This is a genomic window from Apilactobacillus kunkeei (genome assembly GCF_005930975.1).
Lineage (GTDB): Bacteria > Bacillota > Bacilli > Lactobacillales > Lactobacillaceae > Apilactobacillus > Apilactobacillus kunkeei_E.
Genome location: NZ_VBSE01000042.1, coordinates 115343 through 173013, shown reverse-complemented (window position 1 = coordinate 173013; position 57671 = coordinate 115343). Strand labels below are relative to the sequence as shown.

General features: G+C 35.3%; 53 protein-coding genes, 1 riboswitch and 1 other annotated feature (2 of these 55 running past the window's edge). Of the genes, 24 read left to right on the top strand and 29 right to left on the bottom strand.

Going from position 1 to position 57671, the window contains the following annotated elements:
* The 4 genes from FD688_RS06065 to FD688_RS06050 form a co-directional block, all read left to right on the top strand.
* Positions 1-287: the 3' end of an amino acid ABC transporter substrate-binding protein/permease gene (locus tag FD688_RS06065; protein WP_138742229.1), read on the top strand. The gene continues 1159 nt to the left of window position 1, outside the view; the window shows 287 of its 1446 coding nt (coding positions 1160-1446); the start codon falls outside the window, past its left edge; the stop codon is at positions 285-287.
* Positions 284-1021, top strand: a complete 738-nt coding sequence (locus tag FD688_RS06060) for an amino acid ABC transporter ATP-binding protein (protein ID WP_138742228.1) — start codon at positions 284-286, stop codon at positions 1019-1021. Before FD688_RS06065 ends, FD688_RS06060 begins: the two co-directional genes overlap by 4 nt.
* A gap of 111 nt (positions 1022-1132) precedes the next feature.
* Positions 1133-1555, top strand: a complete 423-nt coding sequence (locus FD688_RS06055) for a MarR family winged helix-turn-helix transcriptional regulator (RefSeq protein ID WP_138742227.1) — start codon at positions 1133-1135, stop codon at positions 1553-1555.
* 2 nt (positions 1556-1557) lie between these two features.
* Positions 1558-2934, top strand: coding sequence for a DHA2 family efflux MFS transporter permease subunit (locus tag FD688_RS06050; RefSeq protein ID WP_225426117.1), 1377 nt, complete (start codon positions 1558-1560; stop codon positions 2932-2934).
* Between the two features lie 41 nt (positions 2935-2975).
* Here FD688_RS06050 and FD688_RS06045 read toward each other — a convergent pair whose 3' ends face one another.
* On the bottom strand, positions 2976-3215 hold the full coding sequence (locus FD688_RS06045; protein ID WP_138742225.1) for a hypothetical protein: 240 nt from the start codon (positions 3213-3215) through the stop codon (positions 2976-2978).
* A gap of 148 nt (positions 3216-3363) precedes the next feature.
* Between FD688_RS06045 and FD688_RS06040 the strand changes: the two genes are divergently transcribed.
* A complete protein-coding gene (locus FD688_RS06040; RefSeq protein WP_138742224.1) occupies positions 3364-4386 on the top strand; it encodes a YeiH family protein in 1023 nt (340 codons plus the stop codon).
* Between the two features lie 32 nt (positions 4387-4418).
* Here the strand turns inward: FD688_RS06040 and FD688_RS06035 are convergent, their stop codons facing one another.
* Positions 4419-5795 (bottom strand): aldehyde dehydrogenase family protein, encoded by a 1377-nt coding sequence (locus FD688_RS06035; RefSeq protein ID WP_190242929.1) that lies wholly within the window; start codon positions 5793-5795, stop codon positions 4419-4421.
* 324 nt (positions 5796-6119) lie between these two features.
* Between FD688_RS06035 and FD688_RS06030 the strand changes: the two genes are divergently transcribed.
* Both FD688_RS06030 and FD688_RS06025 read left to right on the top strand, forming a co-directional pair.
* On the top strand, positions 6120-7016 hold the full coding sequence (locus FD688_RS06030; RefSeq protein WP_138742223.1) for an ABC transporter ATP-binding protein: 897 nt from the start codon (positions 6120-6122) through the stop codon (positions 7014-7016).
* A complete protein-coding gene (locus tag FD688_RS06025; RefSeq protein ID WP_190242928.1) occupies positions 7009-8253 on the top strand; it encodes an ABC transporter permease in 1245 nt (414 codons plus the stop codon). The genes FD688_RS06030 and FD688_RS06025 overlap by 8 nt, the downstream gene beginning before the upstream one ends.
* A 37-nt stretch (positions 8254-8290) precedes the next feature.
* On the opposite strand, the gene addA is transcribed toward FD688_RS06025, so the two are convergent.
* On the bottom strand, positions 8291-12016 hold the full coding sequence (addA, locus tag FD688_RS06020; RefSeq protein ID WP_138742221.1) for a helicase-exonuclease AddAB subunit AddA: 3726 nt from the start codon (positions 12014-12016) through the stop codon (positions 8291-8293).
* Positions 12016-15585, bottom strand: coding sequence for a PD-(D/E)XK nuclease family protein (locus tag FD688_RS06015; protein ID WP_138742220.1), 3570 nt, complete (start codon positions 15583-15585; stop codon positions 12016-12018). Before FD688_RS06015 ends, addA begins: the two co-directional genes overlap by 1 nt.
* A 357-nt stretch (positions 15586-15942) precedes the next feature.
* On the opposite strand from FD688_RS06015, the gene FD688_RS06010 reads away from it, so the two are divergent.
* On the top strand, positions 15943-16749 hold the full coding sequence (locus FD688_RS06010; protein WP_053795941.1) for a manganese catalase family protein: 807 nt from the start codon (positions 15943-15945) through the stop codon (positions 16747-16749).
* Between the two features lie 152 nt (positions 16750-16901).
* Here FD688_RS06010 and FD688_RS06005 read toward each other — a convergent pair whose 3' ends face one another.
* Positions 16902-17252: a hypothetical protein gene (locus FD688_RS06005; protein ID WP_138742219.1), complete on the bottom strand. Its 351-nt coding sequence runs from the start codon at positions 17250-17252 to the stop codon at positions 16902-16904.
* 160 nt (positions 17253-17412) lie between these two features.
* Between FD688_RS06005 and FD688_RS06000 the strand changes: the two genes are divergently transcribed.
* Together FD688_RS06000 and FD688_RS05995 are read left to right on the top strand one after the other, a co-directional pair.
* A complete protein-coding gene (locus FD688_RS06000) occupies positions 17413-18606 on the top strand; it encodes a PucR family transcriptional regulator (RefSeq protein WP_190242927.1) in 1194 nt (397 codons plus the stop codon).
* A 76-nt stretch (positions 18607-18682) separates the two neighbouring features.
* A complete protein-coding gene (locus FD688_RS05995; protein ID WP_138742217.1) occupies positions 18683-18835 on the top strand; it encodes a matrixin family metalloprotease in 153 nt (50 codons plus the stop codon).
* 43 nt (positions 18836-18878) lie between these two features.
* Here the strand turns inward: FD688_RS05995 and FD688_RS05990 are convergent, their stop codons facing one another.
* The 4 genes from FD688_RS05990 to FD688_RS05975 form a co-directional block, all read right to left on the bottom strand.
* On the bottom strand, positions 18879-20264 hold the full coding sequence (locus tag FD688_RS05990) for an amino acid permease (protein ID WP_138742216.1): 1386 nt from the start codon (positions 20262-20264) through the stop codon (positions 18879-18881).
* Between the two features lie 154 nt (positions 20265-20418).
* Complete coding sequence (locus FD688_RS05985) at positions 20419-21804, bottom strand: amino acid permease (RefSeq protein ID WP_138742215.1); 1386 nt, start codon at positions 21802-21804, stop codon at positions 20419-20421.
* 193 nt (positions 21805-21997) lie between these two features.
* Positions 21998-22354, bottom strand: coding sequence for a hypothetical protein (locus FD688_RS05980; RefSeq protein ID WP_034532328.1), 357 nt, complete (start codon positions 22352-22354; stop codon positions 21998-22000).
* A gap of 14 nt (positions 22355-22368) precedes the next feature.
* Positions 22369-22923 (bottom strand): NAD(P)H-binding protein, encoded by a 555-nt coding sequence (locus tag FD688_RS05975; protein WP_190242926.1) that lies wholly within the window; start codon positions 22921-22923, stop codon positions 22369-22371.
* Positions 22924-23057: 134 nt separating this feature from the next.
* Between FD688_RS05975 and FD688_RS05970 the strand changes: the two genes are divergently transcribed.
* Positions 23058-23990 (top strand): aldo/keto reductase, encoded by a 933-nt coding sequence (locus tag FD688_RS05970; protein WP_138742213.1) that lies wholly within the window; start codon positions 23058-23060, stop codon positions 23988-23990.
* Positions 23991-24166: 176 nt separating this feature from the next.
* A complete protein-coding gene (locus FD688_RS05965; protein WP_138742212.1) occupies positions 24167-25477 on the top strand; it encodes an NCS2 family permease in 1311 nt (436 codons plus the stop codon).
* Between the two features lie 46 nt (positions 25478-25523).
* On the opposite strand, the gene FD688_RS05960 is transcribed toward FD688_RS05965, so the two are convergent.
* Both FD688_RS05960 and FD688_RS05955 read right to left on the bottom strand, forming a co-directional pair.
* Positions 25524-26372 carry a hypothetical protein gene (locus tag FD688_RS05960; protein WP_138742211.1) on the bottom strand — a complete coding sequence of 283 codons (849 nt, stop codon included), beginning with the start codon at positions 26370-26372 and terminating at the stop codon, positions 25524-25526.
* Between the two features lie 162 nt (positions 26373-26534).
* Positions 26535-26987 (bottom strand): hypothetical protein, encoded by a 453-nt coding sequence (locus FD688_RS05955; protein WP_138742210.1) that lies wholly within the window; start codon positions 26985-26987, stop codon positions 26535-26537.
* Between the two features lie 534 nt (positions 26988-27521).
* Between FD688_RS05955 and FD688_RS05950 the strand changes: the two genes are divergently transcribed.
* The gene (locus tag FD688_RS05950; protein WP_138742209.1) at positions 27522-27959 is read left to right on the top strand and encodes a hypothetical protein; all 438 of its coding nucleotides are present in this window, start codon (positions 27522-27524) and stop codon (positions 27957-27959) included.
* A gap of 44 nt (positions 27960-28003) precedes the next feature.
* On the opposite strand, the gene FD688_RS05945 is transcribed toward FD688_RS05950, so the two are convergent.
* Both FD688_RS05945 and FD688_RS05940 read right to left on the bottom strand, forming a co-directional pair.
* A complete protein-coding gene (locus tag FD688_RS05945) occupies positions 28004-28354 on the bottom strand; it encodes a fluoride efflux transporter FluC (RefSeq protein ID WP_138742208.1) in 351 nt (116 codons plus the stop codon).
* The gene (locus FD688_RS05940; RefSeq protein ID WP_138742207.1) at positions 28351-28734 is read right to left on the bottom strand and encodes a fluoride efflux transporter FluC; all 384 of its coding nucleotides are present in this window, start codon (positions 28732-28734) and stop codon (positions 28351-28353) included. Before FD688_RS05940 ends, FD688_RS05945 begins: the two co-directional genes overlap by 4 nt.
* A 237-nt stretch (positions 28735-28971) precedes the next feature.
* Between FD688_RS05940 and scrK the strand changes: the two genes are divergently transcribed.
* The 3 genes from scrK (at position 28972) to FD688_RS05925 (ending at position 31531) form a co-directional block, all read left to right on the top strand.
* A complete protein-coding gene (gene scrK, locus FD688_RS05935; RefSeq protein ID WP_138742206.1) occupies positions 28972-29856 on the top strand; it encodes a fructokinase ScrK in 885 nt (294 codons plus the stop codon).
* Positions 29857-30117: 261 nt separating this feature from the next.
* Positions 30118-31119: a zinc-dependent alcohol dehydrogenase family protein gene (locus tag FD688_RS05930; RefSeq protein WP_034532357.1), complete on the top strand. Its 1002-nt coding sequence runs from the start codon at positions 30118-30120 to the stop codon at positions 31117-31119.
* A 19-nt stretch (positions 31120-31138) separates the two neighbouring features.
* Complete coding sequence (locus FD688_RS05925) at positions 31139-31531, top strand: VOC family protein (protein ID WP_053795955.1); 393 nt, start codon at positions 31139-31141, stop codon at positions 31529-31531.
* A 49-nt stretch (positions 31532-31580) separates the two neighbouring features.
* Here FD688_RS05925 and lepA read toward each other — a convergent pair whose 3' ends face one another.
* The 6 genes from lepA to FD688_RS05895 all read right to left on the bottom strand — a co-directional run bounded on the left by lepA (position 31581) and on the right by FD688_RS05895 (position 37792).
* Positions 31581-33374 carry a translation elongation factor 4 gene (gene lepA / locus FD688_RS05920; RefSeq protein WP_138742205.1) on the bottom strand — a complete coding sequence of 598 codons (1794 nt, stop codon included), beginning with the start codon at positions 33372-33374 and terminating at the stop codon, positions 31581-31583.
* A 13-nt stretch (positions 33375-33387) separates the two neighbouring features.
* Positions 33388-34032 (bottom strand): TetR/AcrR family transcriptional regulator, encoded by a 645-nt coding sequence (locus FD688_RS05915; protein WP_138742204.1) that lies wholly within the window; start codon positions 34030-34032, stop codon positions 33388-33390.
* A 104-nt stretch (positions 34033-34136) separates the two neighbouring features.
* Positions 34137-35522, bottom strand: a complete 1386-nt coding sequence (locus FD688_RS05910) for a GH25 family lysozyme (protein ID WP_138742203.1) — start codon at positions 35520-35522, stop codon at positions 34137-34139.
* A gap of 20 nt (positions 35523-35542) precedes the next feature.
* Positions 35543-36244: a hypothetical protein gene (locus FD688_RS05905; protein ID WP_138742202.1), complete on the bottom strand. Its 702-nt coding sequence runs from the start codon at positions 36242-36244 to the stop codon at positions 35543-35545.
* Positions 36245-36320: 76 nt separating this feature from the next.
* Positions 36321-37115 carry a metal ABC transporter permease gene (locus FD688_RS05900; protein ID WP_138742241.1) on the bottom strand — a complete coding sequence of 265 codons (795 nt, stop codon included), beginning with the start codon at positions 37113-37115 and terminating at the stop codon, positions 36321-36323.
* Positions 37116-37123: 8 nt separating this feature from the next.
* A complete protein-coding gene (locus tag FD688_RS05895; RefSeq protein ID WP_225426116.1) occupies positions 37124-37792 on the bottom strand; it encodes a metal ABC transporter ATP-binding protein in 669 nt (222 codons plus the stop codon).
* A 128-nt stretch (positions 37793-37920) separates the two neighbouring features.
* Here FD688_RS05895 and FD688_RS05890 point away from each other — a divergent pair, with 128 nt between their 5' ends.
* The 3 genes from FD688_RS05890 to FD688_RS05880 all read left to right on the top strand — a co-directional run bounded on the left by FD688_RS05890 (position 37921) and on the right by FD688_RS05880 (position 40066).
* Positions 37921-38784, top strand: coding sequence for an N-acetylmuramoyl-L-alanine amidase (locus FD688_RS05890; protein WP_138742200.1), 864 nt, complete (start codon positions 37921-37923; stop codon positions 38782-38784).
* A 146-nt stretch (positions 38785-38930) separates the two neighbouring features.
* A complete protein-coding gene (locus FD688_RS05885) occupies positions 38931-39248 on the top strand; it encodes a hypothetical protein (protein ID WP_138742199.1) in 318 nt (105 codons plus the stop codon).
* Between the two features lie 515 nt (positions 39249-39763).
* The gene (locus tag FD688_RS05880; protein ID WP_138742198.1) at positions 39764-40066 is read left to right on the top strand and encodes a hypothetical protein; all 303 of its coding nucleotides are present in this window, start codon (positions 39764-39766) and stop codon (positions 40064-40066) included.
* A gap of 269 nt (positions 40067-40335) precedes the next feature.
* On the opposite strand, the gene FD688_RS05875 is transcribed toward FD688_RS05880, so the two are convergent.
* Positions 40336-40806 (bottom strand): hypothetical protein, encoded by a 471-nt coding sequence (locus tag FD688_RS05875; RefSeq protein ID WP_155457581.1) that lies wholly within the window; start codon positions 40804-40806, stop codon positions 40336-40338.
* 1097 nt (positions 40807-41903) lie between these two features.
* On the opposite strand from FD688_RS05875, the gene FD688_RS05870 reads away from it, so the two are divergent.
* Positions 41904-42557, top strand: a complete 654-nt coding sequence (locus FD688_RS05870) for an ABC transporter ATP-binding protein (protein WP_138742196.1) — start codon at positions 41904-41906, stop codon at positions 42555-42557.
* Between the two features lie 59 nt (positions 42558-42616).
* Here the strand turns inward: FD688_RS05870 and FD688_RS05865 are convergent, their stop codons facing one another.
* Both FD688_RS05865 and FD688_RS05860 read right to left on the bottom strand, forming a co-directional pair.
* Positions 42617-43534 carry a DMT family transporter gene (locus tag FD688_RS05865; protein ID WP_225426115.1) on the bottom strand — a complete coding sequence of 306 codons (918 nt, stop codon included), beginning with the start codon at positions 43532-43534 and terminating at the stop codon, positions 42617-42619.
* A gap of 103 nt (positions 43535-43637) precedes the next feature.
* Positions 43638-44858, bottom strand: coding sequence for an MFS transporter (locus FD688_RS05860; RefSeq protein WP_138742194.1), 1221 nt, complete (start codon positions 44856-44858; stop codon positions 43638-43640).
* Between the two features lie 269 nt (positions 44859-45127).
* On the opposite strand from FD688_RS05860, the gene pyrF reads away from it, so the two are divergent.
* Together pyrF and pyrE are read left to right on the top strand one after the other, a co-directional pair.
* Entirely contained in the window at positions 45128-45847 is a 720-nt protein-coding gene (gene pyrF / locus FD688_RS05855; protein ID WP_138742193.1) for an orotidine-5'-phosphate decarboxylase, read from the top strand.
* Positions 45847-46473 carry an orotate phosphoribosyltransferase gene (gene pyrE / locus FD688_RS05850; RefSeq protein WP_138742192.1) on the top strand — a complete coding sequence of 209 codons (627 nt, stop codon included), beginning with the start codon at positions 45847-45849 and terminating at the stop codon, positions 46471-46473. The genes pyrF and pyrE overlap by 1 nt, the downstream gene beginning before the upstream one ends.
* A gap of 30 nt (positions 46474-46503) precedes the next feature.
* On the opposite strand, the gene tenA is transcribed toward pyrE, so the two are convergent.
* The 3 genes from tenA to cls all read right to left on the bottom strand — a co-directional run bounded on the left by tenA (position 46504) and on the right by cls (position 50184).
* Positions 46504-47175 (bottom strand): thiaminase II, encoded by a 672-nt coding sequence (tenA, locus tag FD688_RS05845; RefSeq protein ID WP_138742191.1) that lies wholly within the window; start codon positions 47173-47175, stop codon positions 46504-46506.
* 2 nt (positions 47176-47177) lie between these two features.
* Positions 47178-48458, bottom strand: coding sequence for an acetylornithine deacetylase (locus tag FD688_RS05840; protein ID WP_138742190.1), 1281 nt, complete (start codon positions 48456-48458; stop codon positions 47178-47180).
* A gap of 89 nt (positions 48459-48547) precedes the next feature.
* Positions 48548-48643: riboswitch (TPP riboswitch) on the bottom strand.
* A gap of 89 nt (positions 48644-48732) precedes the next feature.
* Positions 48733-50184, bottom strand: a complete 1452-nt coding sequence (gene cls / locus FD688_RS05835; protein WP_138742189.1) for a cardiolipin synthase — start codon at positions 50182-50184, stop codon at positions 48733-48735.
* Positions 50185-50294: 110 nt separating this feature from the next.
* Between cls and FD688_RS05830 the strand changes: the two genes are divergently transcribed.
* Positions 50295-51257 carry a hypothetical protein gene (locus FD688_RS05830; protein WP_138742188.1) on the top strand — a complete coding sequence of 321 codons (963 nt, stop codon included), beginning with the start codon at positions 50295-50297 and terminating at the stop codon, positions 51255-51257.
* 44 nt (positions 51258-51301) lie between these two features.
* Here the strand turns inward: FD688_RS05830 and FD688_RS05825 are convergent, their stop codons facing one another.
* Entirely contained in the window at positions 51302-52924 is a 1623-nt protein-coding gene (locus tag FD688_RS05825; protein WP_138742187.1) for a peptide ABC transporter substrate-binding protein, read from the bottom strand.
* Positions 52925-52937: 13 nt separating this feature from the next.
* Positions 52938-54125, bottom strand: a complete 1188-nt coding sequence (locus FD688_RS05820) for a metal-dependent hydrolase family protein (RefSeq protein WP_138742186.1) — start codon at positions 54123-54125, stop codon at positions 52938-52940.
* A 221-nt stretch (positions 54126-54346) separates the two neighbouring features.
* Positions 54347-54598: a binding site (T-box leader), on the bottom strand.
* Positions 54599-54846: 248 nt separating this feature from the next.
* Between FD688_RS05820 and FD688_RS05815 the strand changes: the two genes are divergently transcribed.
* Entirely contained in the window at positions 54847-55236 is a 390-nt protein-coding gene (locus FD688_RS05815) for a hypothetical protein (RefSeq protein ID WP_138742185.1), read from the top strand.
* A gap of 35 nt (positions 55237-55271) precedes the next feature.
* On the opposite strand, the gene FD688_RS05810 is transcribed toward FD688_RS05815, so the two are convergent.
* A complete protein-coding gene (locus tag FD688_RS05810) occupies positions 55272-56465 on the bottom strand; it encodes a homoserine dehydrogenase (protein WP_138742184.1) in 1194 nt (397 codons plus the stop codon).
* Between the two features lie 62 nt (positions 56466-56527).
* A protein-coding gene (locus FD688_RS05805; RefSeq protein WP_138742183.1) for a trans-sulfuration enzyme family protein crosses the window boundary here: on the bottom strand, positions 56528-57671 show its 3' portion. It continues 17 nt past the right edge of the window; 1144 of the gene's 1161 nt are visible here — the last part of the coding sequence; its start codon lies beyond the right edge, outside the window; its stop codon occupies positions 56528-56530.

Below are 57671 nucleotides of genomic sequence, written 5' to 3'. Positions count from 1 at the left end.
CCAGATCACTTGGTTTACCATTCGGTAAGTCAATGAGAAAGGTTATCCTACCTCAAGGTGTTAAGTTAATGGTTCCATCATTCATTAACCAATTCATCATTACCTTGAAGGATACTTCAATCCTATCAATCATTGGTATTCTAGAACTTACTCAAACTGGTAAGATTATCATCGCTAGAAACCTTGAAGGATTCAAAGTTTGGGCAATGGTTGCAATTATTTACCTAGTTGTAATCACCCTATTAACTTGGCTATCAAACTGGGTAAAAAGGAGAGCTAAGATATGAGCAAAATTAAAGTAACTGATTTACACAAGCAATACGCAGACAACCATGTCTTACGTGGTGTAGATTTAGAAGTTAAAGATAACGAAGTAGTTGTTATTATCGGCCCTTCCGGTTCAGGTAAGTCAACTCTATTAAGAACTTTAAACAAATTAGAAGAACCAACTTCAGGTTCAGTGGTTGTTCACGGTACTGATATCGCCCAAAAAGGTGTTAACATTGATCAAGTTCGTGAACAAATCGGTATGGTATTCCAACACTTTAACCTATTTAATAACCTATCAGTTGGTAAAAACATTATGTTAGCCCCTGTTGAATTAGGTAAGCTATCAAAAGAAGATGCTGTAAAACAAGCAAAGAGGTTACTAGGTGTTGTTGGTCTGGAAAATAAATTTGACGCCTCTGTAAATTCACTATCTGGTGGTCAAAAACAACGTGTTGCTATTGCACGTGCTTTAGCAATGAACCCAGACATCATGCTATTTGATGAACCTACTTCCGCTCTTGATCCCGAAATGGTCGGTGACGTTTTAAACGTTATGAAGAAGTTAGCTAAAGAAAAAGGTATGACAATGGTAGTTGTTACCCATGAAATGGGCTTCGCTAAAGAAGTTGCTGACCGTGTGGTATTCGTAGATGACGGTATCATTCAAGAAGAAGGTACCCCTGATGAAATCTTCAATCACCCTAAAAATGATCGTCTAAAATCGTTCCTATCAAAGATTTTGGAAGTCTAAAAAAACAAAAAGAGTCCCACTTATGTGGGGCTCTTTTTTATTTACACTTGCATTTTTATTTCAATCCTTTTATAATTGTTAGCATGCTAACAAAACTGAGGAGTGATATTTATGACAGAAAACATCGGAAGACAATTGAAAATCGCATCGACTCAATTAACCAAAAAGCTGGATAAATTTGCGATTCAATATGATTTAACAAGCATGCAAATGTCCGTAATCGACTTCTTGACCCTGTTTAAAAATCAAGAAATGTTTCAAAAGGACATCGAACACGAATTTAATATCCGTCGTTCCACCGCTTCAACATTATTGAAGCGAATGGAAGATAAAGGATTAATACGCCGTATTGAATCGAACAAGGATGCTCGTCAAAAACAGGTCATCCTAACCGATTTAGCCTTTCAATACGAAGACGACATTCAAAAGTTCATGGTTGAAACACAACAACAAATTCACGATTTACTGTCTGATGAAGAATACACTGCTCTGGAAAGTAGCTTAGCAAAAATCATTAAACATATGGGGGATTAATAATGGATAACAAAATTTCATTAAAGACATTACTGTCAGTTATTGCTGCTGGAATCATGTCATTTAGTGGTGTTGTTATTGAAACTTCAATGAACATCACCTTCCCAACTTTGATGCGCGACTTCAACGTGGGAACCAGTACCGTCCAATGGATGACTACAATTTATTTGCTTATTGTATCAATCGTTGTTCCGCTTTCAGCAATATTAAATCGTAACTTTAAAACAAAGCAATTATTTATTGTATCAAACTTACTATTTATTATAGGGGTTGTCTGCGACTTAACCGCACCATCATTTACATTCCTATTAATCGGTCGTGTAATTCAAGGATTCGGAACTGGAATTGCACTACCATTGATGTTTAACATCATCTTGGATCAAGTACCTGCCGAAAAAATCGGTGTCATGATGGGGGTCGGTAACTTGATTACAGCCATCGCCCCTGCAGTTGGTCCAACTTTCGGTGGAATTGTGGTATCTTCAATCGGTTGGCGTTACATCTTCGCCATCCTATTACCAATACTCGTGATTTCACTAATCTTAGGTGTCTTAAACATCGAACAAAAACGCGAAATTAAAAAGACTAGCCTAGACTTTGTTGGACTAATCCTAATCGTGATTACATTCACTGGTTTAGTATATGGTTTCTCCAACATGGGTGCTGGCAACATCCTAAGTGCTGTTGTCATTCTTCCAATCATCATTGGTGTGATTGCTTTGATTACTCTTTACATTCACTGCATTAGAAGTAAGAATGCTATCTTGGACCTATCTGTTCTTAAAAATCACAAGTTTGCTGGTCACATTGTTGGATTCTTCATCCTACAATTCATCACATTAGGTTTATCATTCATCTTGCCTAACTACGTGCAAATCGTAAACCACTCATCCGCATTCATTGCTGGTCTATTGGTATTACCTGGTGCCGCAATTGGTGCAATCTTAGCCCCATTATCTGGTAATTTGTACGACCGTTTCGGTGCTTACAAGCCACTAGCACTAGGAATGTTATTTGGACTAATTGGTTTGGTATTATTCGCCATCTTTGGAACTCATTTGAGTAACACCATGATTTTAACCTTCTATGTAATTTACATGCTATGCATAGGATTATCATTTGGTAATATTATGACAAGTGGATTAAGCCAACTAGATGGTGAACAAAGAACAGACGGCAACGCCGTATTCAACACCCTTCAACAAATCTCAGGTGCCATCGCCACTTCCATCGTTTCAGCTATTATTACTATCAGTCAATTAAGTAGTAGTAACGAAGCTACTGGCACTGCGGTTGGATCACTTCACGCGTTGATTTTACTACTAGTGTTAATCGTGATTGCTAGTCTAATCTTAAACGCCGTTGTAAAACGTAAATAGCAATTAAAAAAGCCTAACGTGTTAAACGCTAGGCTTTTTGTTTACTTCATTTTTTTGACACTCATAAAAATTCTAGTTGCAGGATAAAATCTAACATTAAATTCATCCTTAATAGCGTTAACAATATCGCTATCATCATTATGTTCTTCAATCATGACACGAACTTTAACTACGTTGTCATAATTGTTCAAGATGTCTCTAACGACACCACGGTCTTTAATACTCTTGACCACTTCATAAATTGCAAAAATAAATAAAAGAATCGCAATTATATTCCACATATATAAAATATCACTCCTATTAACTATAATTATACGTGATATGACAACATTATCAAAATCATATTAACTAAAGCTTAACAATTCAACTGTTTAGAAGGTCATCATCCCATGATATAATTTAAATATTATAAATAAAGGAGAAATTCATATGACTGATACGATTAAAAAACGTACCATTGGATTTCTAGCTGCCACTATTATTGCAATCATTAGTCAATTTCTAACAGCTATTATTCCAAATATCGGTGGTGCCACTATCGCAATTCTAATTGGGATTGTGCTAGGTAACACTTTTTTAAAACAACCTATCTTAAATGATGGTACCAAGTTTGCGGAAAAAAGATTACTAGAATACTCTGTAATGCTGCTTGGTTTGACCATTACTTTCCAAACCATTGTTCAATTACACTGGTCAGGGTTACTATTCATTATCTTACAAATGTCCATCACCATTATAGCAGCCATCATGATTGGTAAGTGGCTTCACTTCGGTGAAGGTATTTATCTTTGTATGGCAGGTGGAAATGCCGTTTGTGGATCATCAGCAATTGCTTCGATTAAACCGGTGATTAATGCATCTGATGAAGATGCTGGAATGAGCATTACATTAGTCAACCTAATGGGAACTGTGATGATGCTAGCACTTCCAGTGATTGGAACAATGGTATTTGGCCACGTTGATATGCTAAGAGGTGCCTTAATTGGTGGAACAGTTCAATCTGTGGGACAAGTTATTGCAAGTGCCACGATGGTTAATCAAACAACTGTCCAATTCGCAACTTTATTTAAAATTATGCGAATCATCATGCTAGTAGTTGTGGTAACTGTATTTGCACGTATCCACGCTAAAAATGAGGCATTAGCTAAGGCAGAAAAAGAAGTTGAAACAGAAGTTAAAAAAGGTAAGATTGATTTTCTTCCATGGTATGTTCTATGGTTTTTAATCTTTTGTATTTTAAATAGTTTCTTCCATCTTCCACATTTCATTGGTAATACAGCTCATGTGTTAAGTTCATGGTGTGAAATCATTGCATTAGCAGCCATTGGTTTACGTTTAAACTTAAAGGCTTTCTTAAAGGCTGGTAAACGTTTTGCAATTTATAGTGTCTCGGTTGGAGTAATTCAAACTATCGTGGCACTGATTTTAATTAAACTATTAATTCATGCATAAAAAAAGACTAGGCATTTGCCTAGTCTTTTTTATTACATATACTTTTTGATAAGTTCTGTAAAGTCACTATTTTCTCGTGGGTAAGCAATTTTCTTAAGGTTTAGTAAATCAGAGTCAGTAACGTTATGCGAAATTGAGTTAAAGCCCCATGAACCAGTACCTAACGTTAATGATGGTTCCAATCCGTTAACGATGCTACCGACTCCTCCTAGACAGCAAGGAGTATTGACTAGGATTCGGCATGCCTTCATATTCAAGCCAAATTGGGTAATCAAATCTGAATTAGTTGATCTAATTCCAGCGGTATGACCTAAACCTCCATAATTTAGGATAGATTCAAGAGTATTATAAGCATGATTTAAATCGTCAACATTATATACAGAAACTACTGGTGAAAGCTTTTCACCTGAAAGTAAGTGGTCAATTCCAACTTCGTTTAATTCAGCGGCTAATACCTTAGTATCTTCTGGAACTTCAATCCCAGCCATGTCAGCAATTTGCTTTGCTGAACGACCAGCGATTGGTCCATTAACACCACCCGTTTCAGGGTTAAACATGGTTTGAGCCAGCTTATCTTGATCGGATTCGTCGATAAAGAACACTCCTGCATCACTTAAACGTTTCTTCATGTCATCATATATTTCTGAATCAATTACCAAGCTATTTTCGGTTGCACAAATCATACCATTATCAAATGTCTTTGATAACACGATATCTTTAACTGCTGCATCTAAATCTGCGGACTTTTCAACATATAAAGGTGCATTGCCTGGTCCTACACCTAGTGCAGGTTTACCACTTGAATATGCTGCTTTAACCATGGCTGGACCACCTGTTGCCAAAATCGTTGCAACACCTGGGTGCTTAATCAAAGTATTCGTTGCTTGAATACTTGGTTCGCTAATCCATTGAATTGAATTCATTGGAGCCCCAGCCTTAACTGCTGCATCTAATACAACTTCAGCGGCTTTCATTGAAGACTTCATTGCTTGAGGATGGAAGCTAAAAATAATTGGATTCCTAGTCTTCATCGCAATGATGGCCTTAAATAAAGTTGTTGAAGTAGGGTTGGTAACTGGAGTCACTCCAGCTAATACCCCTAATGGTTCTGCAATTGTAACTGTCTTGGTTTCATCATTTTCATCAATAATCCCAACAGTTTTATGATTTTTAATGAAATTACCGACTTGGCCACTAGCAAAAATGTTCTTCATTGTCTTGTCATGAGTATTCCCACGACCAGTTTCTTCATGAGCTAACTTTGCTAATTCCGCACTATTATCCAATCCAGCTTGAACCATTGCATCTACAATTGAGTCTACCTGTGATTGATCAAAAGTTTCTAAATCACTTAGCGCACTATGCGCATTATCTACTAAATTGTTAATCATTTCATCAACTTTAACCATCAAAAACGCCCTCCTTTAATTTAGATACTACTAACGTTTACACCCTGATTGTAGCAGTGTAAATAAAGGCTTTCAAGGCATTTAACGCTATAAAATAATTAATTTACCATATGTTTTTTTATAGAAACCATCTAATTTTAATTAGAAAACATGATAAGATTGTTCAAACAATCACAATATCATATAACCATTTTAGCCCTTTCACACCTAAATTCCTCTATTATTATTTGGACTTATTGTCTATTTTTATCAATATAAAATTAAATTTGAATTTGAATATCATTATGATATTATTAGCCTAATTAATAATGAGGAGATGATCTTATCTTAAAAATTGACAATGTTTCGAAGTCATTTTCTAAAGTCCAAGCTTTAAATAACGTTTCATTTGAAGCCAAGGATGGCCAAATCTTAGGTCTAATTGGGCAAAATGGTGCTGGTAAATCAACAACCTTCCACAGCATTCTTCATTTTATTGAATTTGATGGAAAAATTACATTAGATAATCATGAAATCACAGTCAAGGACTTCAATGAAGTGGGATACCTTCCAGAAGAACGCAGTCTATTTGAAGACCTAACCATTGAAAGTCAAATTACATATTTTGCAGAACTAAAGGGCCGCGATAAAAATTGGGTCAAGGAACGCATTAATTCATGGTTACAACGTTTCGAAGTTAAGGGCGAAACAAAGGACAAAATAAAATCACTATCTAAAGGTAACCAACAAAAAGTCCAACTAATCTGTACCTTAATTCATGAACCAAAGTTGGTAATTCTAGATGAACCATTTAGCGGTTTGGACCCTGTTAACGCTGATCTTTTAAAGAAAGAAATCATCAGAACTAAGGAAAATGGTGCTGCAATCATCTTCTCAAGTCACGACATGAACAATGTTGAAGAACTTTGTGATAACGTCGTCATGCTTAGAAACGGAAACGTGGTACTAAACGGTAGCGTTGATGAAATCAGAAACCAATTCGGTAAAAAGCACGTCTTTGTAACAACTGACATGTCCGTAAACGAACTAGCTGCACTTGATGGTGTCAGTGATGTTGTTGCCCGTGGTCATAACCGTTATAAAATCACCCTTAGTGATGAAGAATATGGTAAGGCCCTCTTCAAAGCAGTGAGTCGTGGTGAATACATTGAAGAATTCAGCCAACAACCACCTACACTAGATGAAATCTTTAGAGAAAAGGCGGTGGCTAAACATGCATAAGTTCAATATTGTCTTCATGAGAAACTACCTACTTCACCTAAAGTCCAAGAGTTTCATCGCACTACTAATTACACCAATCATTTCCGTTTTAATTAGTGCTGGAATCGGTGTATTAGTCGCAGGATCAACCAACAATTTTGATAATTACCAAGTCGCTGTTGTCGGTGATTCAAGCGTTAAAAGTGAACTAGTGTCTAAGGACAAAGATTCTATTGATACCAGCATCAAATCAGAAAGTACCGCCAAAAAGGAACTTAAAAAGGACAATATTGATGGTTACATCAAGGTTTCCAAGGAAAACAACCAATACAAGGTTAACTTTGTCGGAAGTAGCTCTTTAGATAGCGACGTTAAGACTGACTTATTAGCGATTGTGAACCAAAAACAATCTGAAATTAACGTTAAAAACAGTAATGTCACTAATGAACAATACAAGCAACTATCTGTAAAACCAGCGTTTAAGTCATCAATCACTGATAAGGAAAAGAAGCAAAAAACTGATCAAAAATCCAGTGCTAATACTGCATCCATCTATGTATTAATGTTTATTTCCTACTTCTTTACCATTATTTACGCTTCAATCATGTCTACAACTATCGCCAAGGAGAAAGGCACCAAGATTTCAGAAGTTATCTTCAGTAGTGTCTCTCCTAGCACATACTTCAGTGGTAAGGTCGGTGCTGTGATTGCCTTGATGGCAACTCAAATGGTAATTTACACCGGTGTTGGAGTGGTCGCATACTTCATCTTGAATATGTATCCATTCTTTAACTCACTATTCACATCCCAACACGTATTAATCAGTACGTTTGTTGGTAATATTTTCAGTATTAACATACTATTCATCTTCATTGGTTTTGTAATCTCAATCGTTCTCGCAGCGATTTGTGGTTCTCTTTCCGCCAACGTTGAAGGAGCTTCTAAGTCTGCTCAACCACTTGTATTCTTAATTTTATTTATCTTCGTGGTTTCATTTAATTTTGTTAATAATGGCTCTTCCGACTCAATCTTTTCACAAGTTGGATCATACATCCCATTGTTCTCATCATTCTTAATGCCAATTAGATTAATTAATCATAATGCAAACTTGTTAGAAGGAATCATTTCACTATTAATTGCGATTTTCTTCATCGCCTTTGTGACTTACAAGTTCTCAAATGTTTACAAGCTATTCATGTTAAATAGTGAAGAAGGAAGCTTCTTCAAACGTATTAAATCAGCTTTAAACAATAAATAAAAAAATACCCCTGAGCAATTATGTTCAGGGGTATTTTTTATTTAATTTTGACTGGTTTATTAATTGATAGTAAATAGATAAACTTATCAGTAACTGGTTTATGCAAGATATTTTCCAACGCCTTGGCATATAAATTAATTTGTCCACGGTATCGTTTGATAACTCTTTGAATATTTTTATCGTTATCAGATGGAACATAGTCTGTCTTGTAATCAAATAGGATGACTTGGTCATCTAATTCAATATAACCATCAATAATTCCATGTATCAAAATTTTTTCTGTTGATTTTTCATCAAATCCTGAGAATACTAAATTAGCATCCATTAACATTGAAAATGGTGCCTCACGACGAATACGATCGTGATGCGCTAGCATTTGTAGTCCTAACTCACTTTCAAAAACATTGATTACCTCATTGGTTTTAACGAGTTCAGCAATTTCCGGAGTAACTACCTTGTCTGCAACTAAGCGTTGTAGCATCCCTACCACATCACCTACTTCAGGTTTATGGTCCAATGGTACTTCTTGTAGCAACAAATGAGTGGCTGTTCCGATCTCTGCAGGAGTTGGTTTAACCACTGATTGCATGAACTTAGGAACTGCAAAATGAGTGCTTACATACATATTCTTTTTCTTATTATTGTTCTGCCAATTTTCATCATAATTACCCAATTCAATGCTATCTGGATCTTCGAATAGTCGTTTAATCTCTGAAACTGATTGATATGCAGTTGTATGAGTCGCAACGTCATTTGAGTAAGAATAATCCAATACTTGATCAACATCATCAACATCGATGTCTTTTGGTACCAATTTCTTAGCACTTTGAACAATATGGCTCAACCATTGCGCATTTTCAGCACTATCTCCAGATGGGCTATGTTGTGCTAAATCATTAGCATTCACAAAGTCGACATCAAAATTTGTTTGATCTTCATTAAGACCTGTATATGAGACATCATCGCCAAATTTGTTTCTAAATTTTGGATGACGGACCAATGCTGGTCCTATCCAGTCTAAATAACTTTTGGCACCACTTCTTAAAGCGGCATCGACTAGCAAGGTGTCACCACTAGCAGCCTTGTTCCAGGCATCGATGACCTTGGTTCTGTCGTTTTCATTCTTGCTGGCACCAACAATGAATAGTTGTTGTTCAGCACGGGTTAGCGCAACATATAACTTTCGCATTTCCTCAGCTAATAATCCTTGATTTTCAATTGCACCAACCACTTGGCGTTGCAATGAATCTTGTTTAATTCTGGTCTCTGGGTCTGTGTAAGTAATCCCTAATCCTAGATGATCATTTAAGATATATGCCTTATTACTATCTTGTCTATTGAAACCATGTGAGGCATCCATCAAGAATACAACCGGGAATTCCAATCCTTTACTACCATGAATAGTCATTACTGAAACTGCGTCTTGGTTATCATCAGCATTGGCTTCGTCCAAGTCCTCGTTTCTTTCTTGCATGCGACGCACGAAACGCACAAATTGGAATAATCCCTTAAAACTAGTTTGTTCGTAATCATATGCACGTTCGTATAAAGCATGTAAGTTAGCTTGGCGTTGTTTTCCAGCCGGCATTCCACCAACGTAATCTAAGAACCCGGTGGTTTCATAGATATCCCAGATTAAATCGACTATGGCATGTTGTTGGGCAACGTCTCTAAAATGTTTTAATTGTTCGACGAATGTCTTCACACGTGAGAAGACTTGGTCACCAAATTCTGAGTGATCCATATTTTCATAATTGTCGTAGAAGTTAATCACTGCATTGAAGTAATCACCTGTTTTTTGATTAATCCTCAAGTATGCCAATTGGTTTTCATTTAGTCCCACCATTGGAGAACGCAATACTGCAACTAATGGAATGTCTTGATATGGATTATCAACGATAGATAACATCGACATCATAATTTGAATTTCGGTGGTCTTGAAGTAACTTTGTGCCCCATTGATTAATACCGGAATGTTGTATGAACCGAAGATGTCGGAAATGATTAAGTTGTTATTTCTAGTCGAAGAAATAATAGAGATATCGGCATATTGAATTGGACGCATCACTTGTTTATCACGATCGAATACTGGTAACTTCTTTTCAATCATTTCATTAATCTTTTGTGCGACCATTTCAACTTGACCATGTGCACTATCTTGAACTTGAAATTGATCATCTATAGGTTCTTCTTCATCGTCTTTACTTTCATAAATCATTACATCAACATTGGACTGTAATTCGTCTGGATAGTATTTAGCACCAGCCTTTAGTTTGGCATCCCCGGTGTAATCAATTTCTCCAACTCGTTTATCCATAGTTTGCGTGAAAACGAGGTTAATGAAATCATCAATGTTTTCAGCTGAACGGAAGTTATCTGGTAAAACAATGGTGTGGCCATCATCACTATCCATGCGTTCAATAAACATTGATGGATCAGCTAGACGGAAACGATAGATGGATTGCTTAACGTCTCCCACCATAAACATATTGCTATGTTCTGGGTTAGCCAAGGTCGATAAAATCGCGTCTTGTAGACGGTTATTATCTTGGTATTCATCAACCATGATTTCATTATATTGGTTTTGTAGGTTCACTCTGACAGACTTAGATTCACCATCTGAGCCAGATAAAATATCGTAGGCATAATGTTCCACATCAATAAACTCTAAGCAATGACGTTTTAATTTAGCCTTTTGATAGCTATCAGTGAATGCTAAAACAACTTGAATTAACTTTTCGATTAACTTCTTGGAATCCTTCATTACTGAAAGGTTTTCTTCCTCATTTAATGCAAAATATTTACCCGGTAATTTTTGCATCGCCTTCTTAGCATTATCACGAATATCTTTAATACGGTCGTGAAGACCTTTAGCAATATCATCATAATCCTTGGTAGTACGTGGAAATGCCTTAAACTTCAGATTTTCAAAAGATTGCTTGATATCATTCCAGTCTGAGTCAGGTAACATATCATACAATACGTTGATTTGATTGATATCAACTTGAACCGCAGCAGCTTCTTTTTCCATCAAGTTTTCGTCAGCAATCCGTTTAGCAGATTCAAAAGATAGACGTTGTTGGGTCAAATCATTTTGAATGAATGGTAGAAGGTGGTTTTGGTAAAAATCTGAGTGAACTAGGTTGTCGCCCTGAATATCGTAAATTTTAGTGGTGCTCTTTAACCATTCCACTGGGTCACGATTTACGTTAGCGTAGTCGTAAATTCTAAATAATAAATCGGTTAGACCATCGTCAGAACGGTCGTTTGAGAAGTTTTCAGTCAATTGCGCGAATAGGCCATCGCTATCGTTAGCATATAGGTCTTCACGGACTGAATCCCATACCTGTTCTTTTAGCATTTGGCTTTCTGTTTGGTCCGCCAACAGTCTAAAGTTAGGGTCCAAATCAATAATGTAATAGTAACTTTGGACGATTTTTTGACAGAATGAGTCCATCGTTGAAATGTCGGCAACCGGTAAACGACGTAATTGACGTACTAAAAATGCCTTAACATCGGAGTTATCGGCCTTTTTTAATTCTTGTTGGAGCGCCTTTTGAATACGGTCACGCATTTCCTTGGCAGCGGCCTTGGTAAATGTAACGATTAGCATTTCATCGATGTTAACGCGGTCGTTTAATAACTTGTTGATAACACGATCAACTAGGACACGGGTCTTACCAGAACCGGCTGATGCGGAAACAAGGACATTTTCATCAAAATGTCCGGTAACGGCTTCTTTTTGTGGCTTTGTATATTCCATTATTGATTGTCCCCCCTTAGCATTTTTAATACTTCTTCTAACGAGTAGTTAGGTACATCCCTATAATTATTTTCGTTCAATAACGGATCAAACTGCATGATTGAACGATATGGTGTAAATTGCATTGCATCTTGATTTTGACCAAAGCGTGCAGGTTTTAAATCAATGTTTCCAGTAAAGATTTCCAATCCAGCCTTCTTGATTAGATCCTCATTGTGAGATAGCAACAAGTCCAAGTCTTCTGGTTGGACGATTGGACTGGACTTGTAGAAACTACCGTCCTTTTTCTTTCTCAATGGGTAAACATTAGATGAACCATACTTGTCATCTGCGATGGTCTTATCAATTTTATCCAATAGTTCACCGTCATTAACCAGAATACCTTGGTATTTTTGTTTGCTTAATACCGCTTCTTCAAATGATTTCTTCAAATCATCATTTGTGTACTTAGGATTGTAGATGTGCATGTAAACAGCACCGGCCAAGGCAGCCTTTTCTTCTTCGTCAATGATGCCCAGGTTGTGAGCTAACACATCAATGTAGGTCATCATTTGCATGGAAGTTCCGTCGTAAACACGGGAGAAGTCCAACTTACGTTCACTGGACTTGTAGTCAACAATTCCTAGGTAATTCTTTCCGTCGACGTTCATTGAATCAATTCTATCAATTCGACCACGGACGTTAACTAACTTGGCAGTGGTTAGTTCGTTGCTCTTAGGCAATTCAAAACTAAGTGGTTGTAAGTCATCCTTATGTCCAACTTGACCGAATGAAATTTCGGTCTTTTTGGCACGCATTGGTGTGTACTTGCTTTGTTTTTGAATTGTTTCAATTGTGTGTTTAACGGTCTTAATCAATTGATTCTTGATATAATTCATTCGACTAGAACTACTTAAAATCGTGTATTGGAAATCGTTTGGATCTTCTAACATCTTGGCCACAACAGTATCAACCAATTCGTTAATTGCTTGTTTATCCAAGTTTTCCAAATCGATGTGTTCTGAATTCATGATACGCATTAAGTGGTCCATCGATTCATGATAGAACTGCCCAGTACTTGCTGGTGATAAGTCAAAGACATCACGTTCTTTTAACTTCAAACCATAACGCAAGAAGTATTCGTATGGGTTGCTGTAGAATTGTTCCAACTTAGAGATGGAAGTGTTGATTTTATCACCGTATAAACCAGTAACGATTTCCGGCAATAATTGAGTTGGTGTGTTGTTATAATCCAAACCACCCAATAGTTTGTTAGTTAAGTCACGGTAATTTAGATTTTGATTTAGTTTGTTATAAATATATTGCCATGCTGGAGCCAAATTAGAGTTCTTCACTTTAGCATCTTGACTTGCTTGAACCAAATGACGGAGTGTTGAACGATATGTTCCTACGTATTCATAGACATCTTTGGCATCGGCAGTTGGATGACTGGAAATGTGTTGAATATCAATGCCGAAGTGTTCCGCAATTCTTGAAACGTATGGTGAAATAGCGACTGATGATTCATCGCTATCACCTAAACTGTAGGAAAAGATCAACTTTTCACTACCTGATAGGAATGCCAAGTAGTTTAGGAATGGATCGTTGGCCATTTGGTTTTCAGAAGTCTCACGTAAATATTGGTCATCGTCAAAGAAGTCACGCAAATCATCACGATCTGCGTCACTAAATAGCGCTTCATTGGTAATTTTATCCGGCATTACTTCATCGGTTGCACCCATCATAAAGACCACTTTACGATTATTCATTTGAACGATTCCACTTTCAGAAATAGCAACTTGATCAAGGGTAGATGGTATTTGCGAATAATTAGCACCCGCAAACCCACTTTGTAGCAAGTTCAAGAAATCATCTGCGTTAAATTCACGATTACCTAAAATCGAAACATAGTCATCCAATAAATTAGTGAAAGTTTGCCAAACTTGTTCCGGTTGGGCGGCATCAATTAAATTATCATTATCAATGGAATCATTACGCCATTGCTTTAATCGACGTACTACTCCCATATCCACTAAAAATTGGAATAAAATGGCGGCAGCATCTTGGCCGTTCTTCGCATTTCTAAGCTTTTTGAAAAATGGTGGGAAGTTATCTCCAATAAAATGTCTAATAACATTAATTTTCCCAGAGATGTTGCGCATTCGGTCTGCTTGAACACCAAAATCACTTTCAGATAACCATGCATATTGCCAGTCTTCTTTTTGAGTCCAACGAGAACCTTCATACCCATTTTTTAATACTAGGTTCTCAGTTAAGGCAACGTATTGGCGATATTCTTCGCTATCCATAAAGTTACCATTCCCATCACCAGGGACCATTAATTCGGTCTTTAGTAAACGCATTACATCTTGGTATTGGTATTTGCGAGAGCCGTTTTCTAGACTGAAAATCGCATCAATTAATTCGACTAATGGATGATCTTTCATTGACTTACTAACATCATTAAATGCTGGAACGTTCAGCATTTTAAATACTGGATTAATAACATTTTGGTATTTATCTAAATGACGAGTTAATATCAAGAAATCAGAATACTTATAGCCACCATGTGCGACCATCTGTCGAATCTTAACTGCGATATTTTCCACTTCAGCAAACGGACTGTCAGCACGATACACCTTAATGCTATCAGGATTGCTTAGTTCGCTTTTGTCGATATCGCCTAATCCAGTGGATTGTGCCCAGTATGTATCTAGTTTGTGTAAATCCTCTGACACGCGAAGATTCTTGGCCATTTTATCGACCAACACAGGAACATTATTGGCACGAGCAATGTTGTAAAAACGGTTATACCACTTGGCTGATTGGAAGAATAGGTTTGGTCCCTGTGGCAATTCATCTGGATATTTACGGTCTAAGTTCAATCCAATTGAAACTCCAGCTGAACGTTTAATGAGTAATTCCACTAATTTAGCTTCTTGAGCAGTAAATTGGTTAAAACCATTAAAGTAGAAATGACTATGCGATAAATCTATTTCGTCATTTTCAATAAAACGACAAAATAAATTCAAAACGTCTGATTTATATAGATAAATTCCTTGGGTTTGTTCCTCAAAAGCACGATAAATGATGATGAAATCATGCATTTTATCGCGCAAGCCAGCATTTAGTTTGTCGTTATTATCGACGATTTTTTCTAGGTTGTCGGCAGAAATTTGTCCGGATTGCATTTCGCTAATTTGTTGAGCTAATTTTTGAATAAAGCCTGGTTGACCGGTCTCACCCCTAAATACGGTCAATTCATCTTGGTGATCAATTAAAATTTGGTAGATCAGCATGCTAATGCCGGAATCGCTTAGTCTTGTCTTTTGGTATTCCTGATTATTCTTCATGTAATACCAGACAAGTCGGGTAATTGAAAATGTCTGAAACTTGCTTTCAGCATAGATTGGTTCATTGTCGGTGTTTAAATCCTTTAAAGCTTGCACTTCGGATTCGAACTTAATGTGGTTAGGAACTAGATAGAAGAATTCATCATCAGGATGATTGTTAATTGATTCTTTTAGTGAATCAACGATGACTTCTTCATGATCATAGCTGGCGGTTCCCAAAATAAATTGTAAAGACATTTCATTACCCCTTTTTCACAGATTAATATCTTAATTATATAATACGAAAAAACGTGTGTCAGACTTTTCAAACATTTAATTATTCTCCAAAAAGATGATTAAGACGGCATTTATGAAAACGATAATTTTTTAATCGAAAAAACTTTGTATTTTTCGAGTCATTATCTTTGGTGTGATTATTAGGTTGTGGTATATTAAATCGTACACAAAATATTAATACAAAACGTATGGATATTTTGGAAACTAAAAAACAATTATGATGTAATATAGGATCGATTTTTATTTATTGGGATAAAGCTCTAACTTGGGTTTAAAAATCGTCTATCGCCTTGAACATCAAAGGAAAGAGGTACTGTTATGTTCAGACATACTCGTAAACTACAATACAACGCTAAGCCAGATCGTCCAGATCCAATTATGGCTCGTCGTCTACAAGAAGCCCTAGGTGGTCAATGGGGTGAAACTACAGGTATGATGTCATACCTATCACAAGGTTGGTCATCAACTGGTGACGAAAAGTACAAAGATTTACTACTAGACACTGGTACTGAAGAAATTGGTCACGTTGAAATGATTTCAACTATGATTGGTTACCTATTAGAAGGCGCACCAACTACTATGACCACTGAAGAAATGAAGAATGACCCAGCTAAAGCTGCCCTACTTTCAGGTATGGACCCAGAACATGCATTAGTTCATGGTCTAAATGCTGGTCTAAACAACCCTAATGGTGCTGCATGGAACGCTGGTTACGTTACTTCATCAGGTAACTTAGTTGCTGACATGCGTTTCAACGTTGTTCGTGAATCACAAGCTCGTCTACAAGTTAGTCGTCTATACGACATGACTGATGACGAAGGTGTTCGTGACATGTTGAAATTCCTATTAGCTCGTGAAACTCAACACCAACTACAATTCATGAAGGCTCAAGAAGAACTAGAAGAAAAATATGGTGTTATCGTTCCTGGTAACATGCACGATATTGAACACAGCGAATACGCTCACGTTCTAATGAACTTCTCTGATGGTGAAGGTTCACGCGAATTTGAAGGCCAAGTTGCTAAAGACGGTCAAAAGTTCACTTACCAAGAAAACCCAGAAGCTATGGGTGGTATCCCAGAAGTTAAACCAGCTGATCCTCGTTTACACAACGACCAAGGTTAATTTCTGACCACTACTCCTACAATTTTCGAAATACGACAATTAAAAATTATTAATCCAAATGAAAAACTCCAACTTCGGTTGGAGTTTTTTTGTTAACTTGTTATTTTTTATAATAGAATTAACCTGATTAAATTTACAGGAATGTCTTTTGTTTATTTACTCAAATCATTAGCATTAAATATTTTGGTAATTGTAGGACCGCTACTATCGATTCTTCCATTAATTCCAATGGCTAATGAATTTTTCCCATATGTAACAACGTAGTATAAAATATGACCTGATCCCTGATTATCAGTAAAGTTCGGATGTTCTTTACGATGCTTTTGAATAAATTTAAGTATTTTTGGTTCTTTACAAACTTTCTTCAAACTTTTATCACTTTGAACAATCCCATAATATTCATTTTCCACACTTAAGTCAGATTGTTGATAAATCTTAAAAGCAAGGACTGCAGCAACAAGTATAACAATCGTCGCCGCAATTATGAAAACAACTTTTTTCATCTTACATAACCTCTCTCTAATCCAAAATTAATATTAGCCTTAAGCGTATCACTTTCAAGCATCAACGTAAATAACACAGGTATGGAGCGTCTTCTGTTTAATATCAAATTTATTATGGTAATATTAGTCACAATAAAAACATAAATTAGGAGGAATGCCCATGCCATCAAATAGTGAAGCTGAACAGTTAAAGAAAGTCATGAACGATACTTTAGACATATCAAAATACATATTAGCCAGCAAAAACGATGACGAAATCCTGACCCATATTGCCAAATTAATAAATTGTGACGCATATATTATGGATGTTTTCGGTCGCCTTCGTTCATACAGTGAAAATGCAAAGATGGATGCATCCCTCTTCGAATCCGTAATTCATGATTTAAAACTCATCGAACTAACCGAACCTGAAACCCTTTTAGAAAAGTACAGTATCTATCCACTAAAGACGATGGATAAGTTTACCCGCAGATTCGTGGTATTTTCCATGAAAATGCCTAAAGATTTAAGTACTCAATTATTGATTGAAAACATGGTCAACCTACTAAGTCTGGAAAGCATGCAGGTCAGCATTAATTTAAATCAAGTGAGACAACGTCGCAACGAATTATTCAACAGTATTCTGACACAAAATTTACCGGAAAATGCTTTCGAAGATACTTTGAAACTAAACGGCCTAGACTCCAATTCAATGTATAAGGCGTTTGAAATCGACGAAATTAATTCAGTTGATACCGGTCACCACCAGGAAGATATGCACCGAGTTAATGACTATATCTACTGGTACTTTGAAAAACTACAAATCCCAATCATCTTGATTTCATGGCATTTCAAACCATTCATTTTGGTTAAAACTAAGAAAAATTTGTTGCCGCTATTAAACGAACTAAGTAAGTTCATCCACGAAAATTTTGTGGAATCAAAGACGCAAATCGGATACACCGACGATGCCAAGCCACTGATTCAATTCAAGAAGTTACTCCGCGAAGCTGACGAAGCATTAGACGTTGCTAAACGTGAAAACATATTGAAACCAAATAAATTCATCCCTCAACAGGTTGAAGATATCTTGAGCCTAGTACCAAAGAAAGAAGCCGACATGTTTGTCGATGCCATCCTCGGTCCTGTTTTAAACTTAAAGGAAAACGAAAAAGATGAACTAATCGAATTGCTTTCCTACTACTATGCCGACAATCAATCGATTTCAATGGCTGCCAACGATCTATTCATTCATAGAAACACCGCCGTTTATCGATTAAAAAAGCTAGAAAAACTACTTAACATGAGCCTAAATGATGTTTCAGATAGTGAACAACTCAGAATGGCTACCAAATTATACTTAATTCACCACTAAAAAAGAGCTAACAATATCTGGATATGATCCAATAAGATACAATCCGAGAAACGGTTATATTATCAGGAATAATAGTATGATTAATAGAGCAGTTTTTGAAAAGTATCGTTACTCTACTGATGATCAAATCCATGTAGCTGAGCATGAATTAGGACATGCTTTAGGAGTGGCTCACAATAAAGTTAATAGCAAGTCTATTATGAATCCAGCTAATACGATTAACTATTAAAAGTAAAAAAAGAGATAGCTAAATTTAGCTATCTCTTTTTTATTTAGGCAGATGCTTTTGAGTTTTTTTCTTTTAGATATAGCGCTCCGCAGAAGACGATTGACCAGATAATTGCACCAATTGCTCCAACGACATCACCTGGGATAAAGAATAGACTCGCGAAGATGACGAAGAAGAATAAGATTGTTAAAGGACTTGTAATTGAGTATCCTGGCATCTTGAAACCATCGCTTAGAAAATCGTTTGATGCGCGGTACTTTCTGTGAGCAATCATAGTTAGTAGGTAAACAATGATGTACATATCACTTGATGATCCAGCCACGATTGTAAATACAGAACTAATACTGTTACTTACACTCATAGTTGGAGTAATGAAGATTATAGCAGCCGAGATTAGAATTGCATCACTTGGGATTCCATTTTTAGAAACCTTACCGAAGTGTCTGTTCATGAACCCTTCCTTACGTCCTTCAGTAGCTAGCTGGTAAAAATGACGTCCGGCAGAAAAGATAATACTGTTTAGTGAAGATGCAGCTGATGTTAATACCACGAAGTTAATAATAGCAGCGGCTGCAGGTAGTCCAGCAAGTGAAAACACTTGAACGAAGGGACTCTTATCTGGAGTAATTGAGGTCCATGGAATAACGGCCATAATAACGGCTAGTGCTCCAATGTAGAAGATCATAATTCTCCATAGAGTTTCGTTAACAGCCTTCTTCACAACTTTGTGTGGGTTCTTTGATTCACCTAGGGTGATACTTACGAATTCAATCCCTTGGAATGCGAAGAATACCATTGGGAAAGCAGAGATGAAGTTAAATGAACCATGTGGGAATAAAGTAAAATGATTAGTAATATTGCTAATTGATGCATGTCCCAAAGGCGTTGATGTGTGTGAAAATACCATGATAATTCCAGTTACAATCAATGCGACAATTGCCACAATTTTGATCATTGCAAACCAGAATTCAGCTTCACCAAATAGTTTTGCTGCAATTAGGTTAATTGCTGTTAGAACAACCAAGAAGGCAACTTCGACAATCCACGATGGAATATTTGGGAACCAAAAGGCAAAGTATGTAGCAATGGCAGTTAGTTCAGCCATGCTGGCAAACAAAAGTCCTAACCAATAACTCCAACCGGTGAAGTACCCAGCAGTTGTTCCAAGGTATTTAGAGATAAATGATACGAAAGTGTGTTGAGAAGGATCGGCGTAAAACATTTCACCAATTGCTCTCATCATTAAAAAGAAGAAACATCCTAATACTAGGTACACTATCATTACTGACGGTCCAGTCTTTGAAATGGTACTGCCAGATCCAAGGAATAACCCGGTTCCGATGGTTCCACCAATCGCAATCATCTGAACGTGACGGTTGCTTAGTGAACGAAGTGTACCATCCGCATTTTTTGTGATTTTTTCTTGCATAAAGATTCCCCCTTTTAAGCTTATTGATTTATTAGCTGATCAACTTAACTTTGATTGTTGAAAATATTATCATCATTTTTCTAGATAACAATAGCTTTAAAGGAGTTTTGGGAAATGTCACAATGCGGTTGTAATATCCTACAAAAGCGCTCAATTATGCATTAGAACGGGAAATAAGACGTTTTATACCAATACCTGCATAGAATGCAACTGTCCAAATTACTGCACTAATTGCTCCGACTTCGTCCCCTGGAATGAAGAACAAACTAACGAAAATGAATATGAAAAATAAAATGGTTAGTGGGCTTGTAAATTGGTAAGCAGGCATCTTGAATCCATGATCCAAGAAGTCGGCCGACTTTCTGTATTTACGATGCGCAAACATGGTAAATAGATAAACGATAATACACATATCACTGGTTGCACCGGCAACTAAAGTGAACATGAATGAAACACTATGAGTAATCGTTAGGATTGGGTTAATCAAGATTAAAGCAGCGGTCAAACCAATGCTGGCGATTGGAATCCCGTTTTTAGAAACGTGAGTTAGGTTTTTATGAATGAATCCATCGGTATGAGTATCCTTAGCTAGTTGATACAAATGACGACCTGCTGAAAAGATGATACTGTTCAATGAAGAAGCAGCTGATGTTAATACAACGAAGTTAATTACAGCCGCTGCTGCTAGCAATCCTGCAATTGAGAAAACTTGAACGAATGGACTGTTAGTAGGAGATAATTTTGTCCATGGAATTACCACCATGATTACTGATAGTGCCCCAATGTAGAAAATCAAAATTCTCCATAGGGTTTCATTAACAGCCTTCTTAACGACTGTCTTTGGATCTTTGGATTCACCAAGCGTGATGCTGACGAATTCGATTCCTTGGAAGGCGAAAAATACCATTGGGAATGCGGCAAAGAAATTAAAGAACCCATGAGGAAACATTGTAAAATGATCAAAAATATTCCCAAATGAAGCGTGTCCTACCGGTGTCGCGGCGTGGAAGAACGCCATGAAAATACCGGTAACAATCAATGCAACAATGGCAATCACCTTAATCATCGCAAACCAGAATTCTGCTTCACCAAAGACCTTAACGGCAATGATATTCAATGTCGCTAAGACAGCCAAAAAGACGACTTCGATTAACCATGCTGGAATGTGTGGAAACCAAAAGTTCACATATGTAGCAATTGCTGATAATTCTGCCATGCTGGCAAATAACAAACCAATCCAGTAACTCCATCCGGTGAAGTACCCAGCAGTATGACCGATATATTTAGTAATAAACGCTACGAAAGTATGCTGACTTGGATCAGAGTAAAACATTTCTCCGATTCCTCTCATCATCAAAAAGAATAAACAACCAGTTACTAAATAGACCAATAATACTGATGGCCCAGTCTTTGAAATAGTACTACCTGAACCTAAAAACAACCCTGTCCCGATGGTCCCGCCAATCGCAATCATTTGGACATGACGATTACTTAGCGAACGAATTGTTCCATCAGCGTTTTTCTTATTTTTATCATTCATAGAAATGCCTCCATTCGGCTTTCCCATTTTCATAATTTATACTTATCCCACTTAATTGTTGATAATACTAGCATTTATCGCCATTTGAATAAGCAATTTTGAAGGAATTTGTAACATTATACATACGACTTGTAGAATCATACAAAAAAGCCACACCATTTATTGGTGTGGCTTCGTTTCATGTGAAACATTTTTATTTATTTTGTGGCAACTTGTTATCTGCTAACACATCGTTAGTGTATTGTTCCACTTGTAATGCAACTTCAGCAGCATTTGGATCGTTTGGTTGTAAATGACTAGCAGTGTCTTGTGCAACCGCCCAGTATGCCAAGCTGTCGGTAACTGGAACGATATCTCTAACAATTTCCATTTTTAATTCCGGACGTTGTTTTTGTAGAGTTTCAAAAGTTCCATAGTTAGTAATCATGTGAATTTCACCGCCAGACTTTGGTGAAACACTCTTGAAGATTACCAAGTGTGATTCCTTTTGAGTGTCAGTTAGTTGTTGTTTGATTTGTTTCAATTGTTCTTTGTTTAATTGTAATGCCATTTTAAGCACCTCACTTATCTTTCAATTAATCCAATGGATTGATTGATAAATTGTTGATATTCTACTACTTTCGCAGCAGTGTTTGCAACATTATCCGCAGAAATACGACCGTATTGCATTGAGATTCCTTCATCAATTACGTCCAATTCACCTTTTTGTTCATCAACAATTTCGACCGGTCTTAGGATGGTGTATGGGATTTCGTATTCGTCAACCAACTTAACGGCGTATCTTTGTTGATTCAAATATTCCTTATTGTTATCCACATCTGAATAAGTCACTTCTTCTGTTAGTTCATTATCGATACCGGCTGTTGATAACATAATAAACTGGTCAAGTGGTGGGTTAACGCGGTCCAATGCTTGTATTACCGCACCGATTTGTAGATCGACATCAAGTGGCCCCAAGAATGTGTAGATAACGTTAACGCCTGCTAAGTTATCGGCGTATGCGCTAACATCCTCAAAATCGATGCCATCTAGTAAGTTTACTTCATATTGAGTTGATAATTTATCATAGACCTTTTGACCTAATTGATGAAAATTACCAATAATCAAAACCTTCTTCATGGTTAACCCTCCTTCATTCATTAAATTTATTTTATCAAAAATTAATGCCTAAGTTAACGCCAAATGGTTTAAAAATCGGCGCTTAGGGTTCATAATTGATATGAACGTATAAAAATTTGAGGAGGCCTTTTTACATGGTAAAAATTGGTAAATCAAACGTAGAATCAACCCCACTTGGTTTAGGAACCAATGCGGTTGGTGGTAACAACTTATTTCCTAACTTAAAAGATGAAACTGGTATTCAAATCGTAAAGACCGGTCTAGATTCTGGAATCACCCTGTTAGATACTGCATTTGCATATGGTATGGGTCATTCAGAAGAACTAATTGGTCAAGCCATTAAGGGATACGACCGAAGCAAGTTCGTTATTGCTACAAAGGCAGCTCAAGACACATCAGATGGCGACGTTAAAATTAACAATAACCCACAATTCTTAAAGAAATCAGTAGACGATGCATTGAAGCGTCTACAAACTGACTACATTGATATCTTCTACATTCACTTCCCAGATGACCAAACTCCTAAAGATGAAGCGATTGCTGCATTAAACGAAATGAAGCAAGAAGGTAAAATTAAGGCTATCGGGGTTTCAAACTTCTCACTAGATCAAATCAAGGAGGCTAACAAAGACGGCTTAGTCGATGTCGTTGAAGATCAATACAGTCTAATCCATCGTGATGCTGAAAACGAAATGTTTGATTACTTACGTGAAAACAACATTTCATTCGTGCCATTCTTCCCATTAGCATCAGGTCTACTAACTGGTAAATACTCAGAAGTTGTCGATTTCCCTGAAAATGATATCAGACACGGTAACCCTGACTTCACCGGTGAACGTTTCGAAAAGATTGTTGAAAAGGTTAACAACCTAAAGCCACTTGCTGATAAGCATGAAATTACTACTGCTCAATTAGTATTAGCATGGTACATCAAGAACCCAGATGTTACCGTTGTTATCCCAGGTGCAAAGCGTCCAGAACAAGTGAAAAGCAATGCCAAAGCTTTGAACGTTTCACTAAGTGACGAAGAATATGCACAAATTGATAACGATTTTAAAAACATCTAATTAATTTTGACTCCAATGTTCGGATTTTACTCCGGAATTGGAGTTTTTTTATCATAAAAAGTCAATTTTTGTTTAAATTTATCTAAAATAGTTCGCTTTTTACTGGACTTATGTTCTAAATATGGTAATATATACGTATAATATTAATAAATACGAACATTAAAGGAGAATGTTTCATGTTAAAAGGAATTGCTAATTTCTTTCATTTTGATGAATTAGGTACTAATTATCGCACTGAATTCATCGCTGGTTTAACTACCTTTGTTTCAATGGTTTACATTTTATTCGTAAACCCAAATGTTATGAGTGCTTCAGGTATCGATAAGGGTGCCATGTTCACTGCAACAGCACTTGCAACTGCACTTGGATGTTTCTTAATGGGAATCATCGCTAACTACCCAATCGCTTTATCTACCAGTTTGGGTACTAATGCTTTCTTCGCCTACTCAGTCTGTGTGGGAATGAAGGTTCCTTGGCAAACAGCGCTAGCCGGTACATTTATCGCAGCTATTATTTTTATGATTTTAACAGCGTTCAAGCTAAGAGAAACAATCATCGACGCTATTCCTGCTGATTTAAAGAGTGCCATTGCCGGTGGTATTGGTCTATTCATTGCCTTTCTTGGTTTAAACCAAGGTGGCCTAGTGGTTGCTGACAAATCAACTCTAGTAACTCTTGGATCACTTCACGTTGGTAGTACTTGGTTAACCATCTTTGGTTTAATCCTAACCGTTGTATTAATGAGTGCCCGCGTTCCTGCTGCTATCTTCATTAGTATGGTTGCTACTACCATCTTAGGTATGGTTACTGGATTAATCGCTTTACCAACTCACGTAGTTGCTAGCGTTCCAAGTATCAAACCAATCTTCTTAACTGCAATTTCACACGTCACTGATATCAACACATTACAATTATGGATTGTTGTATTTACTTTCTTATTGGTTACCTTCTTCGATACCACTGGTACTCTAGTTGGTTTAGCTAAACAAGCTGGTTTCATCAAAGACAACAAGATTCCACGTATCGGTCGTGCCCTAAGTGCTGACTCACTATCAATGGTTGGTGGCTCTCTACTAGGTTCATCCCCAATGGGTGCCTTCGTTGAATCATCAGCAGGTATCGCCGTGGGTGGTCGTTCTGGTTTCACAGTAATTGTTACCGGTATCTTCTTCTTACTAGGAACATTCTTCTCACCATTACTTGGTGTAATTACCGATCAAGTTACTGCTCCCGCATTAATCGTTATCGGTATCCTAATGGCTAACGCCCTACGTGATATTCACTGGGACAAATTCGAATTAGCTGCTCCATCATTCTTGATTGTATTAGGTATGCCACTTACTTACAGTATCTCAGATGGTATTGCTTTAGGTTTCATTGTTTACCCAATCTCAATGTTAGCTGCTAAACGAGGAAAAGAAGTTCACCCACTAATGTATGTACTAGGTGTAATCTTTGTTATCTTCTTCTGGCTATTAAACGAATAATAATAAATTAAAAAGAGACCTCTGTGGAGGTCTCTTTTTTGTGTAATTATTTTGTTTGTTGCTTATAAATTTTGTTAAATTCGGCTTTTGAAATAATTTTAGCCTGATATCCATTAAATCGGCAAGTACCAGTAATTATTTCCATGTCATAATTTGTGATAGCCTTATTTTTCTTTTTATAATAAACGGAAATATGGTTGTTTCTTCTAACCATACGATTTCCTTTTAGATAGTAATATACAGTTTTTCCGTCATTGCTAAATCCAAAGACAGATTGATCGATTGGTCGATACCAACAGAAACTACCTTTTTCAAGTTCCGCTTTAGTCCCATCATAGTTTGCTACCATATAGAAATATTTTGTTGGATAACCCTTACTCTTGACAATATTTAATGTTTTAACAGCATAAGCATATTTCTTAGGTGCTTTTACAGAACCTTTTACAACATATTGGGACTTTAATTTATTAAAAGTCTTTTTAGAAATATTATTACCACCTAATGCATCGCCAACTTCACTAGTATTAATTGGTTTATTACTTTTACTGTAATAGGTATTAATAGTATTTCCGATTCTATACATGTGATTACCAATTAATTTATAGTAAGTGGCATCATTAGTTCTTTTGTAACCATCAATTGCATTTCCTAGCCACCAATTGTATTTTGGATTTTTTAATTGTCCTATTTTTTTATCAAAATAGACATCATTACAGAAATATTTAGTTGCGTGTCCTTTACTTTTGACAACACTCAAATATTTAACGTACTTTGTTTGTTTTTTTTCTGAAGCATTCGAAACAACTGGATTAATCGCACTTACAACAGCTGCCGCACTTGTTGCGAATAATGACAATGCAACCACTCCAGTTAAAATTGATTTATGAAAATGCATATTATTGCCCCCTAGCAATTAGTAAAAAAATTATTTTATCTTACGATAATATAGTAATTATACCACTAGTTTAATTATTAGCTTACCTTTATATCTATTTAGATCATTAAAACGATTGAAGTACATAAAAAAGAGACCTCCCTGCAGGTCTCTTTTTTTCATTCATAATTTATTTCTATAACTTATATATTCCACGATTGGACCTATGAAACTCCCAATTTCTTTAAAATTGTTTGAATTAATTGAATCGATTTCTTTAGTTAACAATTTATGACCTCTTCGATGTTTTCGAAGCGGGATTGAGTATGATTTAAAACCAATTTCACTTTTTTTATTCAAGGAAAAGTCAAACTGAGCCTCTTTATAATCAAATGAAATCAAAACATTGATATTATTTCGACAATATATTTTTATATCATCAGCGTCAGGCAATTCTATTTGGATAGTATTAAAAATATTTTGAATGACATTAGCAAGACAAATTAAATTACTTTGGTTATTAACGTCTGGAACATATTTTTTGGTTACTACATAATCTCTATATTTTTCATAATTATTCCCAACGTCTTGCTCATCTGCTTCCATCAAGGAAAGAACATCAATAATATTTTGCATTAAATCATCTCTTTCAAAAAAATAATGTAGACAAGAACTTATCTACATCGCGAATTGTAATCTAAATTGTTTAAAAACACCTATAACAAGCAAATTAAATATTAAGAGTCTTAATATTTAATTTATCACCTTAAAACGTTGTTTTATCAACAATAATTAGGCATAAATCTCATGTATATATTTTAATTTGTTCAATTTTTTTGCATTATATTTTTTTATAAAAAATAAATGACAAACATTTATAAAAAAACAGTTATTTTTTATTTATATTATTAAAGTATAAATATAACTATTTTTATTTAGATAACATTTAAAATTTTTTCTTGCTAGCGGTGTTAGAATTCAATTGTTGATAAAACAAAAACCCTAAGTCTATGAACATAACACCATTTATGAACACTCCTCTCTATTTTATCAACACTTAAGAACAATGACACCGATACTATGTCGGTGTTATTTATTATCTAATTGAGGTGATGCTTTATGTCAGAATTAAATGAAGCAGATTACAACATTAGACTGTACGCTAATGGCGTGTACTATGATAACGATTGTATTAAAGATGCTCCACTAACTAGCACTGCAGTATGGGTATTTCTTATCATTAAAGACGATACCTTTTATCATGTTTCAACCAAGCAAGATGTCCTTATGGATGATCGCCTTGAACTATTGGGAATAATTGATGGATTAGACGACTTACTATTTAAAGGATGGCAACATGAGCACATTCATGTTCACATTATGGAAGAACATCTTGCAAAAGCTATTCGATTGGGATGGCTATCATCTTGGGCTAACAATGGATGGAAAACCAAAGATGGCAACAAAATTGAAAAGATCGAACTTATGATGCGACTGCAGAGTTTACTAGATCAATTCGACAATCTGCAATGTACATGGGATCCGCTACACGATGACTTTGCATATAGCAAACTCTCTTTTATCCTTCGAAGATTAACTAACAAGTAAAGACATAAAAAGCCATAAAGCTTTTGCTTTATGGCTTATATGTTTTAAATAACATATCCTAAAAATGCCATAGATATTCCAATCAAAGCACTTAATACATAGTAAGAACATGCCATCATCTTTTTTTGGATACTTAATTGCACTGTTTCATTCATATAGGTAGAAAAAGTGGTGTATCCACCTAATACGGCGATAGAAAAAGCAAGAATAAAAGTATTTTTAGGTAGTTGTCCATTAACTAATCCTAGCAAAAATGATCCAGTGATGTTAATGAAGAAAGTCGCCACTGGAAAGGCGATTTTCGAAAACATCTTCTTTAATCCGTTGGTAACCCCATAGCGGATTAGAGAACCAACTGCAGCACCAAAGCCAACGATTAAAACACTCTCAATCATAGTTGATCCTCCTTATTTTCGAAGTTTTCGCCTAATTTAGTCCCAATATGAGCTAATATTAAACCTCCGATTAGACTTACTAATACATATAAAAGACCTAGACCAATTTTATTGTCTAAAAATAAACTGATACTATCAAATGAAAATGTCGAAAAGGTAGTAAACCCGCCAACTAAGCCTACACTTAGTCCAGTCATTAAATCATTAGATATCTCAATTAAATAAGGAAGTGCCCCCGTAATAAACGCTAGGATAAACGCTCCAATTAAGTTAATTATGATGGTTGCAATAAAGTGATTATCACCAGCTAAAAGAGTAAAATATCCCCGCAAAATGCCGCCTATAAAGGCTAGAAGAAATATATAGATCATTCTTCTCATCTTAAACTATCCTTTCTATTTATAACTATTCATAATAATAAATCTTATCATACGTCAAATATTTACTATACCAATTGGCATTTTTACTTTGACATTTAGTCTATGAAAACTTATCATAATTAGAGAGTGATAACTAAAATTAAAAAAATTAAAAACAAAACTTAAAATCTTAGATAAAATTTTTTAAACCCGATTTATAGATAAGATAAGAAGATATAAATAAGGAGCAATAACTTTATGTTACTGGGAAGCATAGAGGCCGGAGGCACAAAATTCGTTTGTGCTGTGGGTAACGCTGACTACCAAGTGTTAGATAGTATAGTAATTCCTACCACTACCCCTGCTGAAACATTTAGCAAGGCAATTGACTTCTTCAAGCAATTTGAAGATTTAGCTGCGCTAAGTATTTCATCATTCGGCCCAATTGAAATTAGAAAAGATTCCACCAAGTATGGTTACATTACCGAAACTCCCAAGCCTGGTTGGTCAAATGAAAACTTTTTGGGAGTATTTAAAGAAGAATTTGATATTCCAATGTATTGGACAACTGACGTTAACGGGTCAGTATTTGGCGAGTATGTTAACCTCAAAAACAACGGTCAAAGATTAGATTCTTTGGTTTATTATACCATCGGTACCGGTGTTGGTGCCGGAATTATAATTAATGGTCAATTCGTAGGAGACATGGGTCATCCTGAGATGGGACACGTGAAATTAAAACGTCATGAAGATGATCTTGATTTCGATGGAATCTGTCCATACCACAAAGACTGTCTTGAAGGCTTAGTATGTGGTCCTACATTCGAAGCTCGTTTGGGTATGAAAGGACAAGAAGTCGCTCAGACACATCACGTTTGGGACATCATGGCTTACTACGTAGCTCAAGCTGCATTGCAAACTACACTAACCTTCAGACCAGCGAAGATTATTTTTGGCGGAGGAGTAGTTAGTGAAAGTTTTCTCAAAAAGGTTAGATTTGAATTTTCTAAGCTATTGAATGGCTATATCGACATTAAAAACTTAGAAGAATATATTTCAACACCAACCCTTGATGGAAACGGCTCTGCAACATACGGAAACTTTGCTTTGTCCGAGGCACTAATTAAACACGAAGTTAGATAAGTTCAGTTTTACACAAACTAAATATGAATTAATCAACTTTTTTTATAAAAAAAGTTTCACGGCGTAAAACGTTATTATATCAACGTTATACGCCGTTTTTTCGTGCCTTTTAAGTAAACTTAAGAATTAAATTTCATCAAAACACTTTCATTTTTTAAAAAATGAGTTATTATAATACTTGTAAGTTTGTGAAAGTCTTAATTAATTCACAACTTCATAAAAAATAATACTTAAAATTCAATTTGGAAAGGATCTTGAATTATGAAAGCATTAGTTTTAACAGGCAAGAAACAATTAGAAATCCAAAACACTGAAATGCCAGAACCAAAGGCAAATGAAGTAGTTATCAACGCAAAATACGCTGGTATCTGTGGTACTGACTACGCATTATACAATGGTCTACCAGGTTCAGCCGATGCTGTTCCTCCTATCGTATTAGGTCATGAAAACTCAGGTGTTATTTCAGCTGTAGGTTCAGACGTTACTGATCTTAAAGTTGGTGACCGTGTTACTGTTGACCCTAACATCTACTGTGGTAAGTGTGACTACTGTCGTACAGCTCGTCCAGAACTATGTGACAACTTATCAGCCGTTGGTGTTACTAGAAATGGTGGTCTAGAAGAATACTTCACTGCCCCAACTCAAGTTGTTTACAAGTTACCAGACAACGTTGACTTAAAGTCAGCTGCTACTTGTGAACCAATCTCATGTGCCGTTCACGGTATGGACTTATTAAACATCAAGCCTTACCAAAAAGCACTTGTTATTGGTGATGGTTACATGGGTCTAATCTTTGCACAATTATTACGTTCATACGGTGTTAAAGAAGTTGACTTAACTGGTCGTCATGATGACAAACTAGCTGCAGAAAAAGAAAAACTAAACATCGACCGTGTTATCAACACTACTAAGGAAGAAATTCCAGCAGAATACGATGTTGTTATTGAAGCCGTTGGTCAACCAGCTACTCAAGAACAAGCAATCGAAGCAACTGTTAAGGGTGCTCAAGTATTAATGTTCGGTGTTGGTGCTCCAGATCAAAAATTCAGCATGAACACATACGAAGTATTCAAGAAACAATTAACTATCCAAGGTGCATTCATCAACCCTAACTCATTTGAAGATGCTATTGCCCTACTACAAAGTGGTAAAGTTAATGTTGAAAAGATTATTGATAACATCATCTCACTAGAAGACGTTGAAAGTGTCCTAAACGGTACTTCAAACCTAACTGGTAAATGTGTTGTTAAAGTTTCTGACTAATTTTTTGGAGGCTTAAATTATGGCTTTAAACGATTACTTTGATGGACTACAACATGTAGGTATCCCATCAAAAGACTTAGACAAAACAATCGAATTTTACAAATCACTTGGTTTTGATCAAGCTGGTTTATTCCACAATGGTGAAAACCGTTGTGCCTTCATGAGATACGGTAACCTAACCGTTGAAACATGGGAAGGCGATCCAGTTGCAATGGAAAATGGTTCTATCAACCATATTTCAATGAACTGTACTGATGTTGATAAAGCATTCGCAGCCGCTAAAGAACAAGGCTTCGATGTTTTAGACGATGAAATCCAATCAATCCCTACTTTCTGGGATAACGGAATCCGTTTCTTCAACATTCAAGGTCCTAATCACGAAAAGATCGAATTTTGCCAAATTGTAAAATAATATCTTTCGATCATAAAAAGCACCCAAGCATAATGCTTGGGTGCTTTTTTTATTCAATATTCAAAATCGCATCAAATACCGATTGTGGTAGTTGAATTGATTCACTAGCACTCTTGCGTTTATTCAAACTCTGACGACGCAATAGTGCTTGCTTTTTAGATACACTCTTTTTATCACCACTAACAGCGGCATTTTTGCGCAATGGTGGCACATCTACTCTGGCAACCACTCTTCCCTCAACATATCCTTGTACTGGCATTGGATATAATTTTCGAGGAATTACATACTTCAGTTTATGAACTATTTCTTGTGCTAATTTTTCGGCATTTAAGCGGTGAACAATAAACGTTAGTTCATCCACTGGGGCGTAGTTTACATCGATTGTAATTTTAACGATATCCGATTCAACATATTCCATAAATTGACTATCATATGTCGCAAATCCATGCGTAATTGACTTCAACTGATTAAAGAAATTAAACGCAATTTCAGCTAGTGGAACACTGTAAGTCATCTTAACTAATTGATCTGTGTTATCCATATCTAACAAGATCCCTCTACTCTTGCTTACTAATGTCATCACGTCATTAACAGTCTCACTTGGCGTTTCTATAACGACCTTGTTGAAGGGTTCTTCAATGGTATTTAATAAGGAAAAGTCTGGTAAATCAGACGGATTATTAATCGTCTTCAACGTATCATCATTTTTGAGAGTATAACGGTAATTAACATTAGGTGAAGTGATTATTACGGGCATTGAAAATTCATTAATTAATCTTTCGCGGACAATTTGAAGGTGGAACATCCCCAAAAAACCACAACGATAACCTGGTCCCAATGAATTGGAGACGTGTTCAACAAATTCAATCGATGAATCATTTAACTTTAACTTTTCCATTGCTATTTTTAAGTCGTTAAAGTCAGCGTCCTTAGGATAAATTCCTGCAAAAACCACGCTATGCGCTGGTTTATAACCCGCAACCGCTCTATCAGTTTGACGAGATTGACCAGTAATCGTATCACCGACACGAACATCCGATGGATCTTTAATCCCAGTGATAACATAACCGATATCACCGGCTTTTAATTCTTTTAATGGTAATAGTTGCGGGCTAAAAATGCCCACTTCTGGTGTCTCAAACTTCATCTTCTGATTAATTGACATCAACTTATCGTTAGCCTTGATTACCCCATCAATGACCTTCACATATGCGACAACTCCTTGATAAGAATCATAATGTGAATCAAAAATCATCGCCTTTAATGGCTTCTTTTCATCACCTTTAGGACTTGGAATGCGATTGACAATTGCCTCTAAAACCTCATTCACATTCAATCCCGTTTTAGCTGAAATATGAATAATATCAGTTTCTAAAAATGATTCATCTAACTCATAAAGTTGTTGTTCACACATATCAACTTGAGCACTTTGATTATCAACTTTATTAATGACCGGAATAATCACTAAATTATTATTTTTAGCAATCCGATAATTGGCGACAGTCTGTGCCTGTACTCCCTTGGTGGCATCCACTAATAAGATAACGCCATCGCTGGCCGACACGCTTTTTTCGACCTCGTAATTAAAATCGACGTGCCCAGGGGTATCGATTAAGTTCAATTCATATTCTTGGCCATCATTAGCAAGATAAATATTACGTACTGTTCTAGATCTGACGGTAACTCCATGGTCTTGTTCGACCTTCATATCATCTAAGACTTGTTCTTCATTGCCACGAAAACTAAAAGTATCAGTCATCTTCATAATTTGATCGGATAATGTCGATTTTCCATGATCAATGTGGGCAACAATCGAGAAATTACGGATATTTTCTTGTTTCATTATAGTTACTCCTTTATTTACCAAGTAACCCCGTTAAATAAAAATCAAACGTTTCAATTGAATCGTTTAGAATACTAACTTTAAAATCATTCATGTCAACTCGAATTGGTTCTTGGTTAAACGAATCTAAATTCGATAGGTTAATTAACCCACTAGCAATACTACTTTGAATAATGAAGATTTTATTGGCAGTCTTTACACCAATTGAAGGAAATGAATCATGAATGAATTTAGCTAGCCTCTCATGGACTTCATATAATCTTTGGCGCCCTTCAATTGTCTCTTCTTTAGATGCCTTACCTTCTAGAATTGGTCCTCTCAATGCGTTCAATTTAATTAATGTTAAATGGTTTTCAATTAGGTCCTTAGTGTTTTCTAGTAAAAACGATTTTAATTCATCTTCGGTTGTTAACTTGGTTTTTTGTAATTGATTTAGTGTTTCTAAAAAGAATTTTTGATATCCCACCAATAAAAGGTGCATAAATATATTTTCCTTAGTCTTGAAATAATTAAAGACTGTTCCCTTCGCAATGTGGCTCTTTTGCGCAATTGAATTAATGGAAATATCATAAAAGTCATTTTCTTCAAACATCTTAAGCGCTGTTTCAGCTATCAACGCCTGTTTACGTTGTTTTTCGTCGGCATTTTTTATATTCATGATTGACTCCTTTTTCTAAAATGACCATTGGTCACTATTGTATATGAAGTTAAAAATTAATACAACAAAAAAACGTCCAATCATTTAGATCGGACGTTTTTATTTTAAGCCACGCGATATTGATATTTTTTAGCATGCTTATGATGAATCCTCTTCACACTGTATTTATAGTGTTTTTTAGACTTATTATGCTTCTTATTCTTATAAGAACGATGTAACTTCTTATGCTTCAAGTTTTTCTTAACGTGGTAACTAAGCTTCTTAGCATAATTATATTTAGCATGCTTACGGGCCTTTTTCTTAGATAACTTGTAAGTATATTTCTTACCATATTTTCTGTACTTTTTAGCATGATGCTTGGCTATACGCTTCTTTGTAGCATTGTGTAATTTGTACGTGTACTTACTTTTCTTATTAGTATGTTTCTTATAAGATTTATTATGTTTTACCCTCTTAGTAGAAACTCCAGCATATTTATAAGTATTACTAGATGTTGTAACCATATGAATAGCGCGTTTTTTTATTCGATATGCACGTTTTACATGTTTATTAACATTATGGCCTGTTTTTTTAACAAGCGGCGTAATTTGGACGTTTTTAGCCTTTGCAGAGGTAGTCTTAGTAATCACTTGTGTCTTAGTGGCCTTATGTAAAACATTGGCTGTAGCATGCTTTCTGATGTGTCTAGCTGTTCCTGTTTTAGCAACCGTACGTTTGTGACCATTGGCAGTCTTTTCAGTAGTCCAAAATGCTAATTTACGACCACCAACTGGAATGGTGTCAGCATCTAATGATTCCCCTAATGCTCTACTTTGGTACTTATCAGTGTATTGCCATAAATCATAATCGTACTTGGGATTTGGCGTGTAACTGGTGTAGTTTGCTAGCCATACCGCACTGTAAGTACTCAAAGTACTTTGTTGAAATTGATCCAAAGTAGATTGTGAACCATACAAGATAACAGGTTGTTGGGTTAGTTGTTTCATCGAATTTGCCCAACTTACAGCATTTTTGTCGGATGTGTTGGTAAAACCTGTTTCAAAGTCATTTACATAAAATCTAGCATTTGGTGCTAGTGAATGTAGTCGTTGCGCTTCTTCTGCTGCTTGAGCTGAATTTGTATAACGGCTAAAACTATATACACCGTATGGAATACCATACTTATCCATCAACCTAATATTATTGTTAACCTGTTGGTCATGATATTGTCCATCTTGAATTCTTAAAACAACAAATTTAACTTCATTCTTTAAATTCATTACTTGTTGATCATTTAATTTCCCCTGAAATTCAGAAATATCATATGCCACTGGCGTATATGGCTTAAATGATTGTGTTGTATCAGCATGTGACTTGATACCATTCAAAGATAAGGCCATTGTTGATCCTAACGCCGCGGAAAATAATAAATGTCTTATTTTTTTAGAATCATACATTTTTCCAATACCTTCATTTCGATTGATTTTTTCACAATAAAACCAGGTCATCATAACCTGGTTTTTTAATGCATTTACTTAAGTGAAGTTACCATCTCAAGTGCTGTGGTTAGAGAGTTAGCTTTAATTGAGTAAACGTCATTACCCATTTGCCAAGTAATTGTTGCTGAACCATCAATTTCGGCAGAAATACTACCTTTACCTTCTGGAACTGGTAAGTTGTGGTTTTGAATGTAGTTAACAACTGTCTTACCCTTAGTAGTTGCGGCACCCTTGGTCTTACCGAAGTTGCTACCGTGTGTTAACAATGACCAGTTACCAAAGTTTGCTTGAATATATTCTTGTCCAGCACCCTTATCTGAGTGACCAATAACATTGTAACCTAGGTTCACAGATGGTAATCCTGAAACATTAGATGCAGCTTGGTAGCCGACTTGTTGCATTGCTGCTGAGTTACTTTCGTAACTGTGCTTAGTATAAGTGGCATATGTTGAACCATTGTTTAAGTAGCTAATTGTAAAGTTTTCTTTGTTACCATCTAACTTAGCATTTACGCTTTGGTTTGAATCTAAACCATTGCTTTGTGGTAACTTTTCATTTCCTAATTTATTTGAAATATTATCATTGCTTGATGATGCTGATGAGCTCATCTTACTAGTTTGAGTAGTTGATGTTGAACTTGATTCATCACCATTGTCGCTTTTCTTTTGTCCACAAGCAGTTAAAACTAATCCTAAAACTGCAACTGCAGGTAAAATTTTCTTCCATGCTTTCATAATGTAGGACATCTCCTTAAAAAACTATTTGAGACTAGTATAACAAAACATTATCGTTACGTTAATAAAGTTTGTATTAAATTCTTGTTACTTTATCATAAATTACCGCAATGATATAAATGATTGTTTCGATTGTTGCGATAAAGAAACTTACTGGTAAGTTTGTTACAAAACTTAAATATAGACCAAACCATGTCCCAATTAAAGAAAAGACAAATGTCAAAATAGTCATTGACCAAATACTGTGCACGAAATAACGTGCTGACGAGGCCGGAATGGTCAATAGGGCAAAGATTAGAAGTGATCCTACGATTTGAGCTGTCACACTAACAGTACATGCAAGTAGGATTAAGAAAATTACCGATACTAAAGTGTTGGCACGGGAATTAAAACTCGCACCAACGTTATCAAATGAGTTGTACTTTAGTTTTCTGTAAATCAAAGTGGTAATTATGATGATGGCGATACTTAAACCCACCAACGTTTGCACGTTGCTATAACTAATTCCAACAATACTACCGAACAAGATGTTGGTAGCGTAACTTGACTGAGTATCAGCCAATGATAAGAATAAAATCCCTAATCCAATAAAAAATACTGAGAAAACACTAATTGATGATTCACGACGACTTACCCTTGAACCAACAGTCCCAATCATCAATGAACTCAATACCGTGAATAACAACATCCCTAAAATTGGGTTAGTTCCTAAGAAGACACCAAACGATGCTCCCGAGAAACTAATTTCTGAAAGTGTATGCGTGAAGAAAGCGGTCTTTCTGGCAACCACGAATACTCCCATCAATCCACATAGAATTGATATGAAGAAACTAGCGACGAAGGCGTATTGCATAAATGGATAGCTTAACATTTCTAACATTATTGGACCTCCTTCACTTTTTTAAGTGTGCCGGCTTGATTAGCAATATTTAACTCATAGTCACCATATTGTTGTACTAAAACCGGATCATGAGTGATAAATAACACGGCAGCCCCGGTTTCTGCGATTACACTTTTAACAACGTCTAATAACATGAATTTGGCTTCTTTATCCAAACTAGCAGTACTTTCATCCAATATTAGTAATTTAGGTTGTGATACCAACGCTTGAGCCAAGTAAACACGTTGTTGTTCTCCACCTGAACAACTACCCAATGGAGTGTTTGCTAAATCTTGCAAATTGGTCATTTCAATAACTTTTTGAACACTTTGTTTTTCTTTTTTGCTCAACCATGGCAATATTGAATGCTGTAAACCTAATCCGATAAAATCAAATACGGTCAATGGATAGTCATCATCAATATTTCTCAATTGAGGAATGTACTGCATATCTGATCTTTGGATTTTTGATTGGACGTGTTCATTTTTATTAAATTGTTTTAAAATAGTCTTTATTAATGTTGTCTTTCCAACACCATTCTCACCGGTTACACATGTTAGGGTATTAGAGAAGATATCAAAAGACAAATCATTAATTAATTTACGGTTCTTAACAGCGACGTCTAAATCGCGTACTGATAAGATTAAACTGGATTCTGTACTCATCATTAATCCTCACTGTTTCAATTATTTATATATCATTGTAGTCTGATTATGAAAACAATCAAACATCTGATATATATTAATTTTTGTTATATAATTGATTTTAACATACATAATACAATCGGGGTGATAATTTGGTTAATAGTTTTATAACTAGATTCAGGGAAACACCAAACAACAAGCTGATTTACCGCGGTGTCGTAACTTTTATCCTCTTAGTAATTTTAATAATCGAATTAGCCAGATTTTTATCATTACCTAAGGTTGATGCCACTGCTTTATATTTACGTGAACAACCCAACGACGAATCAAAAATAATTAAAATAATTCCACATGGTCGTCATTTAAGTATCATCAAATCCAAAAACAATTGGTGGTACACAAAATATAATGGTAAAAAAGGTTGGGTGCCTTCATGGCTAGTTAATGTCGATAATTACGATGTCAAAACTGATGATAAATTGTCACAAAAGACTATCATTATCGATCCTGGTCATGGTGGAGGCGACTCTGGTACCCTTTCAGCCAATCAAAAATTCATGGAAAAAACATACACCTTGCAGACCGCTAAAAAAGTTGCAAATGAGCTAAAAAAAAGACATGTCAACGTTATTATGACTAGAACTAGCGATACCTATGTGACCTTGAAAAAGCGAACCGATATGGCTAGTGATTATCATGCCGATTTATTTATTAGTTTTCATTTCAACTCTGATAATGGGTACGGCAGAGCTAATGGATATGGTATTTATAATTACCACAAAAATGCTGTCAAAGTTGCCAATGATGTTGCAAACGGTCTAGATAACCTGCCCGTTTCTAATCGTGGTGTTTCATTTGGTAACTATTATGTTTTACGCGAAAATAAGCGTCCTGCTATTTTATGTGAAATGGGATTTATGGATAGTTCTCATGATTTACCATACATTCAAAGTTCTAACTATCAGGAGCATGTCGCAAAAGATGTCACTGAATCACTTGATAAATATTTCAATTAATTATACAAAACGTCCATTAAAGGACGCTTTTTTTATGTTTAAAACGTATATAAGACAATATTTATAACATTTTTTCTTTTTTTCGTTATAATACACTTAGTTAATTTAACGAATATTACATAACAAACATGGAGGAAAATACACTCATGAAAAAATCAACTAAGATACGACTTAGTCTCCTTATTCTGGTCGGTATTTTGTTAGGATTTTTAGCAGAGGTGTTTTTAACCATTCTTGATAACTGGGCATCCACTATAATTATATCGTCTACAATAGATGTGTTCATTTCAATTTGCGGAATTGCTATTTGTGGTGTCGTTTTTATTTTTTCTTATTTAGGCATCGTTAAGCACGATGACAAGTGGACAATTAGAGGCTATTTTTACTCATTTATTTTTTATGATGTCATGGTTATTTTAGGTGGCGTAACTGGCAAATTCGTCCTACAACTGTTTATCCATTAATGATTAAAAATAAATCTGATTTTTTTAAATGTCTTATTTTATTAATTTATCTTTATATTTTTAAAGTTTTATATAATTTTAAACCATTTCCATATAAATATTTTTCTCTTAAATTATAATTAAAACCGTTGTATAACGGTTCTAATTTAGAGGGGGAAATATAGTGGATAATAAGACAAGAAATCGGATAATCAAGCTATGTATTACTGGTATTATTCTTGGCTTTTCTTCAGAATTAGCCTTAACAATCCTGTATTCATGGCAAATTGATTTTATCAAATCTTCATATATATATTTTGCACTATCCATTGTATTAATGATCTCAATCGGTCTTTTGATTATATATTTGTTTCTTAGAATCATTATGGTCTATCCTTTAGGATCTAGTTTTCACTATCTAATACACTTCGCAGTATACGATGTATCAATACTAATTGGTGGATCTTTGGGTAAGGTTATACTAACTGAAATAATTAATAACCTAAAATAATAATTTATAGGAGTCCTATATTTAAATGAAAAAGCAACGTTTGTCTCAGTTGGGGAATATGGCTTTAATCGGCTTAGAGACTGGTATCACTTTCTTAGTGCTGGGTAATTTAACCCAATACGTGTTAATAGATCCCGAAGGGGCAAATCTATTTGAAATCATATTTGGCGTAATTGCCGTCATCTTATCACTAATAATTTTTTACGAATCGAATAAAAAATTCTACCCCCTCACTGATTGGCAATATCAGGGGAATTTAATTGCATTTGAAAGTTCATTCTTTTTTGGGGTATTTATCGCAAAAATTATTATGGATTTATTTATATAAAAAAGAGACCTCTTCGGAGGTCTCTTTTTTATTATTATATGGATATCAAAATGGACAGAATATTTAAATTTATATATATAATGACCATATAAATAAATAACTCTTAAGCAAAAAGCTACCAGAATAAAATAAATTTTGTAACGTTTGTATATTTATGAGACAATTAACACATTGTGATTAGACAAATGAAATTTTTGCAATCATTATTAATTTTTCGAATTCTATTAGGAGGTTCTATAGCAGCTTTTTTGCTGTAAAACATATATGAATTATTTTTTTAACACAGCTTTAAGATATGTAAATTTAAAAAATGTCTTCTTCGCTGCAATCATATTTATATTCAGTGTTACTTTGAATATATTAACTGATAATAACGACAATTCTAATATATTTTTATTTTTAAACGGTGTAAGTGGGCCTGGTGTATTATCAATAGCTATTATATTTATAGTTGTTTTACCATCTTCGTTATCTTTATATGAAGATCTTGCGGAAAAAAACATCAAAAATATTTTAACTAGAATGAATTTTAAAAAATACTTTTTCACTAAGACCCTATCTGTAGGAATAACTAGTGCTCTTTTCATTACCATTCTACTTACAATCTTGTTAGTCATTTCATTATTATACAAAGAAATGCCCAAAAATATAGTTAATAATTTTACATTGGGAGCATTTAATTCAATATATCCAAAACATAAAATTTTATATTCAATAATATTTATTATGAATAGTTTCATTTTCAGTTTTGTATTTTCAATATTGGCAATGGTAGCGACAATCTTCTGGCAAAATAAATATTCCGCTGCTGTAATAACTTTTGTTATTTACATTTTTTCAGGGGCATTACTGTTTGATATCAAATTAAGCAAATTGGGATTGGTTAATCTATTTAGTTATTCCAACAACGTTTTTACAACTCCTGCACAAATATATATAGAATTTATTATCATATTTATAGTTTCAGTTTCAGCAGGTTATTTTAAACTTAAGAGGTCAATATATGTCAATAAGTAACAATTTAAGCATGACAGTAGTGAATTTAAAGAAAAAGGTATATATATACATATACCTTTTTCTTCTATTATTTATGGTAATGAATCTGTATAGTTACCAATCTAGCTACAATGGTACAAAATATTTTTTTAATTGGGTGTTATATTCACTAAATCAATCTATTACTAGTAACTTTGTTATACCAATTCTTTTTACATTAACTATTAGTTACATGCTTTCAACTAATGATAATAGCTTGATAATATATAGAATGAAAAATAGAACTCAAATATTCTTATACAATGTTTGGGTGATAATATATAACGATTTAATATTCATAGTAGGAACCTTAGGTACAATAATATTATTATCTATTAGTAGCCAAAATAAAATCCAATTTAATTGGGATGAAAAGAGTATTAAGTCATTTTCAATGCTATTTAATGGATTTAGTCCTAATAATGCACAGCCCTTAATTCAAATAATTATGTTAATTGTTTTTATGTTTTTATTTCTATTATTTTTGGGATTATTAACTCAAACTATAAATTTATTATTTAAAAACAAGGCTACACCTACTTTTATAAATATCTTTTTAATAATATTACAAGGTAAGGTGTCGTCCATCCCGGGATTTAATACAAACTTTATAAAATATTTTCCAATTAGTCATTTTTTATTGTATTCAGATCAAACAATTAATTTCACGGAGACAAGCAATTTCAATATCATTGTTTTTTATAACATAATTTATTGGATTATATGCATTTTCATAATTACTTTTATTTTAGAAAAAATATATAAACATAAGCAATTTAATTAGAAAAGGATAGGTTGGGTTATGAGTAGTATAGAAGTTAAAGATTTAAATTTTTCTTTTAAGAATCAAACAATTTTTAAGGATTTATCATTAAATACCGAAAGCGGAACAATCACTGGAATTATTGGTCCAAACGGTGTTGGTAAAAGTGTCCTGTTCAAAATAATAGCTGGACTGATAACTCCGCAAACTGGATTAGTTAAGGTCAACGGACAAGAAATTAACCAAAATGGATTCCCTGATGATTTTGGTGCATTAATTGAGGAACCTGGTTTTGTAGATAGGTTATCTGGATATGACAATTTAAAAATACTATCTAGTATAAAGAATTTAATCAATAAAGATGATATTAAAAGCACTTTAAAGTTAGTTGGACTATGGGGAAAGCATAATCAAAAAGTAAAAAATTATTCACTAGGTATGAAGAAAAAATTAGGCATTGCTCAAGCAATCATGGAAAAACCAAAAGTCATTATATTAGATGAGCCAATGAATGCCTTAGATGAAGACAGTGTACAAAATATTAGGACTGTTCTAAAAAAACTGGCAACTGAAAATAATGTAAGTATATTAATTGCTAGTCATAATATGGACGACATTAATTTATTATGCGATAAAATTTATAAAATAAATAACTATAAGGTCAATGAAGTTCAAAAAAGCAATAATGAATAATTGATACCATAGAAAACAATGTGACTAACTAAAAAAAAGACCTTCAACGAGGTCTTTTTTTAATACAATTTTATGATTGCTACGGCGATTAACATCACAACTAAACCAATATATTTCATAATACCAACTGTTTTTTTCGGTGAATTCAGCAATCCATATTTATCAACCATTACACTACCAAATAAGTTACCCAATAGGACTAAAACAACGGTAGTTCCCGCTCCAATTTGAGGACTTAAGAATGCGTTTGATAAAACGAAGATGGCACCCAAGACACCGCCGAGCCAAATCCACCAAGGATTGCCTTTTCCGATAGCGTCTTTGGCATGAACATAAGAACGATCAACTAGTCCAGTAATCACAAACAATATAATAGTACCAACTAAAAATGATATAAATGCAGCATGAATTGGTGAACCAATAACAACTCCTAAATGTCCGTTAACCGGAGCTTGAGAAGCTTGAAACATCCCAGCAACAATTCCTAATATCTGCCATGGTAGTTGTTTGGCCTTATCAGTATCATCACTGCCCTTCTTATCTAATACAACCATCAAAATACCAATGACTAATAGAACAACTCCGATTAATCTAACAATGGTAAATGCATGGTGAGTGGCATCAAACAATGAAAAGTTATCAATAATCATTCCCATGATAATTTGACCGGTAATTGGCATAATCACCGTTTGCACCGCTCCTAGGTAAGGAAAAATTAAAACGTTAGTGGTTAAACCGATGACACCAAACAATCCACCTAACCAAATCCACGCTGGTTGGCTAGTAAATAAGTAACTAGAAAAGAATAACGATTGACCGCTTAATAGTGTCGCAAAAAGCAACGCAATAGTTCCAATCGTAAAGGATAGCATTGAAGCCAAAAATGGTGAGCCACCGGCTCGATTCTTCAAGTTCGTATTAACTGAAGTCTGAATGGGTAAGACCAATCCAGCTAAAATCCCTAGCCCGTATAACATCAAAATACCCCCTTAATTATGTACAATAAAACCTCCCGGTACGGGAGGTTTTTAGTTTATATATTATTATTACATGTAAAACCTAATTCGTCAGAATAAAAGCTTATTCTTGTGTTGCTAGCCCCTTTAATGCAGGAATAGTCATCATTGTGATGAAACTAATTAGATATAGTACTGATAACATTGCCATAATTACTAGTAATGAATGGCTTTCCATCAATAAACCAATAATTGCTGGTGAGAATCCACCAATAGCACGTCCAAATCCCATGATGAAATTGTTTGCGGTAGAACGAACTTCAGTTGGGTATAAACGACTAATGATAGCACCATATCCACCATACATCCCGTTTGAGAAGAAACCTAATACTGTTGACGCTAGTAATAATGTGAACCCATTGAATGAGAAGGTAATTCCATATACCGCTACAGAAGCAACTAGTAAGAATAAACCAAAAGCCTTTCTAGGACCAATCTTATCTAAGATGGTACCAAAAGTTAACATTCCTGCACTCATACCAATGATGGTAACAATCGTCCATAGTGATGAACCGGCAACACTTAAACCTAGCTTCTTTTGCATGATTGAAGGTAACCAGTTAATTAGTCCATAGTATCCAGCAATTTGCACAATTACCATCACGATTAATGCCATAGTTTGGTAAGCCAATCTTGGTGTGGCAAATAATTTCTTTACAGAAACCTTAGGACGTTTGCCAGTTTCCATTGTATCGATGAAATCTTGGCTTTCGGTTAGGTTCTTTCTGATGATGAAGGCAAAGAAGATTGGAATAATTCCAATTAGGAAAAGTGAACGCCAACCAAAAGCTGGAATCATGATTGCTGCTAACACCGCTGCCATCATTGATCCAATTTGACCACCAATTGTGGTGATTGACACTGACTTCCCTAATTGCTTTTTCTTAAATGATTCAGCCACCATAGCAACACCTGAACCATATTCACCCCCGGCACCTAAGCCGACACAAAAACGTAAAATTGCAAAAGTAATAAAATTCTGGGCAAACATAATCCCGGCAGTTGAGATGGCGAAAATGAAGATGGTGTAAGTCAAGATACGTACTCGACCAAATCGGTCAGCTAAAAGACCAAATAAAATACCACCCAACAACGATCCAAAAGTAGTAACTGTTGAAAGCATTCCAGCAGCTGCGGTACTAATGTGTAAACCGATAATGATTGAAGACATTGCAAAAGAGATAAATGATATATCCATGCTCTCTAGCATTTGTCCAATCGATGTCGATGCTAAAACCCATTTTTGGGTCTTAGTCGTTGAAGTGTGGTCTTGCGTGTTTTCCATTATTCAATTCCTCCAAAATGAACGCTCGCTGTCGTTCCTTATTTTTTTGAAATACCTGTTCCAAGTATTTTATAAAACTATACTCTTTAATTTTTTCTAATGCAAGTTTCATTTTTTGGTTGCTTTATTCTGGGAAAAGCGTATATTGTAATCAACATATGATTTTAAATTAGTCCAGAGAGGCTAGTAAATCGACGAACGGAATAAATGGACCCTAATTTGTCGTATAGTCTCTAAGGCTATGCGACTTTTTTGTTGGAGGGAAACGTATGAAACCAGTATTCATTGCACTAGATTTTATCGATGCACCCACTGCTTTAAAATTTTTAGAGCCATTTAAGGACGTCAAACCATTGGCGGTAAAAGTTGGAATGGAGCTATTCTACCGTGAGGGATCAAGTATTATCAAACAGCTTAGAAAGCAAAATATCGATGTGTTTTTAGACCTAAAACTACACGATATTCCACATACCGTACAACAAGCTTCCAAACAAATCGGACAATTGGATGTTCAATTCACGACGGTTCATTCATTAGGTGGAAGCGAAATGATTAAAGCTGCCAGATTCGGCTTAGACGAAGGCGCCAAACAAGCAGGAGTCAATGCACCACAACTACTTGCAGTGACGCAACTAACATCGACATCAGAAGAACAACTACACGATGAAGAATTAGTCCCCGTTTCAATGGCAGAATCAGTATCCCATTTAGCTAAAATTGTCAGTCAAAATGGCGCCGATGGTGTCATCTCATCTGCACTGGAAAATGAGCTAATCCATCAAGCAGTCTCCGATGATTTTAAGTGTATCAATCCTGGCATTCGCCTTCCTAGGAATAATGTCGATGATCAAAAAAGAGTCGTAACTCCACAAAAAGCTTCAGAGCTACGAACTAGCGGTATCGTCGTGGGAAGAAGTATCACCCAATCTAATGACCCGGTTCAAACATATAAAAACATCTACAACGCCGTTAATGGAGGAATCAAATAATGAATACTAATCAACTAATCGCTTCAGATCTTTTAAAAATTAATGCCGTGACCTTATCACCAAATGAACCTTTCACTTGGGCATCTGGTATCAAAGCACCAATTTACACTGACAATAGAATTACCATCAGCTTCCCAGAAGTCCGCACCCATATCGCAGATGGCCTATCAGAATTAATTCGCAACAAATTTCCAGAAGTAAAAGTAATCGGTGGCGTCGCTACTGCCGGAATTCCCCATGCTGCAATCGTTGCTGATAAGATGGATTTACCAATGATTTATGTGCGTTCCAAACCCAAGGATCACGGACGTGGAAAACAAATGGAGGGAAGAATTAACCAGCAAGATCCAATTGTTTTAATTGACGACTTACTTTCGACAGGAAAAAGCGTTTTAAACGCTGCGCAAGCACTAAAAAAAGAAGGATACAACGTAATTGGTGTCGTTGCCATCTTCTCTTATGAACTTCCTGACAGTACTAAAAATTTCGCTGAATCTGGCATCAGCTTTGATACTTTAACCAACTATTCTACAATTATTGAGCAAGCAAAAGCAGAAAAAAGTATTTCAGACGATGAATTAGTGGTTCTACGTAAATGGCGTGATGATCCATGGAATTGGATGTAAATAAAAAATCCCACATATTGTGGGATTTTTTTATTTGATTTCCGGCCAATCACGATGGTTATAAGCCATGTCCCAAAATAAATATTCATACATTGTTGTATTTTTAAAAATTTCGGTCAATTCTTTTAGCTCTTCATCAGATTTGCCTGTCGTAATTTCGTCCAACAGATTAATTGTCCAATTGGTTAAATCAGTATAGTCATTGTCGCTGTACATCTCAACCCAATTAGCATATAGCGGATGGTTTGAAGCTGGAGTATCAACTAATAAATGGCCGATTTGATTGTAACTCCACATACATGGAAGCAATGCTACTAAAACTTTATCTAATCCACCGCTTTTTCCAACAGATAGCATGTAATTAGTATAGCTTAAGGTTACCGGCGTTGGATGAGCGTTCTCAAGCTCATCTTCTTTAATGCCGAATTCTTTAGCATAACTTCTGTGCAGACTCATTTCGGTATTTAATGTTTCACTTAGTAACTCAGCAAACTTTCCTTCAACAGATAAATCAGTCGCCTTGATTGCTCCTAATGCAAATAGTTTAGCGTAATCGACTAAGTAAATATAATCTTGAATCATATAAAACTTAAATTTCTCAACATCAAGGGTCCCTTCTGATAATTCTTGAACAAATGGATGATGATGGTTAGCCTCCCATATAGGTTTTAGTTCTGCTACTAAACGTTGACTAAATTTCATATTTATAACTCCTTTTTGGTGTTCAACCATTCATACATGAACTTCACTAACACCTTGGTGTATTTTAATAAGTCTTGAATATCAACCGATTCATCAACAGAGTGAGCCTCTTCAATGGTTCCCGGGCCATAAATTGCAGCTGGGATATTAGCGTGACCAAACCAACCACCATCAGTAACACTCGGTGATACATCAACAATTGGTTCCTTATCAGAAACGAGTTGATGGGCATCTTTTAAAATAGAAATCGGCTGTGATTTCGTATCTAAATCAAGTGCCGGGAAAATTTCACCGCGGTCTTCAACCATTGATTTTCCGCCCCATTTATAAATTGGCATATGATTTTTTAACCATACATCTGCCATTGCGACATGATTAATATGATCCTCTACTTCTTTGATAACTTCCTGATAATCTTCATCTGGATAGAAGTGAACAGTCACCCATAAACGACATTCATCGGCAATGAACGCTGCATTTCTGCCTCCTTCAATCACAGCTGGATTAATGGTGTCTGAGCCAGCAGCAACACCTGGGTAACTTTTGTTAACAGACCAATCACGTTCCAATTCATTTAAACCGGTAATGATTTTAGTCATCTTTTCAATAGCACTAGCGCCCTTCAAATGACCGCCCGCATTCATCATTTGTCGTCTAATCGCATCATGAAAAGTTTGATCACTTTTAACCGTAATCCAACCAGTAATCACACCACCTTGCCCTTGAATATGAAAATCACTTATGTCACCGACAATCGCAAAATCAGACTTGTGACCGTGTTTTATGGCATCCCATGTACCAGCTTCGCCACTTTCTTCACCAATAACAGATTCAAATTTTAGTTCACCTGGTAAATAGATGTTAGCCTCATTTAACACCTTAATTGCCATTAACATTGAGGCAATGGCCCCCTTCATATCGGCAACTCCGCGGCCAAATGCCTTTCCTTGTTTTACTACCATTTCAAAGGGATTAGTTTGCCACTTCTCATCTTCTTGAATGGATGCAACATCCATATGACCATTCAAAATTAAACTATGATATTGATTACTTTCAACTGTTTTCTTAGTTCCAACTACAATTGAATCATGTTCGTATAAATCCCATTGATCAATATCAAAACCGTTTGATTCCAAAAAATTTACTATGTATGCTTGCGCATCGTCAGAGTTTCTACCAGGTGGTGCTGGTGTTGGAAAAGCAATCAATTTACTTAAAATTTCTAATAACTCCTCTTGATTGTTATCGATTCCATTAATTAATGATGCAATATCTTGTTCCATGAACAATATCTCCTTATTCGTCACCACAAGAAAAAGGGATTCTTCGATAGAAGAATCCCTTGTAATTGGTCCACTTATTATGTATGTACCGATTTTCAAGTCAACTTCCTTTCGCTGGTACTAACCAGATTCAAGTTCAAAGGGTCAAATTAATTCTCAGCTACATAGCTCCCCTAGTGACGTTAATTTATTAACTTATTAGTAAGTATAGATTAAAGATATTCCGAAATCAAATTAAAAAAGATTCCATCTAGATGGAATCTCTTGGTTAACTTTAAAGAATCGGCGAGAACAAACGACTGAATACTTGTTTGAATTTCAACCAACGTGATTGTTTTTCAAAGTCCGCATAAGTCATCAATTTACTGCTTCTAATGTCGTTAAAATAGATTGAATGTAATTGTTCAGCCAAACCTTCATCGTAGATAAATGCGTTAATTTCGAAGTTGAGTTTGAAACTTCTAAAATCCATGTTGGCAGAACCAACTGACGCAATCTTACCATCGACTAAAACAGTCTTAGCATGAATGAACCCATTTTCATAGAAGTAAATCTTGACGCCATATTTTGATAATTGTTTTGCATAATATTGAGTTGCTCGATATACAAATGGGTGATCTGGCATACATGGGACCATGATTCTGATATCAACACCTGACATTGCAGCTGTTCTGATAGCATCCAATGCACTATCGTCAGGAATCAAATATGGTGATTGAATCCAACAATAGTTCTTAGCATTTTGAATCATCTTGATGTAGCCTAATTTGATTTGTTGTAAATCGGAGTTAGGACCACTTGATACCACTTGGATATTAGTAGAACCTTCTTGGTATACCTTGGGAAAATAAAATCCCTTAGTTTGTTCAACATCAATCTTGTGTTCCATATCTGTAACATTCCAGTCCAAAATAAATTGGGCTTGTAAGTGGTGAACCGCTGATCCAGCAATTCTTAAATGAGTATCTCGCCAGTTACCAAACTTCTTCTTACGACCAAGGTATTGGTCACCAATGTTAAATCCACCAATATATCCGTATTTACCATCAATAACTACAATCTTTCTGTGATCTCTAAAGTTCAAACGGAAATCCATTACGGCTGAGTGTGTGTGTAAGAAAGGTTCTACGAATCCTCCAGCTTCACGTAATGGATCAAAGAAATGGTGCTTGTTTCCCATTGAACCCCAGCTATCGTAAATAACGTGAATTTTAACGCCTTGTTTAGCTTTTTTTACCAATTCATTCAAAACACGATGCCCAATCTGATCATCATAGAAAGTGTAAAATTCGATATTAATTGAACTCTTAGCGTGTTGGATATCTGAAATCATGCAATCAAATAAGTGATTACCATCGGTGAAAACTTTTACGTGATTTCTTCTTGATAAATCAGTAACATCTGATGTCTTAAATAACTTTACCAGTGTTCTGTAGGAATAGGATACCTCATCTGCCCTAATCTTTTCGGGATTGTTATGTATTTTGCTTTGTTCTTTTAGGATGTCATACATCAATTTATTGTCTTTATATTGAAAACGGAATAAACGCTTTTTGGGTAGTTTTCTTCCGACGAATGCATAAATCATAAACCCTATGACAGGTAGGAATGACAGAACTAATAACCATGCCCATGTTGCAGCAATATCACGCTCTTCTCTAAATACTGTAATCAATGCCAAAATTTCGTTAACTAAAACAATGAAATATAGGATGTTTAAAAGCATAATTATTCCCCCTTCTTTTCAGCTTAATATAGCATAATTATAGCACAATATATTTCGCTTTTAGCTCATCATGATATACTATAAACATATAAATCTAAGGAGGTTAGACTATGACGTCGACAATCGAGCTTAGAAATACCCTAACTTTGGATTATGAAGTGGGGCCATTCATCTCGCTAATTGTTTCATTTAACGAAATTAGTAACAAAAATGATTATTTAAATTTAATCGAAACTGTTAAAGCAGAATTCATTCAAAAACACGACGAAAATATCTGGCCAAGATACGAAAGAAAATTAAGAAGATTCAACTTTGAACGCGCAAAACACATTGGAAATGGTTCTGGTGTTGCACTATATGTCAGCTTTAAAGCCATCCATTCATTTGACTTAACTCAACCAGTTAAGACTAAAATCTCAATCGATGACACTATGAACGTGGCTCAATTAATCAAGGAAATCGAAAGCCAACTTCACTACCGCGTTTTAATCCTACGCGATAACGATTTTAAGCTACTAAGAGTTGATAATGGTCAATTTAACATCTTAAACCTTGTTAATAAACCAATTCCTGTTCTTGTAAATAACGACAAAAACAAGTATTTCATGTTGGTTAAAGAATATCTAAGCGATTTATTTGATGATGACGACTACCTACAAACTGTAGTTGTTGCCAACGAAGAAAACCGTAAGTTATTTAACGAATTAGCTGATCAAAAGACATTTGCCAAAGATATTGTAAGCAACGTTGATATGGACAATCTTGATTCTGATAAGATTTCTGAAATGATTGATGATTTGAATCAACAATTTTTTGATAAATTAGCTAATGACAGTAAAATTAAATACGAAAAAGCTAGTGATCATGGCTTAGTTGCAACAGATTTACGTGATATTATTTCAAACGCACTATCAGGTAAAATCGATACTTTATACATTAGCGAAGAAAGTTATAACAAGACTTTAAATGATTTAGCAATCACTACCATTGGTTTCGCAGGAAACGTTCTACTACTTCCAAAAAGCAAGATGCCAATGAATTTGAATTATGCTGCAATAACATTGAAGTTTTAATTCAAACAAAAAAGGACCTAGAATTCTAGGTCTTTTTTGTTTGGTTATTTTACATAGCCATGTGAGAAGTCCCAACTACCAAATGGGTTAAATTTTACACCTTTAACGTTATTCTTTAATGCAACTGGGTTAGATGTTTGGTAGAAAGGTACCGCACCTAATTCTTTATTTACTAACTTACCTGCTTTAACTAAATCATCCCATCTCTTAGATTGGTTGTTAGCGTCAACCGTGTTTGACTTATTGATGTAGTTATCAAACTCAGCATTTTGCCACTTACTAAAGTTGATTGAACTGTTTGATGTTCTGATACTCAAAGCTGAGATTGGATCAGCATATCCTGGGTCCCACCCGGTTACTACTAGATCAAAGTTACCGCTAAATAATCTTGAGATTCTTTGTTGACGAGGAAGATTAACATTACTTACTTTCAATCCTGGTAATTTTTGGAACTCTGATTGCAAGTATTCTGTTGTTGCCTTAGCAACATCAGTATCATCATATGTTAAGGTTAGGTTCAAAGATTTCTTGCCTACTTCTTTTAGTCCTTCTTTCCATAGTTTCTTGGCTTTGTCTAAATTGTATTCAGCAGTTCCTTTTACATAAGATGATTCAGCATAGTCCTTACCCTTGTAGTTAGCTAGACCATCAGCAACAAATCCCTTGGTTGGGTTTGAGCCATCCCCTAATACATCGGTTACATAGTCTTTTCTATTAATTGCTAAAGATAGTGCCTCTCTTAGTTTTAAGTTCTTAAATTCAGGATCTTTTTGTTCATTCAGTTCTAAATAGTTTGAATACATAGTTTTATACGTATGTAATTCTTTAGAACCCTTGAAGTTCTTTACTTGTTGTTTTCCAGAAAGTGAAAGCTCGTCCAATGAACCGGTTTGATATTCATTTAGTCCGGTTTGTTGGTCCTTTACAACCTTCATGTTTACCTTATTTAAACGAACAGTTGAGGCATCGTAATAATTTTTATTTTTTGCTAGTGTCCAAAAATCATTGGTTCCTGTCCATCCAGTAACAGTAAATGGCCCATTGTATACTTGTGTACTGCTTGAAGTACCGTATTTATTGCCATACTTAACAGCGACTTTTTTATCTTGAGGTAAGAAGGCTGAGTTAGTTAAAAGACTCTTAAAGTATGATTGTGGTGATGATAATTTAACAACGAAAGTATATTTATTTGGTGCACTAACACCTAATTTATCAGGACTTAGTTTACCTGTGCTAACTTCTTTATAGTTAAGTAAGTGATCCATTAGATATGAGTCTTGAGAAGCAGTCTTTGGATTAACCGTTCTTTGGAATCCATAGACGAAATCTGCGGCAGTAACAGGGTCACCATTGCTCCATTTTGATTTTCTTAAATCAAATGTATATGTCTTTCCATCCTTTGATACTTTCATGCTCTTAGCCACACCATATTCATATTTGTTGGATGATGGACTAAAGAATAGTCCTCTATCAACATTGTTTAGTGTTGTAGAACTGATAATATCAACACATTTTGACGGATCCAAAGTAATTAAATTCGCGTTTTGCATCCAGTTTAATGATTGAGTTTTAGCACCTTTTGATTGGGATGATGAATCACCACACGCTGTAAGTGATAATGTAACTGTTGCTAAAAATGGTAGTAGTAATAATCTTGATTTTTTCATATTTGAATCCCCCCTAGTAAACCTTTTGTCCAAGTTTATATACGGATTTATCAGCCTGTTGAACAGCTTTAACGTCTGCCAATGGATTATTTTTTAATACTAAGAAATCAGCATACTTTCCGGATTCCAATGTTCCATAATCATCCAAATGCATTAGTTCAGCTGAATGTCTTGAAGTAGATAATGCTTCAAAATTAGTGAATCCTTCTTTTTCAACCATCAATTGAAATTCTACCGGCGTCTTAGAAAAATCATTATAAGGGGTTCCGGCGTCCGTACCTAAGGTAACCTTCACACCGCTTTCCTTAGCATGACGAACATTTTTGTAGATGTCATTTAATGCGTTCAAAAGTTTATTTAGTTCCCACTTTGGTAATGTATCCTTACCATATTCAGCAATGCACCATGCTGAAACTAGTGTAGGTGTTAGGTAGGTATTATGTTCTTTCATCAATGCGATTTCTTCATCGTTAACATAAAAACCATGTTCCACTGAATCAACTCCCGCTTTGATAGCGTTCATGATTCCAGGATTGCCTTCGGCATGAGCCGCAACTACAGCATGCTTATTGTGGCTTTCGTACACGGCAACCTTTAGTTCTTCTAATGTTAATTGAGCTTCATCCATGTAGTCTCCTGGTGACATCACACCACCGGTAGCCATAACCTTGGTACATTGGGCACCATTTTTAAAATTATTTCTAACTGCTTTTCTCATTTCGTCTGGAGAATCGACGGTGACTCCACTATGAGGTGCATCACCATGTCCACCAGTCATAGTCAAAGCTCGACCAGATGCCATCATTTCAGGTACTTTAAACAATTTATTAGTTCTTTGTAGTTTAGCTAATGTTGCATCTAAACCATAAAGGCTACCGCATTCTCTTACATATGTAACACCTGATTTAAGCAACAATCTTAGACTGTTAATCGCACGCACAGTTGCGGTAGTTTGATCAACGTCAGGATTACCATCGGGTGTATTAGAGTCTAAAGTGATGTGGGTATGACAATTTACCAATCCTGGCATTACAAATTGCCCTTTTAAATCAACTTGTTTGTCACTGTATTGTTTTGTAGTGTCTTCACCGAATGCTAAAAGCTTCCCGGTATCTTCATCGACTAACATTGATGTATCTTTGTAAATATTATCTTCAAATCCGTTAAATAAATTGAAGTTTGTATATAGCGTTTTACTCATGGTTAAATCCTCCTAAAGTTAACACCTCAAGGGATAAATCATAGATAGCAACTGCAGTTTTCTTAAAACTATGTATGTTTACCGCCTTATATTGGCGTTATTGTAAAAATTTATACTAGTTACGATTCGCATTTAAAATGCCACTAATGTCTGATTTCATTTCCATCACCTCCTTAAATTAAGCAAATAAAAAAGCGCCCTTTTATTTCGCATACACGAAATAAAAGGGCGCTTACGCGCGGTACCACCTTTTTGTTATACCGATTCAAAATTAATTTTATAAAGATAAACGATATATCTCAAACAAACCCGTTGATTTGCAGATTCTGTAATGGGAATTCCCAGCCGAGACTACTTTATTTGCCTGGCAGCTCATAGATGATTTTCATTTCAAACATTGTTAATCCCTTTCACCAAACGGAATCTCTCTTAAAACGTGGTCAGAAATTACTCTTTCTATTCTTCGCTTTTATATTTATCTTTAATCGTATTCTAATCTTTTTATAATAATTGTCAAACTAAAAGTCTAATTTTTCGTAAATATTTATATATTTTTGCAATTACTTACCCTTATGTGAGATACTATCATAGGTGTTATATGAATTTTTTAGGTAACTCCGATTTAATGACATTATATAATGAAAAAACTACACACGTTTTTAGATGTTTATACTAAAATAGTCTAAACACATTATCTGAATTAGGAGAGGATTTTTTAACAATGTCAGACATACAACTAAGACCTATTATTAACCAATGGGCACAAGACTTTAGCGATGAAATCGTTGATTTACACTACGTTAAAGGACAATTATCAGATTCACAATTTGATAACTTTATGAAACAAGTTAAGGCATTAGACCTATTAACTAATACCGAAGCTTACAAGATTATTTACGATGCAGCTAAAAACGACTTGGAACTAAACCATATCGATGATTTAGCAAACCGTACCAATCAACTACAACGTTTGATTGAAATCACTGGTGAATACAGCGATCAACCAAAATATGTTTTATTTGCAAACATGTTTGAAAATGCTGGTGTATCAACTGATGATACTTTCGCCCGTCTAACATATGCAGAACTTGCATTACAAGATTTTGAATAAAAAACAAATAAGAGCGCCTAATATAGGCGCTCTTTTTATTTTTTAATCCACGGATTGTCCGCTCCACCACTAATACAGGCAAAGAAAATCGATTTATCATCACTAGATAATTCCTTTACAACATCGTGAATTGTTTGAGTATCAATTGCAGAAATATGATAATAATTACCGTCTTTTTGAATATCATATTCTGGTAATTTAGATTTTAAATCCTCACTAGTTCTAACAACGTAATTTTTTTGTTTGGTAGTATTATCCAAAGAAATTTCTTCGGTAAAATCGCGTTTTAAGTGCACATTATTGGCCTTTAAATCTAGAATATCTTGCACTAATGCGTGGGCAGTTGGAAATTCACCCGCCCCTTGTCCATTAAAGGTTAACTTTCCGATTGTCGTTCCACGTAAACCGACGAAATTGTAGTTGTCATGAATTCCGGATTCAATTTGTCCGGGAGTATATAAAGTTGGTTCCACCACAAAGTTAAAACTGTTGTTTTTCTTGAAACTACGACCTAGTAATTTGACTATTAAATTGTGTTTTTTGAAGTACTTAATATCTTCATCAGTAATGTTTCTAATTCCAAATTTTAATAGGTGGTCGCCTGGTTTAACAAAGGTGTTATATGCAATATCCACACTAATACATAATTTGTTTTCGATGTCGTATCCATCGATATCCGCACTCGGATCGGCTTCTGCATAGCCTAGGTCTTGGGCATCTTTTAGTACCTTGTCGAAACTTTGACCAGTCTTAGTCATAGTATCCAAAATATAGTTACTAGTTCCATTCAAAATTCCGTGAATCGAATCAATTTGGTCGATGCGAAGTGCTCTTTCCAAATTAATAATCCAAGGAATTCCCCCTCCAACGGCTGATTCAAAGTAGAACTTTACACCATTTTCTTCAGCGATTTCATCAAATTCCTTCAAGTTTCTCGCCACGACCGCTTTGTTTGCTGTCACAACGTTCTTACCATGTCTTAATGCATCGACGATCATTGTCTTAGCGGGTTCTATCCCACCTAGTACTTCCACGACTACATCGACTTCTTCATCATTTAAAATCGTTGAGTAATCATCCACAAATAATTCGTTTTGATCAACTTTTTCCGGACGAACAAATACGTATTTTACTGATAAGTCTTTTTCAAATGGATGCAAAGCGCTGTCTTGAATAATCTTTACGACTCCATTTCCGACGGTACCGTGACCTAAGATTGCAATTTTCATAGTGCAAGCCTCCTTTTTATACTTTGGCTTTATTATATCTTATTTCGCGGATTGTACCGTTTTTAATTTTTGGCCTTAGCAAATGCTTGCTCTAAATCTGAAATTAAGTCCTCTGGATCTTCTAATCCGACTGATAAACGAACTAGTCTAGGAGTAATGCCAACCTTATTACGTTCTTCGACCGGCAATTCAGCATGAGTCATGTAGTATGGAAGTTCAATTAGACTCTCGACGGAACCTAAACTGACTGCTAACCAGATTAATTGGGGACTGTTAACAAATGCCTTCGGATCAATGTTATCGTTTAGTTCAAAAGTGATTACACCACCGTATCCCTTTAATTCGGTTTCAGCAATTTTATCGGTTTCATCACCAGCACGACCAGGATAGTAAATGTGTTTGATTTCGTCAGTTTTAGAATCTAAATATTGCAAAACTTTTTGTGCGTTTTGAATGTGTCTGTCCAAACGAACTGATAATGTCTTAATTCCACGAATCACCAACATGCAGTCCTCTGGAGCTAAGATTCCACCAACTGCGTTTTGACAAAAATACAATTTATCAGCTACTTCTTCATTGTTGGTAACAACAAGTCCAGCAATTACATCGGAATGTCCGCCAAGGTACTTAGTAGCTGAATGGATGACAATGTCTGCACCCAAATTCAATGCTTGTTGTAGGTATGGGGTTAAAAATGTGTTATCAACGATGGTGAAAATGCCATGCTTATGGGCAATTTCAGCAATATGTTTCACACTGGTAACCTTCATGAATGGATTGTCGATAGTTTCAAAGTAAATCGCCTTAGTATTAGGCTTAATCGCACTTTCGACATCAGATAAATCTTGTGTATCAACTTGGGTAAATTCAATATTCAATTTTTTTAAATAATCATTAATCAAACGGAAAGTTCCGCCATAGATATTCTTACTAACAACAATGTGATCACCTGGTCTAAATAAAGTGAAAACAGCGTGAATGGCGGCGCTTCCTGATGCATAAGCAAAACCGTGTTTTGCATCTTCCAAACAAGCAATTTGATCTTCTAAGTACTCTCTTGTGGGGTTCAAAGAACGAGAATAGTCATATTTATTTTCCCCATCAATATCTTTAAAGGCATATGTAGTGGATTGGTATAAAGGAACATTCACTGCGCCTGTACAGTTATCATGAAGATTATTTAGCCCTTTTCCATAAACTAATTTA

Bases quoted from the DNA above. Each gene is read 5' to 3' on its own strand.
- FD688_RS06060 (WP_138742228.1), top strand. From the start codon at position 284: ATGAGCAAAATTAAAGTAACTGATTTACACAAGCAATACGCAGACAAC.
- FD688_RS06055 (WP_138742227.1), top strand. From the start codon at position 1,133: ATGACAGAAAACATCGGAAGACAATTGAAAATCGCATCGACTCAATTA.
- FD688_RS06050 (WP_225426117.1), top strand. From the start codon at position 1,558: ATGGATAACAAAATTTCATTAAAGACATTACTGTCAGTTATTGCTGCT.
- FD688_RS06045 (WP_138742225.1), bottom strand. From the start codon at position 3,215: ATGTGGAATATAATTGCGATTCTTTTATTTATTTTTGCAATTTATGAA.
- FD688_RS06040 (WP_138742224.1), top strand. From the start codon at position 3,364: ATGACTGATACGATTAAAAAACGTACCATTGGATTTCTAGCTGCCACT.
- FD688_RS06035 (WP_190242929.1), bottom strand. From the start codon at position 5,795: ATGGTTAAAGTTGATGAAATGATTAACAATTTAGTAGATAATGCGCAT.
- FD688_RS06025 (WP_190242928.1), top strand. From the start codon at position 7,009: ATGCATAAGTTCAATATTGTCTTCATGAGAAACTACCTACTTCACCTA.
- addA (WP_138742221.1), bottom strand. From the start codon at position 12,016: ATGGAATATACAAAGCCACAAAAAGAAGCCGTTACCGGACATTTTGAT.
- FD688_RS06015 (WP_138742220.1), bottom strand. From the start codon at position 15,585: ATGTCTTTACAATTTATTTTGGGAACCGCCAGCTATGATCATGAAGAA.
- FD688_RS06010 (WP_053795941.1), top strand. From the start codon at position 15,943: ATGTTCAGACATACTCGTAAACTACAATACAACGCTAAGCCAGATCGT.
- FD688_RS06005 (WP_138742219.1), bottom strand. From the start codon at position 17,252: ATGAAAAAAGTTGTTTTCATAATTGCGGCGACGATTGTTATACTTGTT.
- FD688_RS06000 (WP_190242927.1), top strand. From the start codon at position 17,413: ATGCCATCAAATAGTGAAGCTGAACAGTTAAAGAAAGTCATGAACGAT.
- FD688_RS05995 (WP_138742217.1), top strand. From the start codon at position 18,683: ATGATTAATAGAGCAGTTTTTGAAAAGTATCGTTACTCTACTGATGAT.
- FD688_RS05990 (WP_138742216.1), bottom strand. From the start codon at position 20,264: ATGCAAGAAAAAATCACAAAAAATGCGGATGGTACACTTCGTTCACTA.
- FD688_RS05985 (WP_138742215.1), bottom strand. From the start codon at position 21,804: ATGAATGATAAAAATAAGAAAAACGCTGATGGAACAATTCGTTCGCTA.
- FD688_RS05980 (WP_034532328.1), bottom strand. From the start codon at position 22,354: ATGGCATTACAATTAAACAAAGAACAATTGAAACAAATCAAACAACAA.
- FD688_RS05975 (WP_190242926.1), bottom strand. From the start codon at position 22,923: ATGAAGAAGGTTTTGATTATTGGTAATTTTCATCAATTAGGTCAAAAG.
- FD688_RS05970 (WP_138742213.1), top strand. From the start codon at position 23,058: ATGGTAAAAATTGGTAAATCAAACGTAGAATCAACCCCACTTGGTTTA.
- FD688_RS05965 (WP_138742212.1), top strand. From the start codon at position 24,167: ATGTTAAAAGGAATTGCTAATTTCTTTCATTTTGATGAATTAGGTACT.
- FD688_RS05960 (WP_138742211.1), bottom strand. From the start codon at position 26,372: ATGCATTTTCATAAATCAATTTTAACTGGAGTGGTTGCATTGTCATTA.
- FD688_RS05955 (WP_138742210.1), bottom strand. From the start codon at position 26,987: ATGCAAAATATTATTGATGTTCTTTCCTTGATGGAAGCAGATGAGCAA.
- FD688_RS05945 (WP_138742208.1), bottom strand. From the start codon at position 28,354: ATGATTGAGAGTGTTTTAATCGTTGGCTTTGGTGCTGCAGTTGGTTCT.
- FD688_RS05940 (WP_138742207.1), bottom strand. From the start codon at position 28,734: ATGAGAAGAATGATCTATATATTTCTTCTAGCCTTTATAGGCGGCATT.
- scrK (WP_138742206.1), top strand. From the start codon at position 28,972: ATGTTACTGGGAAGCATAGAGGCCGGAGGCACAAAATTCGTTTGTGCT.
- FD688_RS05930 (WP_034532357.1), top strand. From the start codon at position 30,118: ATGAAAGCATTAGTTTTAACAGGCAAGAAACAATTAGAAATCCAAAAC.
- FD688_RS05925 (WP_053795955.1), top strand. From the start codon at position 31,139: ATGGCTTTAAACGATTACTTTGATGGACTACAACATGTAGGTATCCCA.
- lepA (WP_138742205.1), bottom strand. From the start codon at position 33,374: ATGAAACAAGAAAATATCCGTAATTTCTCGATTGTTGCCCACATTGAT.
- FD688_RS05915 (WP_138742204.1), bottom strand. From the start codon at position 34,032: ATGAATATAAAAAATGCCGACGAAAAACAACGTAAACAGGCGTTGATA.
- FD688_RS05910 (WP_138742203.1), bottom strand. From the start codon at position 35,522: ATGATGACCTGGTTTTATTGTGAAAAAATCAATCGAAATGAAGGTATT.
- FD688_RS05905 (WP_138742202.1), bottom strand. From the start codon at position 36,244: ATGAAAGCATGGAAGAAAATTTTACCTGCAGTTGCAGTTTTAGGATTA.
- FD688_RS05900 (WP_138742241.1), bottom strand. From the start codon at position 37,115: ATGTTAAGCTATCCATTTATGCAATACGCCTTCGTCGCTAGTTTCTTC.
- FD688_RS05895 (WP_225426116.1), bottom strand. From the start codon at position 37,792: ATGATGAGTACAGAATCCAGTTTAATCTTATCAGTACGCGATTTAGAC.
- FD688_RS05885 (WP_138742199.1), top strand. From the start codon at position 38,931: ATGAAAAAATCAACTAAGATACGACTTAGTCTCCTTATTCTGGTCGGT.
- FD688_RS05880 (WP_138742198.1), top strand. From the start codon at position 39,764: ATGAAAAAGCAACGTTTGTCTCAGTTGGGGAATATGGCTTTAATCGGC.
- FD688_RS05875 (WP_155457581.1), bottom strand. From the start codon at position 40,806: ATGAAACTATTCATAATAAATATTATTGAATATAAAATTTTATGTTTT.
- FD688_RS05870 (WP_138742196.1), top strand. From the start codon at position 41,904: ATGAGTAGTATAGAAGTTAAAGATTTAAATTTTTCTTTTAAGAATCAA.
- FD688_RS05865 (WP_225426115.1), bottom strand. From the start codon at position 43,534: ATGTTATACGGGCTAGGGATTTTAGCTGGATTGGTCTTACCCATTCAG.
- FD688_RS05860 (WP_138742194.1), bottom strand. From the start codon at position 44,858: ATGGAAAACACGCAAGACCACACTTCAACGACTAAGACCCAAAAATGG.
- pyrF (WP_138742193.1), top strand. From the start codon at position 45,128: ATGAAACCAGTATTCATTGCACTAGATTTTATCGATGCACCCACTGCT.
- pyrE (WP_138742192.1), top strand. From the start codon at position 45,847: ATGAATACTAATCAACTAATCGCTTCAGATCTTTTAAAAATTAATGCC.
- tenA (WP_138742191.1), bottom strand. From the start codon at position 47,175: ATGAAATTTAGTCAACGTTTAGTAGCAGAACTAAAACCTATATGGGAG.
- FD688_RS05840 (WP_138742190.1), bottom strand. From the start codon at position 48,458: ATGGAACAAGATATTGCATCATTAATTAATGGAATCGATAACAATCAA.
- cls (WP_138742189.1), bottom strand. From the start codon at position 50,184: ATGCTTTTAAACATCCTATATTTCATTGTTTTAGTTAACGAAATTTTG.
- FD688_RS05830 (WP_138742188.1), top strand. From the start codon at position 50,295: ATGACGTCGACAATCGAGCTTAGAAATACCCTAACTTTGGATTATGAA.
- FD688_RS05825 (WP_138742187.1), bottom strand. From the start codon at position 52,924: ATGAAAAAATCAAGATTATTACTACTACCATTTTTAGCAACAGTTACA.
- FD688_RS05820 (WP_138742186.1), bottom strand. From the start codon at position 54,125: ATGAGTAAAACGCTATATACAAACTTCAATTTATTTAACGGATTTGAA.
- FD688_RS05815 (WP_138742185.1), top strand. From the start codon at position 54,847: ATGTCAGACATACAACTAAGACCTATTATTAACCAATGGGCACAAGAC.
- FD688_RS05810 (WP_138742184.1), bottom strand. From the start codon at position 56,465: ATGAAAATTGCAATCTTAGGTCACGGTACCGTCGGAAATGGAGTCGTA.